This is a genomic window from Chryseobacterium sp. C39-AII1, from assembly GCF_039672645.1.
Taxonomy (GTDB): Bacteria; Bacteroidota; Bacteroidia; order Flavobacteriales; family Weeksellaceae; genus Chryseobacterium.
On the sequence record NZ_JBDFPQ010000001.1, the window covers coordinates 164,896 to 222,566 of the forward strand.

Below are 57,671 nucleotides of genomic sequence, written 5' to 3' on the forward strand. Positions count from 1 at the left end.
AGTAAATTAGATTCAAAAATTCCGGCGGGTCCTTTAAAGGATAAGTGGAAAAATCATAAAGACCATATGAACCTTGTTGCACCAAACAACAGAGATAAGATTGATATTATTGTTGTTGGTACAGGTTTGGCAGGTGGTTCTGCTGCTGCAACTTTGGCAGAGCAGGGATATAATGTAAAAGCATTTTGCTATCAGGATTCTCCAAGAAGAGCGCACTCTATTGCGGCTCAAGGGGGTATCAATGCAGCTAAAAATTATCAGGGAGACGGAGATTCTACATACAGATTGTTCTATGACACAATTAAAGGGGGTGACTATAGAGCGAGAGAGGCAAACGTTTACAGATTAGCTGAAGTTTCTGCAAATATTATCGACCAATGTGTTGCTCAAGGTGTTCCTTTCGGACGTGAGTACGGAGGTCAGTTAGATAACCGTTCATTTGGTGGGGTTCAGGTGAAAAGAACTTTTTATGCTAAAGGACAAACAGGTCAACAGTTATTACTAGGTGCATACTCTGCAATGAGCCGTCAGATCGGTAAAGGGAGAATTAAGATGTACAACCGTCACGAAATGATGGAGTTGGTAATTGTAGACGGAAAAGCAAGAGGGATTATCGCAAGGAACTTGGTGACAGGTGAAATCGAAAGACATTCTGCTCACGCTGTAGTTATTGCTTCAGGAGGTTACGGAAACGTATATTTCCTTTCTACAAACGCAATGGGATCAAACGTTTCTGCAGCTTGGAAAATCCACAAAAAAGGAGCGTATTTCGCAAACCCTTGCTACGTACAGATTCACCCGACTTGTATTCCGGTTCACGGAACACAGCAGTCTAAATTAACTTTGATGTCTGAATCTCTTAGAAACTCAGGAAGAATCTGGGTTCCTAAGAAAATTGAAGATTCAGTAGCGATCAGAGAGGGTAAATTAAGACCTGAAAATATTAAAGAAGAAGATAGAGATTATTATTTAGAAAGAAGATATCCTGCATTCGGAAACTTGGTGCCTAGAGACGTTGCGTCCAGAGCGGGTAAAGAAAGATGTGATGCCGGTTACGGAATCGAAAATAATGATACTAAAGAGGGAGTTTACTTAGATTTCTCTACAGAGATCATCAAAAAAGGTAAAGAAGCCGCTATCGAAAAACATATTCACAATCCTACAGATCAGCAGATCTATGATTTAGGGAAAGCTTGGGTTGAGGAAAAATACGGTAACTTATTCGTAATGTACGAGAAAATTACTGCTGATGATCCTTACAAAACGCCAATGAAGATTTATCCTGCAGTACACTACACAATGGGGGGTGTTTGGGTTGATTATAACTTACAGTCTACGATCCCTGGATGTTTCGTAATCGGTGAAGCTAACTTCTCAGATCACGGAGCCAACAGATTGGGAGCTTCTGCGTTGATGCAAGGTTTGGCAGACGGATATTTCGTGCTTCCTTATACGATCGCAGATTACCTTTCTGCAGACATTAGAACAGGCGCGATTCCTACGAATTCTGTGGATTTTGACAAAGCTGAAAAAGAAATTAAAGATAAAGTACAATTCTTCTTAAATAATAAAGGAACTCATTCCGTTGATTATTTTCACAAAAAATTAGGACACATTATGTGGAATAAAGTGGGAATGGGAAGAACTCCAGAAGGGTTGAGAGAAGCGATTGCTGAAATTGCTCAGGTGAAAAAAGAATTCTGGGCAGACGTGAAAGTGCCTGGAGATGCAGACGGAATGAACACTGAGCTTGAGAAAGCGTTCAGAGTGGCAGATTTTATCGAGCTTGGACAATTAATGGCTATCGATGCTTTACACAGAAACGAATCTTGTGGAGGACACTTCAGAGAAGACCATGCAACTCCGGAAGGGGAAGCAGAAAGAGATGATGTTAACTTTAAATATGTTGGAGCTTGGGAATATCAAACTGATGATATCACCACAGAAGTTCTGCACAAAGAAGACTTGATCTACGAAAACATTGAAGTTAAAGCAAGAAGTTACAAATAATCTCCAACCTATAAATAAATAATTATGAGTGCAAAAAAAGGCCTTCATCTTACCCTAAAAATTTGGAGACAAAAAAATAGCAAAACTAAAGGTCAGTTCGAGACCTACAAAATATCAGATGTTTCTACAGATTCTTCTTTCTTAGAAATGTTAGATATTTTGAATGAAAATATCATTAACGAAGGAAAAGAACCTATCGCTTTCGACCACGACTGTCGCGAAGGAATCTGCGGTATGTGTTCTCTTTATATCAACGGTAGAGCGCACGGTCCTGATACTGGTATCACGACTTGCCAGCTTCACATGAGAATGTTCAAAGACGGTGAAACAATCGTTATTGAACCTTGGAGAAGTGCTGCTTTCCCTGTTATTAAAGACTTAATGGTAGACAGAAGCGCATTCGACAGAGTAATGGCTGCAGGTGGCTTCATTTCGGTGAACACTTCAGGAAATACTTTGGATGCTAATGCCATTCCTGTTCCTAAAGAAGATGCAGACAAAGCAATGGATGCTGCGGCTTGTATCGGATGTGGAGCTTGTGTTGCGACATGTAAAAACGGTTCTGCAATGTTATTTGTGGGAGCTAAAGTTTCTCAGTATGCTCTTTTACCTCAAGGTAGAGTAGAAGCGAAGAGAAGAGTTCTGAACATGGTGAAAGCGATGGACGAAGAAGGATTCGGTAACTGTTCAAACACAGGCGCTTGTGAAGTAGAATGTCCGAAAGGAATTTCTCTTGAAAACATCGCGAGAATGAACAGAGAATACATGGCAGCTCTTGCTGACAGAGGATAAAACCTGTTTTAAATAAATAAAAAAATCGTCTCCTCACCGGATGGCGATTTTTTTTAGTTAAATCTTTCATAAAAGTACTATTTAGTTGCTTTTAGTTTAGTTAAAAACTTATTTTTGCGTAATTATAAAATTCAAAATGAAAAAATATCTTTTATTGTTTATCATCGCGATTTTTGCGATGTCTTGCTCTAAAAAAGTTGAAGTAAAAGGAAAAATCACGGGAGGTTCTCCGTTGGAGAGAATAGAATTCATCGAAGCTTCAGGGGTGGCTACATTACCTTTGGCGAATATCGGAATGAAAAACGACGGAACGTTTGCAGGAAGCTTTGAAGCTCCTAAAAACGGGATGTACGTAATCTCTTATGGTGGAAAACAAAATTTAATTTATTTAAAAGCTGGTCAGAACCTTGAAATTTCCGGAAACGGAGCTACATTCCCTTCGGAATATGTAATTACAGGTGATGCCAAAAAGAATAATGATTTCTTTACAGCTACTCAAAAATATCTTGCTGATTATGCTCAGAAGGTAAACATGAACGATCTGATGACGAAAGACGAAGCTACATTCGTAAAAGGAATTCAGAAGGTGGAGACTGATATTAATAAAAATATCGACGAAAACGCTAAAAAATTCAGTCCGGATAGCGAAGTTATCAAGTGGAAGCAAAATGATATTAAAAGCACATTGCTTTCTATCATGGGACAATACGAAATGATGAAAAAGCAGATGTCTGGAAATCCATCTTTCAAAGTAGCTAAAGTTTTTACAGATTACGAAAACAAGCTTCAGGAAAATAAGGATGAAATGGTAAAAGAAAATCCTGCGTACAGAAGCTACCTTTTATCAAAAATGAGCCCTGATTTCCAAAAATATGCGGAAGCAAAAAGCAAAGGGAAAACAGATATCACAACTTCTGAATTATTCAGCCAGTTCTTAAAAGAGAAAAAAGAAGTTTCTCAGCTAACGAAAGATTATCTTTTGGCTTTTGTAATGGCTCAGTCTGATATTCACCCGGGTACTCCTGCGAAGACGATGGACAAGGTGAAAAAAATCATCGATGAAGATATTAAAGATGCAACGATTAAAAAAGATTTAGTTCAGATTCAATTAGCAGTAAACGGATTGAAAATTGGTGAAGTTGCTCCGGATGCATCATTAGTGAAGCAAGACGGAAAAGCTTACAAGCTTTCTGAAAACAAAGGAAAACCTTATATGATCGCATTCTATGCATCTTGGAATCCTTATATCGGTGAAGCTACAGTTCCAATTTTGAAAGAAGTGGTGAACTTTTACAAATCTAAAATGAACTTTGTTTTTGTAAATGTAGATGATACGAAAGATCAGTTTATCAAAACAAGCAACTCTTTATTAAAAGGTATTGCAGGAACAAATGTTTATGCAGAAGGAGGTTTAAACTCTGATATCGCTAAAAAATATGGAGTATATGCTTTTAAATTGCCAAACTTCATTATCGTAGATAAAGACGGTAAAGTGGCTTCAAGATCTTTTGTGAATCTTGGTGAGCAGGAATTGGTAGAGATCTTAGATAAGCAAACAGGTCTTTCTGCTCCTAAAGTTGCTCCACAAGCACAAATGCAGCCAGGATTGAATATTGATCCTTCTGCGGCTCAGCAAGCTCCACAGCCTGCAAATCCGCAACCGGCTCCAACAAAATAATTTATATTGAATATAGATAGAAACCTTATCTTCGGATAAGGTTTTTTTTATTGTATTTTTGCAAGCTGAAACAGAAGTGTTTCGATTAGAAAAACAGAAATTTTTAGAATGGGTAGGAAGAATAATAAGAAAAATTTAATTCTTGAAAATATAAAGCTCTTAAACGCAGGGGCTAAAGGTGTTGCGATCGGAAGAACGGAAGAAGGAAAAGCGGTGATGGTTTCTGGAGCGATCCCAGGTGATATTGTGAATGTAAGGGTGAAAAAAGCAAAGTCTAAATATTTTGAAGGCGAGGCTGTGGAAGTGATTGAAAAATCTCCTTACAGAGTAGAGCCGGAATGTATTCACTTTGGTGTTTGTGGTGGTTGCAAATGGCAGAATATGAGCTATGAAAAGCAATTGGCATTCAAACAGGAAGAGGTTTATAACAATATTAAAAGAATTGGCGGAATTGAAGATTTTGAAACCGTTCCGATTTTAGGTTCTGAAGAGCAGTATTTTTACAGAAATAAAATGGAATTTTCTTTTTCCAATGCCCGTTGGCTGACTCAGTATGAGATCAGTTCAGAAGAAAATTTCGGAAGTAAAGATGCCCTTGGATTCCATATTCCGGGAATGTGGAGCAAAATTCTTGATCTTAAAGAATGTTTCCTTCAGGAAGATCCTTCCAATGCTATCAGATTAGCTGTTAAGAATTATGCAGTAAATGAAGGACTGGACTTTTTTGATGTTAAAAATCATGACGGTTTTTTAAGAACTTTAATGATGAGACAAAACTCTAAAGGGGAGTGGATGGTTCTTTTCCAGTTGTATAGAGAAGAAAAAGAAAACAGAGAAAAGCTTTTCGAATTTGTTCTGGAGAAATTTCCACAAATTAAAACGTTGGTATATGCCATCAATCCTAAACCAAATGATTCTATCTATGATTTGGATGTAAATGTTTATTTTGGTGATGGATTTTTAATGGAGGAAATGGATGGATTGAAGTTCAAAATAGGACCGAAATCTTTCTTTCAGACCAATTATAAACAAGCATTAGAATTGTACAGAAAAACCCTTGAATTTGCCGATTTAAAAGGTGATGAAGTGGTTTATGATTTATATACCGGAACAGGAACGATTGCCCAGTACGTAGCAAGAAATGCGAAGCAGGTTATAGGTATAGAGTCTGTTCAGGAAGCTATTGATGCAGCTATCGAACATGCTGAACTGAATGGTCTTACGAATACAACGTTCTATTGTGGTGATATGAAAAATGTTTTCAATGATGAATTCCTTGAAAATCATCCGAAAGCAGATGTTTTAATTACCGACCCGCCAAGAGACGGTATGCACCAGAAAGTGGTTGAGCAGATTTTAAAATTATCACCGGAAAAAGTGGTGTATGTAAGCTGTAATTCTGCGACTCAGGCGAGAGATTTAGCCTTAATGAAAGATCATTATACCGTTGTTAAAATCTTGCCGGTAGATATGTTCCCACAAACGCACCACGTTGAAAATATCGCGTTGTTGATTAAAAAATAATTTAATTAAATTTGAATTTCAAATTTTAATATGAAGTACTTTAAATTTTTCCTGATGATCGGTTTTCTCAGCATGCTTGTGTCATGCGGAGGCGACGATGATATTTGTGAAAGTGGCGAAGGAACACCCCGAATGAAGGTTTCCTTTAAAAGAGGAGATAAAGAAACCACATTGGATTCTATTTATGTGGCGGTAGACTACGGTTCGGGTAAAGTTCAGCTGGGCGGAACCAAAACGGCCACTTCACGCCTGGTTCCTTTAAGAGTGGATGATTCTCCTTATACCGATGTGTATTTTAGACTCACCAATAAAGGGCAGGAGTCTCATGTTAAAGTTAGTTACACCACCAAATCTACTTACGTATCTCCGGGATGTGGAGTGAAAAAGGATTACGAAAATTTAAGTTCAGAATTAATAACTGCTACGCCGGTTTTATCGGTAGAAACCGCACAAAATTTTATAGAGAATGAAGACAAGACTAATCTATACCTTATTTTTGAGTCTTTGTAGCTTGCTGAGTTTCGCTCAGAACAAGAAAGAGGAAGCAGAAAAAGAGAAATGGAAGTATAAACCCAATTTCATGGTTGGTGCGGATGCTCTGAATCTGGGAGTTTCATTCTTTTCAGACAGAATGCTATATCAGGGATTTATATCTTCACAAATAAATAGAAATGTGCATGCGGTAATTGATGCCGGTTTTGAGAAGAATATCTACCAGAAAAATGGCTATGATGCGAAGGTAAATGGTCCGTTTTTAAAGCTAGGTGCTTTTTATATGTTGGCTAAAGATACAGAGAACGAATTCAATGGTTTTTATGCTGGTGGAAAAGTAGCCGGATCATTTTATAGTCAGGAATATATGTCGGTTCCGGTGCGTGGTTATGGAGGAAGTAATGCTTCGGTTTCATATCCGTCTTCAACCCAATCATCGTATTGGATCGAAGGAACAATTGGTGGTAGAGTGCAGCTATTCGAATCTAATTTTTATATAGATGTAAATCTTCAGCCTAAATATATGGTTTTCACTACAAAACAGGATGATATTCAACCCATGATCGTCCCGGGCTTTGGAAGAAGTTCGTCAAAGTTTAATATGGGATTTGCATGGAATTTGGCGTATAAGTTTTAACGAATACGCGGTGTAGGTCTCTTTTTAATTATACCATTATTAAGTACATTATATAATGCCTCCAATTCTTTTGGGGGCATTCCTGCATCAAAAGAAGAAGATTTGTATTGCTTTCCATCCACTGAAATAATAATAGATGAAGCTAAAGCTCTGTCTGAAAATCTGCCAGTAGTAGGCGATTCGTAAGTTGAGATTTTTTCTAAGTCAATTAAAGAAGCTTCCTTATCAATGTTTTGCCATTGTTCAGACGTGATTGATGAAGTAGTAATTTCGCCATTCACTGAAACAGTTTTGGAAAATGGAGTGAAGGTTATCAACTTGTTTGTTCCTCTTGTTTGTTCTGTGATCTGTATTTTTTCTATTTTTGAATTTTTTGAAGTTATATTTGTGTTATTTGTTTGTTTTTCTTTATTCTGTTGAGAAATACATTTTAAGTTTAATAACATTAAAAAGGATAGAGTGAATAGCAGTTTGATTTTCATTTTGCTTTGTTCTAAATATTTAGCTTTTTAATTAATAATTAATTAAAAATTGTGCCAAATGTGATATATTTGCAAAATTAAATAAATTTATAGAATGCGAAAATTTACTATTTCAAAGACTCTATTTTTATTACCAATATTATGCGTAGGTATTTTTAATGCTCAAGTTCAAAAAGGTAATAAAATTATTAAAAAAGAGTTTAAGTTTGCTAAAAAATCGGCAGGGGAGCTTGCGAAGACGGAGGGTTTTGATAGGTGCTCTACTGTAGAATATGAAAACTATTTGAGATCAAAAAACCCTAAAAGGTTGACAGATGCACAATTTGAAGCATGGCTAGCTCCTTTGGTAGAAAGAACTAAAGCTAATAAATCTCAAAATGGAAATATAATTACGATTCCTGTTGTTGTTCACGTAATTCATAGTGGACAAAATGTTGGTGTAGCACCAAATATCGTTGACGAGCAAGTAATGTCTCAGATTACGGTTATGAATAATGATTACCGAAAAATATTAAATTCTCCTGGATATAATACAAATCCGGTAGGGGCAGATACTCAGATTCAATTTGTATTGGCTAAAGTAGATCCGAACGGAAATCCTACAAATGGTATTGATAGAGTAAATCTTTGCCAAGATAGTTGGTCTCAGTATGATATAGATGACTATGTGAAACCTACAACAATCTGGGATCCTACTCAATATATGAATATGTGGAGTGTAAATTTTGCTGATGCTTCATTGTTAGGATATGCTCAATTTCCTTCAAATTCTACATTAGCAGGTTTGGATCCAGATATGGGAGATGCAAATACAGATGGTGTAGTGGCAAACTTTGCTACGTTTGGAAGTAGTGATTATAATACAAATAATAACTTCTTACTTTCTGCTCCTTATGATAAAGGTAGAACAATGACCCATGAAGTGGGACACTATTTAGGATTAAGACATATTTGGGGAGATGCATTATGTGGTGATGATTATTGTGCAGACACTCCTGTACATAGAACTTCTAACGGAGGATGTCCTACGCATCCAAGACCTAATATATGTGGAACAACAGACGAAATGTTTGAAAACTATATGGATTATACTAATGATGCATGTATGAATATTTTCACAAATGATCAAAAAACAAGAATTACGACTGTAATGAATAACTCTCCTAGAAGAATGGAGTTGAAAACGTCATTGGCAGATCAACCTATTCCTTTATTTGCTAATGATGCTGAAATTAAATTTGATGGAGGGTGTGCTTCTGGAAATTGTGGGGGGGGAGTAATTCGTCTATCATTATATAATAGAGGTACAAGTACACTTACTGCTGCTACAATTTCTTATTCAGTTAATGGAGCAGCTGCTCAAACTTATAGCTGGACGGGTAGTTTAGCCCAAGATAAATATAGTGTTATTTCTATTCCGGTAAGTAATTTAACACCAACATCTCCTGTAACGGCTTCTATTAGTTCTGTAAATGGAGGAGCTGATCAAAGAACTACAAATAATACGGTGAGTGGCAATTATAATAAACCAACAGCTCCTGAATATTTTGCGGGTGCAACTACAGTTACATTTAAACTTCAAAGGGATTACTTTGGCTCAGAGACAATGTGGACGCTAAAAAATAGTGCTGGACAAGTTGTAAAATATGGTGGACCATATGCTGATGTAGAAGATGCGGATGAAGATACTCCTCTACCACCACTTATTACTCAAACATGGACATTGCCATTAGATTGTTATGTATTTACAATTTCTGATGCTTATGGCGATGGCTTAGATTATGGTGGTTATGTAGATTTATCTACTAATGGGGTTACAATTTATCATGCTGATACAGATATTGCAAGTTATGGAACTAAAGCTTTTACAAACCAAGTTTTAGCGGCAAATGAAGTATTTAAAAAAGACAATTTCAGCATCTATCCAAACCCAGTATCAGATATCTTGAATGTAACTAAAGTTTCAAACAAAGCTACTTACGAAATTCATAATACAGTAGGTCAGATTGTTAAAAAAGGAACTATTGATAATAATAAAGTAAATGTTGCTGAATTATTGAAAGGAAACTATATTATCTCTATAAAGGATAATAATATTTCAGAAAGTTTTAAGTTTATTAAAAAGTAATTAAGCTGAAATAAAAAACAAAAACCCCATGGTAATCATACTATGGGGTTTTTGTTTTACTTACCTTTTTGAAGTTTTTATTTAATATTTTTTTTGTTTAGAAACTTTTTTTTAAATAAAATACTTTTTTATAAAAACATATTTAATGGTAATACGATATGTTAATTTGATTAAGATCAATTATTTTACAGTCACCACCTGATAATTTTAATTTATTTTAAAATAAGTTAATTATTTCTTGTGATTTATTAAATACATGTTTATTTTTGGGATCAAATTTTTATCATATGAAAAAAATAATTACTGCCTTATTTTGTAGTTTGATAGGAGGCTCTGCTGTAGCACAATGGACTCCCACTACATTTGACAGACAAAAAGAAAAATTTTCTCATGTGCGCCAATATTATAAGTTGGATTTAGGAAAGATCCGAGAGCAACTTAAAAATGCACAAGAAACAGGTCCAAACGCTAAACCTGTAGAAATATCTTTACCTACATTACATGGGAAGGTAGAGAAATTTGCGGTTTATAGTTTCCCTGTTGTTGTAAAATCATTGGCGGAACAATATCAATTAGGTTCTTATGTGGGAGTTGGGATTGATGATCCTACAAAGTTTTTACGTTTTTCAGTAGCTCCAAATGATTTTCAATCTATGATTATCAAGGATGGAGAGTATGAATTTATTGAGCCACAAGATGCGGCTAAAACAGTTTATGGAGTACATCCTAAAACACAAGGAAATAAAAACGGATTTGCTTGTTCTACAAATGAGTCTCCAGAAGCTGTAAAACAGATTAATGGTTTGTTAGATAATGGTAAGTCATTTACTAATCAACCAACCAATTTTGCTAAAACTTCTGATAAGAAGTACAGAACAATGAGATTGGTAATGTCGGTTACAGGAGAGTATACGCAATATCATGGTGGAACCAAGGCAGGAGCATTAGCGGCAATTAATGCTACAATTACTCGTGTCAACGGTGTTTTTGAAAAAGATTTTGCATTACATCTTAATTTACAGGATTACGATAACGTAATTTTTACGGATGCAGCTACTGATCCTTATACTGATGCAGTACTACCTTCTCCACAAGTTGGAGGTGCGGCGGGAGCTTGGAATCTTGAATTACAAAATACATTAACCAATATGGTTGGAAATACCAACTATGACGTTGGTCACTTATTCGGTGCTACCGGTGGAGGAGGTAACGCGGGGTGTATTGGGTGTGTTTGTGTAGATCCTACTACAAATGTTCCTAAAGGAAAAGGTTCTGGATATACTTCCCCAGCTAATGGTGTTCCTCAAGGTGATACCTTTGATATTGATTATGTAGCTCACGAGCTTGGTCACCAATTGGGAGCAAACCATACATTTTCACAAAGTTTAGAGCCATACTTAGTAAACGTTGAACCAGGTTCAGGATCCACTATTATGGGATATGCAGGTATTACGGGTGCTAATACTGATGTTCAGGCAAATTCTGATTCTTACTTTCATAATGTAAGTATCAGACAGGTTCAAGCAAATTTAATTGCTAAAACTTGTGACGTTGAGACATCAATAAATAATAATCCGCCAGTAATTGATGCTTTGCCAACTTACACAATTCCAAAAGGGACAGCATTTGTTTTAACAGCGAATGCAACGGATCCTGAAAATGATCCTTTAACTTATACTTGGGAACAGGTTAATAGTGGGGAAATAGTTAATAACTCTACCACTGCGCAGGCTATTAATAAGAATAATATCGGAACAACAACTTACGGTGCTTCATTTAGATCATTTACTCCTACTACAAGCCCTACAAGATATTTTCCTAAATTATCTTCTGTTTTAGCTGGAGTTTTAGATAATTCAAACAATGGATGGGAATCTGTTTCTAAAGTTGCCAGATCTAGTAAATTTGCGGTAACTGTAAGAGATAACAATCCAGATATCATGCAACGTCAGACTCAATATGCTGAGCAAACAATTACTGTGGGTAATGATGGTCCTTTCCAACTTACTGTACCATCATATCTTGATTATTCTGCTCCTGTTAATATTACGTGGGATGTTGCAAATACAACGGCTTCACCATATAGTGTTGCTAACGTAAAAATTGATTACACGACAGATCCTACCGGAGCTTCATGGACGACTCTTGTTGCTTCAACACCAAATGATGGTTCAGAAGGTATTACTTTGCCTGCATCAACAAACGGGCAGAATATTAAAATAAGAATTTCTTCCATAGGAAATGTATTTTATGCTGTAAAAGCAGTAAATGTTACAGTATTTGCTACTTGTGGCGAAGCTGCTAAAGAGGTTACAACTACTAATATTACACAAAGTAGTGCAACTGCAAACTGGCCACCAGTTGTAGGAGCGACATCGTATGTTATTCGTTATAAGAAGCTTACAGATGCTACTTGGCAACAAATTACATCTAGTACAAACACAGCTTTCTTAAATAGCTTAGCGGATGGTACTGCTTATGAAGTTCAAGTAGCTGCTGTATGTTCTGGTACTACAGGAACTTTCTCTCCTTCTGCAAACTTTACAACATTAACTCTTGGAACTTATTGTGCAGTTTCTTCAGGTACTGCTGCTGATGATCATATTGCAAATGTTGCAATTGCAAATATTAGCAATACATCGTCTGCAAGTACTTATACTAGCTATGTTGCTAATTCTGCATTGCAAATTAATCTAGTTGCAGGTAGTACTAATACCCTTACGGTAACAAAAGGTTGGTTAAGTGGTACCACACCATACCCTATGGCTACATCAGCATGGATTGATTTCAATAGAAACGGAACGTTTGAAGATTCTGAAAGAATTCTGACTTCAACTGCTACTACTGCAAATCCTGTATCTACGACATTTACACTTCCTGCAAATGCAGTTACAGGTCTAGGACTTAGAATGCGTGTAGGAGCTCTATATACAAGCACATCAGGTTCTTATATCGGTACAGCTTGTGGAGTATATACAGGTGCCTATGGAGAATTTGAAGACTATAATGTTGTAATTGCTCCTCTTGTTTTAGCAACAAATGATGTTAAGAAAAAAGACAACTTTGGAATCTATCCAAATCCGGCATCTGATATCTTGAATGTAACTAAAGTTTCAAACAAAGCTACTTACGAAATTCATAATACAGTAGGTCAGATTGTTAAAAAAGGAACTATTGATAATAATAAAGTAAATGTAACTGAACTATTGAAAGGAAACTATATTATCTCTGTAAAGGATAATAATATTTCAGAAAGCTTTAAATTTATTAAAAAGTAATAAACTACTTTAAATACTGATGAATCCTCAAGTTTTACTTGAGGATTTTTTTTATTTTCAATCATAAAAAAGAAAATTATATTCATTTCGCAAAAAAAATAAAACGTTTGTTAAATTGATATTAAAAAATGATTAGATTTGTATTGTTAATATAATATTGAGAAAATTATGAAGAAAACCTTTACTTCTTTCTTTCTCCTTTTATTGTTTGCGCTCACACATGCACAGTGGAGCCCCAAAACATATAGCGGAGAGAGAATTAGAGGGAGTTCTGAGATTAAGAACTATTACTCTCTAGACATTCCTTTACTAAAGTCTCAATTGGCAAAAGCACAAGAAACGGGAAAAAATGCAAAACCTGTTACCATCTCTTTGCCAACTTTGGATGGGAAAATCGAAAAATTTGCCGTTTACAGCTTTCCAGTTGTAGTAAAATCGCTGGCAGATGAATATCAATTAGGATCTTATATAGGAGTCGGGATCGATGATCCGGGTAAATATTTAAGATTTAGTTTAGCGCCGAATGATTTTCAGTCGATGATTATCAAAGATGGCAAGTACGAATTCTTAGAACCAGTCGACAAAGACAAAACAGTTTACGGTGTGCATCCGAAAACTGATAAAAGCAATGAAGGCTTTTTGTGTTCTATGAATGAAAGCGCTTTATCTAAAGAAGAGATAAATAGGCTTTATGACAGTGGCAAATCATTTGCAAAAAATCCGACTGATTTTGCGAAGACTTCTGATAAGAAGTACAGAACAATGAGGTTGGCAATGTCTGTAACAGGGGAATACACTCAATATTTTGGGGGAACTGTTGCAGGAGCTTTAACTGCAATTAATGCTACCTTAACAAGAGTAAATGGTGTATTCGAAAAAGATTTTGCTTTACACTTAAATTTACAAAATTATCCTGCGGTAATCTATACGAATGCTGCAACAGATCCTTATTCTAATGCAGCAGCAGGTGTTGCAGGTGCTTGGAATAATGAATTACAACAAACGCTTACTGCGAACGTAGGAAATGCTAATTATGACATTGGTCACCTTTTCGGAGCTTCCGGAGGTGGTGGTAATGCAGGATGTATTGGTTGCGTTTGTATAAACCCAACAAGTAGCACTTCTAATCAAAAAGGTTCAGGATTTACTTCTCCTGCGGACGGTATTCCGCAAGGAGATAATTTTGATATTGATTACGTAGCTCACGAAATTGGGCATCAGCTTGGTGCAAACCATACTTTTTCTCACGGTTTGGAAACGGCTGGCGTAAATCAAGAGCCTGGTTCGGGATCGACAATTATGGGATATGCAGGAATTACAGGGGCTAACACAGATGTTCAACCACACTCTGATCCTTATTTCCATATTGCGAGTATCAAACAGGTTCAAGCAAATCTTATCAGTAAAACTTGTGATGTAGAAACTACAATCACAAACAATCCGCCGGTAATCGCGGCTTTACCTACATATAATATTCCGAAAGGAACTGCATTTGTATTAACAGCTTCAGCAACGGATGCTGAAAATGACCCCATGACTTATACTTGGGAAGAGGTAGATAATGCGAGTGTTACGATTAATAAAAATAATTTAGGAAATACAACTACAGGGGCTACTTTCAGATCGTTGTCACCAACTACAAGCCCTACAAGATATTTCCCAAGATTATCATCAGTATTAGCTGGTGTTTTAAATAATACAAACAATTTATGGGAAGCAGTTTCTACAGTAGCTAGAACAACTAAGTTTACAGTTACGGTAAGAGATAACAACCCAGTTCCTGAACAACAACAAACTCAATCTGCTGATCAGACGATTGTTGTTGGAAGTGACGGACCATTTAAAGTAAATACAACTACTGTATATAATAACGGCCCAACCAACGTTTCTTGGGATGTGGTGAATACTACTGCAGCTCCATATAACGTTGCTAATGTTAAAGTTGATTATACTTTAGATAACGGTGCTACTTGGACTACCCTTATTGCAAGTACTCCAAACGATGGTAGTGAGGCACTTAATTTTGGTGCTTTAACATTGGGAGCTACAGTTAAAATCAGAGTAAGTGCTGTTGGAAACGTATTTTATGCGGTGAGCACTGCTACTGTTGCTACTTTGGCAGCTTGTACAGGGGCAGCACCTACAAATATTGTTGTTTCTGGTATTACTCAAACTCAGGCAACTGTAACTTGGACGGCTCTTGCAAACGCTACTTACATGGTAAGATATCGCCCTGTAGGTTCAACGGCTTGGGTTGAAGTTGCTGCACCAGTAAACACAATCTTACTTACTTCTTTAACGGATAGTACTCAGTATGAAGTTCAGGTTGCAGTTATTTGTTCAGGTACTCAAGGAGCTTGGTCTGCTTCGGTGAACTTTACGACACTTGGGCTTAATTACTGTACAATGACCTCAAGTAACTTTGCTTCAGAATATATTTCGAATGTAACAGTTACTCCTACAGGAGCTGCGGCAATGAGTAATGACTCTGCAGGTTCTACTTATACAGATTATACTACAACGCCAAGTGCTTTAGTTAATTTAATTATTGGTTCTACTGGTAATACGGTTTCTGTATCTAAATTCTTCCCTGGAGGCTTTACTTATAGTGAGGCAGTAGGTGTTTGGATCGACTTTAACAGAAACGGAGTTTTTGAAGCTACAGAACAGGTAATGACTTCTCCTGCTAGTACAACTACTCCTGTTACCGCTACATTTGCTGTACCTGCAGGTGCATACAATGGTCCTGCAACTACAAGAATGAGAGTAGTAATGAAATATTCTACTCCAGCTGTAATGTGTACAAGCTTCGGAGATGGGGAGGTAGAAGATTATGCGGTGAAACTTATTCAGCCGATTCCTTGTACTTCGAATGCTCCTCTTAACCTTACAATTTCTAACATTACCGCTACATCAGCTTATGTAATGTGGGATCCTGCTACGGGAGCTACTTATGTATTAGAATATAGAAAAGTAGGAGATCCTACTTGGCAAAGTGTTCCTTTAACAGTGAATGCTTATAATATTCCGAATTTAACAGAGTCTACTCAATATGAAGTAAGAGTAGCGTATGTATGTTCTGGAACTACAGGTACATTTACAAGCCCTGTTCAGTTCTCAACACCGGCAGTAAATTACTGTACTGTGACTGGAACAAGTAGTAACGGATACATTTCAAATGTTACCATTTCGCCTACCAACTCATACGTAATGAGTAACAACACAACGGCAAACGGATATACAGATTATTCTGCTGATCCTACAAAATTAATAACATTAGTTCGTAGTACAGCAAATAACAATATCTCTATAAGCAAATCTTGGACAGGTACTTCTACAAGTTTAGCTGTTGGAACTTGGATTGACTTTAACAGAAATGGTATTTTTGAAACAAGTGAAAGAGTTATTAGTACTACAGCAAGTACTACAACACCTATTACGGCTACATTTACAGTACCAGCAACATCTTACAACGGGCCTCTTACACTTAGAATGAGAGTAATTGTTTCAACATCTACAATTACAAACCCTTGTACGAATGTAACCAATGGAGAGGTTGAGGATTATGCGGTGAAAATTGTAGACCTTCAGCCTTGTTCTTCGGCAGCACCTTCTCCTATAACAGTTTCTAATGTAACTGGGGCAACCGCTTTAGTTTCTTGGTTAAACTCTACGGGAGCAACGTATGCATTAAGATATAAAGCAGTGGCTGCTACAGTTTGGACTACGGTAAACCCTGCAACGAATCCATATACTATCACTAACCTAAATGGTCAGACTCAGTATGAAGTTCAGGTTGCTACTATTTGTGGTGGTACGCAAGGACCTTGGTCTACTTCAGTAACTTTCACTACACCTATTTTAACGTATTGTAGTTCTGGAACAAGCTCCGTGTCTGGTGGTTATATCAGCAATGTGACGATGACGTCTACGAACTCTATTCCTATGACGAATAACTCAGGGCCAAGCACCTATACAGATTATTCTAATGACAATACGAAATTGATCACAATGGTACGTGGAACTACAGGAAACGTACTTTCTGTAGGAAGAACATTTACGAATTCAGATACGTTCTCTACCAATGTTTGGATCGATTTCAATGGTGATGGAGTATTTAATAATGCTGCAGTAGGAACTGCAGGAGGAGAAAGAGTAATGAACTTAGGTTACTCTCAGACAAGTCCTCTTACTGCTACTTTTACGGTTCCGGCGAATGCTTATATCGGAACTAATAAAGTTAAAATGCGTGTAGTTGTATATTACCTTACACCTACAGACGCTTGTTCAGTACTTACAAGTAACGGAGAAGTTGAAGATTATGCTGTGAAGTTTGTAGACTTACAGCCTTGTTCTACAACGGCACCGTCTCCACTTGTTATCTCAAATATTACTGCTGCTACAGCTACTGTTTCTTGGCTTCCAACTACTGGTGCTACATATCTTTTAAGATACAGAAAAGTAGGTGATGTAGCTTGGATAAATACTATTAACCCTGTACCAGCTCCTGGAAACACTTATACAATTAGTGGTCTTGCAGAGCAAACTCAATATGAAGTACAAGTAGCATCAAAATGTGGTACTACTACAGGATCTTACTCACCGTCTACTACATTTACAACAACACCAATCAGTTATTGTAATATGACGGGAACAGGAACTAATGATCACATTGCAAACGTGACGGTTACTCCTGTGAGCCAAGGTCTTCCTGCGATGACGAATACTTCAGTTCAGACAAATTATATTAACTATGCTTCTACACCTTCAGCACTTGTTAATTTGGAAATTGGATCTTCTAATAACCAGATTTCAGTAACGAAAGGTTGGACAGGAGCTACACAAAGTGACGCGGTATCTGTTTGGATTGATTTCAACAGAAACGGTACTTTTGAAACTTCAGAGCTTATTCTGAATTCTGCAGCAAGTACTACTGCTACAGTAAACGGAACTTTTGCTGTACCTGCAGGAGCTTACAACGGTGCATTAACGACTACAATGAGAGTTGTACTAAGACGTACAAGTGCTCCTGTAATGTGTCAGAATCCGGCGAATGGTGAAGTGGAAGATTATGCAGTGAAATTAAGACCTTGTGCTACTACGGTACCTACAAACCTTACAATTTCTGCAATTACGCATAACTCTGCTACAGTAAACTGGACGGCTGCTACGAATAACATTACATTCTTAGTACAGTACAGACCGGTAGGTACTACAACTTGGACTTCTGTAACAGTGTCTACTATTCTTGGAAACATGCCTTTACAGTTAACTGGTCTTAATCCTGCTACAGCGTATGAAGTACAGGTGGCGGCAGTTTGTAACGGTGCTCCGGGAGTGTTTACACCAATCAAGAATTTCTCTACAAGATGTGATCCTACGCCGCCAAATGTTACAATTAGTAATATTACAACAAACTCGGCATTGATAACTTGGGCTCCACTTGTAGGAAATGCTACCTATGTAATGAGATACAGAAAAGTAGGTGCTGCAACTTGGGAACCAAACATCAACTTGCCAAACCCTCCGGCTAATACATACACGCTTCCTGGTTTAGATCCTTATACAACTTATGAGGTACAGATTGCAAATATGTGTAACGGTGAAACAACGTTGAATCCGTGGTCTAATCCTAAAGTATTTACTACGGAAAGAACTTGCCAGTTGCCTCCTCCGGGATTAACAATCACAAACATTACTCCAACAACAGCTGTAGTAGTTTGGGATCCTTTCCCAGGTGCAACTTATATCTTGAGATATAGAAAAGTAGGTATTCCGAGCTGGACGAATGTTCCTTCTTCAACGAATACAGTAACATTAACCAACTTGGTAGAATTAACGAAATATGAGTTACAGGTGGTAAATGTATGTAGCGGAACTCCGGGAACATACACACCTCCTTACTATTTCACTACGCCTACTGTGGTTTATTGTCAAATGCAGTCTGCTAGCGGAACAGCAAATTATATCTCAAATGTAACAGTGAAGCCGAATGGTAAGCCTGAGATGATTAATGAATCTAATGCTTCCAACTATTCAGACTTTACAGGAAATCCTAAGACATTTATTGAATTAATTCAAGGTTCTACAGGAAACGAAATCTCAATTGCTAAAAAATTATCAGGAACGAATAGTGATTCTGGTATCGCAGTTTGGATCGATTTCGACAGAAGCGGAACTTTCGATATCAATGAAAGAATTCTTGCGGTAGCTCCGAATCAGACAACACCAATCACCGGAACGTTCAACGTACCTGCTGATGCCTTTGTAAGCTTAACAGACTACAAATATGTTGTGATGAGAGTAGCATTGCAAAAAGGAGGAATTCCTGTGAATTGTACGAGCTTCCAGGCTGGTGAAGTTGAAGATTACACGGTAAGAATTTCTAAAACTCCGGTTGCTAATGCAACAAACCAAACGGATATTATGATTTATCCAAACCCTGTAAGTACAATATTACATGTTAAGAATATTAGCAAGAGAGCAACTTACAAGCTTTACAACGCTGCAGGTCAATTAGTATCAAGCGGTACTATTCTAAACAATAATATTGATGTTAGCAAGCTAATAAATGGAGTCTATGTGATAGACATTGAGGATGCTCAAGGTACTGCACAGAAGAAATTTATTAAACAATAAACGTTATTTATATTAATTATTCAAATCAGTCCTCAGAAATGGGGGCTGATTTTTTTGATTTAAAAACTTATTTAAATTTCAATTTTGCAGAATTATTATTTTAAGCGAAACGAAGTGAAGTCGAAAAATCTTAAATATTTCAATAAAACTATTCATACTCATAGAAATCGGTGGGCTTCATGTTCAAAATTTAACATTCAACAGAAGCATTGTTTAAACATAAAAAAACTCGTTAGAGCAATTTCTAACGAGTTTTATTTTTTATTCGATATCGAAGATGATTTTCTCGGTTTGATCCTTTAAATCTTCTAAATTCGTATTGTTATAGATAATACAGTTCGCAAGCCTTACCTTTTCTTTTTCGGGCATTTGCTTCTCCATGACGGCTTCTACTTCGCGGTAGGTTTTCCCGTCTCTATCCATCACCCTTTTTGCTCTGATATTATCTTCGGCAGTAACGAGAATAGATTTGTAACATTGCCTGTTGAGTTTTAATTCAAACAGCAAAGCAGTTTCTTTAAAAACCAAATACTTTGTTTGCCTTTTCACCCAATCTTCAAAATCAATCCGAACGGCGGGATGAATAATTTCATTTAAACTTTGCAGTAAATCTTTATCATTAAAAACCTTTTCAGCTACAAATTTTCTGTTGTAAAGACCATTTTCATCATAAGCCTCATCACCTAGAAGCGCTTTGATTTTTAGCTTTAAATCATCGTTGTCATTTACAATATCCTTTGCTCTGTCATCCGAATAATACACCGGAAATCCGAACTCTTCAATGAATTTTGCAACCGTTGTTTTTCCCGAACCGATTCCGCCAGTTAAACCAATAATTTTGGGAGCAGATAACGGATCAGGTTCTGCTTTTTGAATTTCTGAATGTAATTCTTCCATACTTAAAAATTAATATCCAAAAACATCATTAAAAGTAAACGTCTCATCCAATCTCACCCCTTTTTCAGTCATTTTAAGACTTGCCAATTCGTTGTGAGCATCGTGTTCAAAGAACAACAAATATTCGTTATCTACACATTGTTTCAGAAATTTCCCTTTTTCCTCCAATGTTAAAAGCGGACGAGTATCATATCCCATCACATAAACCTGCGGAATATGTCCCGCTGTAGGAATTAAATCTGCTGCAAAAACAATCGTTTTATCTTGATATTGAAGAACCGGAAGCATTTGTTTTTCGGTATGTCCGTCAACGAAAATTACATCCATTTTCAAATCCGGAGCAAAGCCGTAATTTCCTGTTGTCGGAAGCGGCAAAAAGTTCAGTTGCCCACTCTCCTGAATAGGAAGAATGTTTTCCTTTAAGAAGCTTGCTTTTTCTCTAGCGTTCGGCTCTGTTGCCCATTGCCAATGGTTTTCATTCGTCCAGAACTGTGCATTCTTGAATGCTGGTCTGTAACCTGTTTTGTCATCATTCCATTCAATCGCGCCACCACAGTGATCAAAGTGAAGATGAGTCAAGAAAACATCGGTGATATCTTCTCTTACAAAACCGTATTTTTTTAAGTTTTTGTCTAAATTATCATCTCCCCAAAGCGAATAATGCCCAAAGAATTTGTCATCTTGTTTGTTTCCAAGACCACAATCAATTAAAATTAATTTTTTTCCGTCTTCCACCAAAAGAGAACGGGTTCCCAGTTCGATTAGATTTTTTTCGTCTGCAGGATTTGTTTTTTCCCACAAACTCTTTGGGACGACTCCGAACATGGCGCCGCCATCCAGTTTAAATTTTCCACATTGTATTGGATATAATTTCATATAATATTAAGTTTTTTATAATGTATTGTTTATTAATTTTCTTAATCTAAATAAACAAAGTTTATTTCTTATTTAAGTATAAAGTTCTTTAAATCTTAACTTCTTAATGTTTAAAATGAAAAGTATCAAAAGTAAAATTGCTTTTACAAACTTTTAAATAGCTAATTTTTCAAAACTAACATCTTTTGTACCTTTTGTGGTAAAAAAAAAACGACTTTATTTTTTCAATAGTTTCATTTTTTCGGCAATTCGTTTTCCGTTTTCATCACCATTTTCAAGATTTGAAATAATGTTTTGGAAATCGTTTTCCTTTCTGTTTTGAGATAGTTTTTGCTTAATAAAAATTTCAGTCGGAATGATTTTTAAACCAAAAGCACCTTTCATTTCCTTTTCTACAAATTCCTTTCCCATATCTTTCACCATCATCGGACATTGCTGAAAATTTTCGTATTTCGAAGTTAATTTATCTAAATGATTGTACAATTCATCGTGATTCATCAACTCAACTTTTCCATAAATCTGCACGGCTTCATAATTCCATGTTGAAACATTAATATGATCGTACCAACTACTCGAAATATAAGTATGTGCTCCCAAAAAATCACAAAGAACTTCATCTTCATTTTTAAGAGTTTTCGCTTGCGGATTGGCTCTGGAAATATGAGTTTCAATATAAATATTCTCCGGATCATCTTCATTCAACATCATCATAGCATGTGTCGCTCTGATTTTATCCACAGAAGAAATTAATAAAGCAAAAGAATTCTCTCTGATGATTTCTTTCAACAAATTGTAATCTTCACTTTTGTATAATTTAAGAACGAACATATTTTCAATAAACTTTAAACTTAAAACAAAGAACCTGGAACCTTAAAAAAGTTCTCCCGGATTTCTAGGAACTGCAATATTCAAATGTTTATACGCTTTTTCCGTCACTTCACGACCTCTCGGCGTTCTGATGATAAACCCTTCCTGAATTAAAAACGGTTCATAAACTTCTTCCAACGTTTCAGGATTTTCTGCTATTGATGTCGCCAAAGCCGAAATTCCTACAGGTTTTCCTTTAAAATTTTCAATCATGACACGCATGATTTTATTATCCATTTCATCTAAACCAAATTCGTCAACATTTAATGAATTTAAAGCATATTTTGTAATCTCAATTTCAATTTCTCCATTTCCTTTAATTTCGGCAAAATCACGAACTCTTCTCAAAAGAGCATTCGCAATTCTCGGAGTTCCACGGCTTCTTCTTGCAATTTCAATCGCTGCATCTTCGTAAATTTTCACACCCAAAACTCTGGCACTTCGGATGATAATCATCGACAATAATTCAATAGTATAATATTCTAATCTGCTTTGAATACCAAATCTTGCCAACATCGGTTTTGTCAACATTCCGCTTCTGGTAGTTGCTCCAACCAAAGTGAAAGGATTTAAACCAATCTGAACGCTTCTCGCGTTCGGACCCGTTTCCAGCATAATATCGATTTTATAATCTTCCATTGCAGAATACAGATATTCTTCCACAACAGGCGAAAGTCGGTGAATTTCATCAATGAAAAGTACATCGTTTTCTTCCAGATTGGTCAATAAACCTGCTAAACTTCCGGGTTTATCCAAAACGGGACCCGACGTAATCTTACAGTTTACACCCAATTCATTCGCGATAATATTGGCTAAAGTTGTTTTCCCCAGACCGGGAGGGCCATGTAAAAGTACATGATCGAGCGCACCACCACGTCTTTTGGCAGCCGTTACAAAAACCTCAAGATTTTCTAAGGTTTTTCGTTGTCCGGCAAAATCTTTAAAGCTCTGCGGACGAATCTGTTCTTCCTGCGCAAGCTCTTCACGGGAATAATTGTCTTTGTCTGGATGTAAAAAATCAGGCATTAATTCAATTTCATTTACCGTAAAGATAGGAAAATTGAGGTTAAGATTGGGATTGTGATAATGGAAAAATTAAGATTTGAGAACAAGAGATATTTTAAGTATTTTTGAGAGAGAAAAACAAGAAAAAAATTTTTTTGATCATTTCTACGCTGAGATTCCTACGGAATGACAAACTTTATGCAGATTTTTTGTCATGCTGAAAGCATCTAAGCAAAGTAAAATCAAAATTATTGATCTGAACTTTAGCTTTAAACTAAATAAATGAAACTTATAGGTCCTTTCAAGCAGGTCGTAACCCTTGCCAATCTTCCGTTAAGAGGAAAACTTTCTGACGAACAACTAGAAATCATTATAGATGGTGGAATTTTAATTAATGAAAATAAAATTCAAAAAGTCGGAAATTTCGAAACATTAAAATCCGAAAATCAAAATATAGAAATTGAAACGATCGAAGGTGAACAAATCGTTCTTCCGGCTTTCGTAGATTCTCACACTCATATCTGTTTTGGTGGAAACAGAGCGAATGATTTTGCGATGCGTAATGCAGGAAAGACCTATCTTGAAATTGCCGAAAGTGGAGGCGGAATCTGGAGTTCGGTTCAGCATACAAGAAGCGCTTCGGAGGAAGAATTATTAAAAACTTTATTGGAAAGAATCGATTTTTTAGTTTCTCTTGGAATTACTACGATTGAAGTAAAAAGTGGTTACGGATTAGACGTAGAAAACGAATTGAAAATGCTTCGAATCATTAAAAAATCTCAGGAACAAACAAAAGCGACTTTGGTTGCTACCTGTCTATCTGCTCATTTGAAGCCAAGAGATTTCGAGGGAAGCAACGAAGAATATTTACAGTATATTTTAAAGGAAATTTTACCGAAAGTAAAAGAAGAAAATTTGGCGAAGCGTGTTGATATTTTCATTGAAAAGTCAGCATTTCAGCCGGAAGAAAGTAAAGAATTCTTACTTAAAACTAAAGAATTAGGTTTTGAAAGTACCGTTCACGCAGACCAATTCACACCGGGAAGTTCAAGGATTGCAGTTGAGGTTGGAGCAAAATCTGCTGACCATTTAGAAGCTACAATTGACGAAGATATTGAGTTTTTAGCAAAATCAAACACAGTGGCGACGGCGCTTCCGGGTGCGAGTTTAGGATTGGGCGAAAAGTTTACTCCCGCAAGAAAATTGTTGGATGCTGGTGCAATTTTAGCCATCGCAAGTGACTGGAATCCGGGTTCTGCACCGATGGGAAATTTAATTACTCAGGCTTCAATTTTAGCGACTTTTGAAAAATTAACAACAGCAGAAGTTTTGGCTGGAATGACTTTCCGTTCAGCTTTTGCGCTTGGTTTGGAAGACAGAGGAAGATTAACAGAAGGTTTGAAAGCAGATTTTGTTACTTTTAAAACGAATAATTTCCAGAATGTTCTTTATAATCAGGGGAGTTTGAAGGCGCAGAGTGTTTATATTGATGGAGTTAGAATTTAAAATTTATATGATAACTGAATTTAGATGCTTTCAGCATGACAATCTGTACGGTCCAATATAGCGCAATATTTGTCATGCTGAAAGCATCTAAACACGTACTTTAACACAAATGATAAAAAATGCACGAATTAAATGAAGGAATCTATAAATTTTATGTTTACATCTTAACCAATAAAAACAGAACAGTTTTGTATACGGGAGTTACTGGAAATTTACATCAAAGATTATATCAGCATGTAAATAAAATTAATCCTTATAGCTTTACTGCAAAATATAATACTTGCTTCTTGATTTATTATGAAAGATTTGGATGGATACAACAAGCACAAGCAATAGAAAGAGAAAAGGAAATAAAACTTTTAAAACGAGATAAAAAAATTGAGCTTATAAGAAGCATAAATCCTAATTTAGAATTTTTTAATCATCTTTTTGAATATATTGGTTGAGATGCTTTCAGCATGACAACTATACACACAAATTAAAACCTATTAATGATGAACACTATTTGGCAAGGAAGATTAGACGGAGAAGAACTTCTTTTCCACAGAATATTTCAGAGAGTAAGGGAGGAAAGCAATTACGATTCGATTTCAACTAACGATTTCGTTTTGCATGGCTTTGCCGTGGATGAAGGTGTTAGAAGGAATAAAGGTCGACAAGGAGCAAAAGATGCTCCAGATATTATCCGTAAAAATATGGCTAATTTCCCGGTGATTCGTCCGAATTTCTCCTTGTTGGATTTTGGAAATGTCACTTGTGAAGATGGAAATCTGGAAAATACTCAGAATCAGCTTGCCAAAAATGTTTCAAAAGTTTTATTAAAAGGCGGAAAGTCGATGGTTTTGGGTGGCGGACATGAAGTGACTTACGCTCATTATTTAGGAGTAAAAACTGCTTTTCCCGAACAGAAAATAGGAATTATAAATATTGATGCTCATTTCGATAACAGGCAACCCGAAAACGGAGTAGGAGCAAGCTCAGGAACCGGTTTTTGGCAAATTGCTCAGGAAGGTGAAATTCATTCACTTCATATTGGGATTCAACGAAATTCAAATACCTTGAAATTATTTGATACCGCTCATCAATATGGAATGAAGTATATTCTTGCCGACGAACTTTTCTTTGAAAATCTTTCATCGATCTATCAACGAATTAATGAATTGCTGGAAAATGTTGATTATGTGTATTTAACGATTTGTATGGATGTTTTTAACGCTTCCATTGCGCCGGGAGTTTCCGCTTCTGCGTATAATGGGATCTTTGCAGATGCGACATTTATGCATTTTTACAGACATATTTTAAAAAGTGAAAAACTTTTGGCTTTGGATGTTGCTGAAGTTAATCCGAGTTATGATATTCAGGATCGAACGGCGAGACTGGCTGCAACGCTTATGAATGAATGGTTTATGGTTTAATATAGAAAGCCTTAACTTTGCGATAGAGAAAATCATTATTTTATTTCATTTAAAGGAACTAATTTTGTTGCTCTCAAAATGCTTTTACATAAAAGGCATTAATAAATTCAATCTTTTTTGAGTTTAAAACAGAAATTACATTATGGAACAATCAATTGAAAATAAACTTATCAAAGCAGATAAGGCATTTTCAGAATGGAGAAAAGTACCATTCGAAGACAAACAAAAACTCATTGCAAAAGCAGCCGAAATTTTAAAAACAAATGCTGAAAAATTTGGTACAATCATTACTCAGGAAATGAATAAACCTATTTCAGAATCGATTGCTGAGGTAGAAAAATGCGCTTTAATGATGAATTATTATGCAGATGCTGAGAATATTTTAAAACCTGAAAAAATTGACTCCGAGTTTTCGTATTCTGAAGTTCATTATGTTCCAAAAGGTGTAATTCTTGGAGTAATGCCTTGGAATTTTCCTTTCTGGCAAGTGCTTAGATTTGCAGTTCCTGCGATGTTAGCGGGAAATACCATTGTTTTAAAACATGCTTCTATCTGTTTCGGAAGCGGAAATGCTATTGAAAAAGTATTATTGGAAGCTGGTTTTCCTGAAGGAATTTTCCAGAATCTTGAGGTAGGACATCAGGCGGTAAAAGAAATTCTTGAGCATGATGCCGTAAAAGGTGTAAGTCTTACTGGAAGCGGAAAAGCAGGTGGGGAAGTAGCTTCAATTGCTGGTTTAAATATCAAAAAATCGTTGCTTGAATTAGGCGGAAGTGATGGTTTTATCATTTTTGATGATGCTAATTTAGATGAAGCAGCAAAAGCAGGGGCAAAATCCAGACTTCAAAATTGTGGACAAACTTGTACTGCTGCGAAAAGATTTATCATTGATGAAAAAATTGAAGATGAATTTTTACCAAAATTTATTGAAGAATTTAAAAAATACGAGATTGGAGATCCTTTAAATAAGGAAACGAAACTAGCCGGAATGGCAAGACCTGATCTTGCAGATGAATTGGAAGCTCAGTTTAACAGAGCATTAGAAAATGGCGCTGAAATTATTATTCCGTTGGAAAGAGTTTCTGATAATGAATTTAAACCGGGCCTAATTCGCGTACAGGAAGGAAATCCTATTCTACAGGAAGAACTTTTCGGACCGTTGGGAATGGTGATGATCGCTAAAAGTGATGAAGAAGCATTGCAAATGGCGAATGATATTCCTTTCGGACTTTCAAATTCTGTTTGGACGGCGAATAAAGATCGTCAGTTGTTCTTTATTGATAATCTTGAATCCGGAACGGTGAATATCAACAGAATGACGAGTTCTGACCCTCGTTTCCCATTCGGTGGATCAAAGGCTTCAGGTTACGGAACAGAGCTTTCTTTATTAGCTTTAAAAGAGTTTGTAACGGCAAGAACTATCGTAGGAAATTTTTAGAGGAAAGGAGGCTGTAAGAGGGGGGATGGAAGTTTACAAAGAGATTGCATAATGGACATCTAACTTCCAAATTTGTTCCTCCAGCTTCAAAACTTATAAAACAAAAAACTCACGAAAATTATTCGTGAGTTTTTTGTTTTTATGCGAAATGACTCGTTAATTAAACGGTTGTCAATCTCAATGTATTTGTTTTTCCACCTTCGTAAGACGGAGTAGCATTGATGTTGATTACAAAGTCTCCAGATTCGATAAATCCGTAGTTGTGTGTCAACATATTAACCTGGATAATAGTTTCGTCAGTAGATTTGTTCATATCATAATAATATGCGTGAACACCCCAAAGAAGGTTCAACATGTTGATCACTCTTTTGTTACCGCTGTAAACAATGATGTGAGAATCTGGTCTGTGAGCTGACAACTGGAAAGCCGTATAACCAGAACTTGTTAAAGTAACGATAGCAGAAACGTTAGTTGTTTTAGCAATTCTTACCGCAGCAAGACATACTCTGTTGGTGATGAATCTTTCATCAATACAGTCGAAGTCTTTTTCAATTGGTTCGTTTTTGTGTTGGTAAAAATGTGTCATCTCGATGTTTTTCACAATTTTAGCCATGTTTTCCACAACCTGAACTGGGTATCTACCTACAGAAGTTTCTCCTGAAAGCATTACCGCATCAGCACCATCCAATACAGAGTTGGCAACGTCATTTACTTCCGCTCTTGTAGGCGTTAAGCTGTTGATCATTGTTTCCATCATCTGAGTCGCAATAATTACTGGCTTAGAATAATATCTCGCTTTCTCTACCAATGTTTTTTGGATAGCAGGAACTTCTTCCATCGGAACTTCCACACCTAGGTCACCACGAGCAACCATTAATCCGTCACATTCCATTAAGATTTCATCGATATTTTTTACCCCTTCAGGCTTTTCAATTTTCGCGATGATCGGAGTTTTGAATTTACCGTTTGGATGCTTAGCAATTAATTCTTTCAAATCAATAATATCCTGAGCGTGACGCACGAAAGAAAGTGCTATCCAGTCCACCTCCTGATCTAGCATGAAGTTGGCATCCTGAATATCCTTTTCCGTTAATGCAGGAAGAGAAACGTTTGTATTAGGAAGGTTTACCCCTTTTTTAGAACTTAGAGGTCCCCCTTGAATTGTTTTTGCTTTTACAGTATCTACATCATTAGTTTCAGTAACTTCTAAAACCAATTTACCATCGTCAATAAGAATTCTTTCACCAACTTTCACATCTTGTGGAAATTGCTGATAAGTCATATAAACTTTTGTAGAATCACCTTCTATTTTCTCATTGGTAAAAGTAAGGATGTCACCTGGATTCAGGTAAGAACCTTCTTTTACAACCCCTACTCTTAGTTTCGGCCCTTGTAGGTCTCCCAAAATACCCACCGAATAACCATATTCCTTATTAAGTTCTCTGATTATTTCAATATTTGATCGAACTAAGTCGTAATCTGCATGTGAAAAATTGATTCTGAAAATGTCAACACCTGCTTTCATTAGCCCTAACATTACTTCCTTCGACGATGACGCCGGTCCAAGTGTCGCGATAATTTTTGTCTTCTTTAAATACTTATTCATAATACTGGATAATTTGATAAAGTTCCTCTTCAGAACCTAATGTATAATCTTGAATTGGAAACACAAGATTTTCAGGGAGCAAAATTACGGAAAAATCAGGAAACTGTTCCGAACTATGCAAAATATATTGCACATCTACCTGATTATTTAATAAAAATTTAATGTTATCTTCTCCTGAGAATAGCTCAGTCTGTTGTTTTTTTTGCTTACTTTCCGAAGATTTGTTTGAAATGAAAGTAAAGCAAGTCTTTGTAAACTTGTGGTAGGCCTCGAATCTTGAAAAATAGTAATCATAAAACGCCCCATGAAAAACGATATCTTGTTTTCTGGAAAATTTGAGGTCGTTGTTTTGATTTATTTTGTAGAAAAACTCATGATCGGGTATATGTTTTGCTAATCTTACCAATCCTATGGCAATATCTTCAAATTCTATATCGTCTAGATCATAAAGTTTTTGGATTTCCAAGTATGTTTTCTTTTTTGTTTAAAATATAAAATGCCCTTTGTGCTGCTTTTTCTTCTGCCTTTTTCTTGGAAGTCTCGGTGGCGTTGGCAATTTTTTCATCTCCCAGCCATACATGACATCGGAAGGTTATTGCCTTGTTCACCTGGATTTCCTCACAAGTTTCATACTTTATATTTAGCTTTTTCTTCTGGCTCCATTCGAGTAGAAGACCTTTGTAGCTTACAATTTTGTTTTCAAGCTTATTAATTTCGCTTGGCGTGAGCAATCTTTCCAGAATGATCTTTTTACAGGTATCATAGTGGAAGTCTAAATACACGGCGCCAATGAGTGCCTCAAATAAATTTCCGGAGATATTTTCGCCTAATGCCACAGATGCCTGTTTTTGCAACAGATCCGTAAGCTTTAGATCTTCTCCTAGTTTATTAAGATTTTTCCTATTAACAATCTTAGATTTCATCTGCGTCAGATATCCTTCATTAGCCTGAGGATAAGTCTGGAACAAATGACAAGAGATAATTGTACCCAAAACAGAATCTCCTAAAAATTCAAGCCTTTCGTAATTACTGTTATCCTGATTTTTAGAAGAATTTTTTAAAGAAAAAGCTTCGCGGTAAAGAGCTACATTCTGCACCTCAGTTCCCAGCATTTTATTTAATGCCATACTTAGGTTATAGTCTCTCTCTGTAAGCTGTCTTTTTCTTTTTTTGAGAAGGAATTTAGAAAAGTATTTCTGTAACTCCATTCAGTAAATTTAGATTTTCTTAAATAGAACGCAAGCGTTATGACCACCAAACCCAAAAGTATTACTCATGGCTACTTTTACATCTTTCTTCACAGCATCGTTGAACGTAAAGTTCAGTCTGCTGTCGATATTTTCATCATCAGTAAAATGGTTAATGGTAGGAGGAACAATACCATGAATAATAGTTCCCAACGCAGCAATAGCTTCAATCACTCCGGCTGCACCCAAAAGGTGACCTGTCATTGATTTTGTAGAATTGATCTGAATGTCGAAAGCGTGCTCTCCTAATAATTTTGAAATCGCGTTAGATTCTGCAATATCTCCTAATGGAGTAGACGTACCATGCATATTGATGTGATCTACTTCATCAGCAGTTAATCCTGCATCTTCCAGGCAATTTTTCATTACCAAGTAAGCTCCTAAACCTTCAGGATGAGGCGCTGTCATGTGATGTGCATCAGCACTCATACCGCCACCTTTTAATTCTGCATAGATTGTAGCACCGCGTTTTACCGCGTGCTCATATTCTTCAAGGATGATACATCCTGCTCCTTCGCCTAATACAAAGCCATCTCTGTCTTTATCGAAAGGTCTTGAAGCTGTTTTAGGATCATCATTTCTTGTAGAAAGTGCCATCATTGCATTGAATCCACCGACACCACTTGCTGTAACGGCTGCCTCAGAGCCTCCGCACACAATTACGTCTGCTTTTCCTAGTTGGATCAGCATTTTGGAATCAATTATAGCATTTGCTGAAGATGCGCATGCAGAAACAGTTGTGTAATTCGGTCCGTGGAAACCATATTCAATAGAAATATGTCCAGGAGTGATGTCCGCAATCATTTTAGGAATAAAGAAAGGGTTAAATCTCGGAATATCCGTATTTGCCCAACCTAAAACTTCAGTTTCAAAAGTCTCTAAACCTCCGATTCCGGAACCCCAGATTACTCCAACTCTGTTTTTATCTACATTGTCTTCAATAATTCCTGAGTGGGAAACTGCTTCTCTAGCAGCTACCAACCCAAGTTGTGTGTTTCTATCCATTTTTTTAGCCTCTTTCTTATCGAAATGGTCTAAAGGATTGAAACCCTTCACCTCGCAAGCGAATTTCGTTTTAAAGTTTGTGGCATCAAAAAGAGTAATCGGAGCGGCACCGCTCTCACCTTTTAGAAGATTTTCCCAGTATTCTTTTGCATTATTTCCAATCGGCGTTATTGCTCCAAAACCGGTTACAACTACTCTTTTTAATTCCATAAACTTTTTTTAATTTCTTTTTGTTGAAGAATATTATTTATTTACTACTTCTTCGATATAAGCGATAGCGTGTCCTACAGTAGTAATTTTTTCTGCTTGATCATCAGGGATTTGAATGTTAAATTCTTTTTCGAATTCCATGATAAGTTCAACTGTATCCAAAGAGTCTGCTCCTAAATCGTTAGTGAAGCTAGCTTCTGGAGTTACTTCTGTTTCTTCAACGTCAAGCTTATCAGCGATGATAGCTTTTACTCTTGATGCAATGTCTGACATAGTAAATTATTTTTTTAATTGTTAGATGGTGCAAATATATAAAATTCTTTACGATAAAACATTTTTTTACTCTTTTTTGTGGCGCGTAGGTATGTATTTTATAATATTTGAGGGTATTATTTTAGTTTTCAGGAGTTTATATTTTAACATTTAATGCAAAGGTTTCAGTTTAACTAAAATTAAATTTTTCTTAAACCCGATACTATATATAGTAAGAATTGAGTTTCAAAGAAAATGACTTTTTAAACAAAGTAAAGTTGAGCTTTTTAACAAACCAAAGAGGTGTGAAATTGATGGAAATTTGTATCAACAAAATTCAATAATAAAAAAAATGAAAAAAGTTTGGTTTATCACAGGAAGTTCAAAAGGTTTAGGTAAAAATCTTGTTGAAGCAGTTTTAGCAAAAGGAGATTACGTTGTGGCAACCGCAAGAAATTCTCAGCAGTTAAATGATTTGGTTGAAAAATATCCGGAACAGATTCTTGCGTTGGAACTGGATGTTCAGAACAAAGAACAGATTTATTCAACAGTAGAAAAAGCAGTGGATTATTTTGGAAGAATCGATGTATTGGTGAATAACGCAGGTTTCGGAATTACTGGAGCGGCAGAAGCTTTTACCAATGAGCAAGTCAGAAATCAGTTGGAAGTTAATTTATATGCGCCGATTGAAGTAACGAGAGCGGTTTTGCCTTATATGAGAAAACAACGTTCGGGAAATATTTTACAGATCAGTTCTGTTGGCGGTAGAGTAGGGAATGCGGGACTTTCTATTTATCAGGCGGCAAAATTTGGTCTTTCGGGATTTTCAGAATCATTAAGCAAAGAAGTTGCACCTCTCGGAATTAAAGTGACGTGCATTGAACCCGGTGGTTTCCGTACAGAATGGGCAGGTTCTTCGATGAGTTTTGCTAAAGATATTGAAGGATACGAATTAACCGTTGGAGGAATTAAAGAACATTTAACTTCAGGAAAATTTTTACCGATGGGTGATCCTGCAAAAGCGGCGAAAGTAATGATTGATGTTGTGGAAAACGAAAATCCTCCTTTGCATTTGGTTTTAGGTAGTGAAGCGGCGTCGATTTTGAGAGCAACCGACGAACAGAGAAAGGCAGAATTTGAAAAATGGCTGGATGTGACGATTTCTACCGATCATGATGAAGCGGTGAGTATGTTTGAAAGTGAATACGGTAAACAATATTTGGCTCACAAAGGTATTAGTTTAAAGTAAAAAGGTAAAAAAGCCAAGTTGATTGATGATAAAATAAGTTTTTATTTTTCAATCAGTTGTTCTTTGGTCTTATATTGAGTTATTTTAATTAATTGATGAGGCTGTAAAAAATGCAGTCTCATTTTCTTATTTTTGTATGAAATGAAATCTAAAAGAGAAGATTTTGGCAATATCGTTTATTCCTGTTATACGCAACTGAGCCGACAGGGAGAGCATTTTGTGTCGGATCATGTGCTGAGTTATCAAATTGCCGGAGACTTGGTTTTGAACGACGGTTTTCATGATTATTCAGCCAAAGATGGTTCTATCCGTTTTTTGAGGAGAAATCAGTTGTTGAAATTTATCAAGCAACCACCTCCGAATGGAGAATTTCAATCTTTGTCCATTTATCTCGATCAACAAACGTTAAAAGACTTTAGTGTTGAATATAATTTGATCTCCGAAAAAAAAGAGCATCATAAACCGTTGTGGTTATTGCATGAAAGTTCGGAGCTTCAAAATTATATGCATTCCTTATTAATATATCAAAATTCAGGAAAACTTTCAGATCCTCGTTTGGTTGATCTAAAAATAAAAGAAGCGCTGATTTTATTGCTTCAGGAAGATCCAGAATTAAAAAATATTTTGTTTGATTTTAATGAACCCGGCAAAATTGATATTGAAGCATTTATGAATAAAAACTTTCATTTTAATGTTAATTTAGATCGGTTTGCTTATTTAACGGGAAGAAGTTTAGCAACATTCAAGCGTGATTTTGAAAAGATTTTCGGAAGCACACCCGGAAAATGGTTGCTCAGAAAAAGATTGCAGGAGGCGCATTATTTAATTTTAGAAAAAGGAAAAATGGCTTCTGACATTTATCTTGATTTAGGGTTTGAAGATCTTTCTCATTTTTCATTTGCTTTTAAAAAACATTTTGGTGCATCGCCAAGTAAAATAATTTAGTTATAATAAAAAAATGAAGTTGAAATTTGTAGGTATAGCCTTATTGATGGGCTGTAATATGCTGTTTGCGCAGTCGAAAGGGAAAGTGATAAAAGTAAAAGACGGAGACACGGTCGTGGTCTTGTTGGGAAATAATCATCAGGAAACATTAAGATTAGCGGAAGTTGATTGCCCTGAAAATAGTCAGGCTTTTGGTAAAAATGCTAAACAATTTACCAGTTCGCAGGTTTTCGGTAAAAAAGTTACTTTTTATAGAATGAATAAAGATCGATACAAGCGTACGGTTGCTAAAATATTCTATGACAACGATAAATATCTGTCTGCCGAAATTATAAAAGCTGGTTTGGGATGGTGGTATTTTAAAGCATCCAAAGATTTAGATTTAAAAAATTATGAACTCATCGCCAGAAATAAAAAGATAGGACTTTGGTCTGATAAACGAGCAATTTCACCCTGGGAATTTAGAAGCAATAAGAAAAAGAAAAAAGAGATTTTGTAATTTACAAAACCTCTTTTGTGGAGTTGGAGGGTGTACTATGTGTTCAATTTTGAAAATCTATTTCTGCATGATGTAAGTTATGATTTGGCTGTTTTTCAATGTGTTTGTTAGTGTTTTTCATGTTGAGCTTATTGATGTAATTTGATTTGAATTTTAATAGTTTGTAATTTACCGTACAAAAATAATACATTTGTATGACAAAATGTACGGCTATAATGGCAACACTAAATTTCCTTTATCGATCTACTAGAGAAAACTCGAATCTAAATATCAGATTACTGTTTAGGCATAATTCAAATGATTATGTTATTGGGGCAAAAACTTTATTAAAAGTTAGTAAAGTTTATTGGGAAAAGCAGCATAATCAGAAAAGACCAAAAAATATTGATGTGGCTAATCGTCAATTAGAGGTTAAAAGTGAGATGAATAATATTGAAAATTTTATTTTATCAGCTTTTGACAAAATTGTTCCGGAATTAGTAAACAAAAACTGGCTACAGAATCAGATTGATTTATATTATAACAAAGAGCCTGAAAAAAACCTTATACCAACAGAACTTGTTAAGTTTATAGATTATTATAACGAGGAAAGGAAAAGTGAAATTACACTTTCGTCTATAAAAAAACATAAAGTTGTCAAACATAAATTGGAGCGATATGAGAAAGCTTTTCAGAAAATAGTTTTGATTTCGGATATTGATGAAAACTTCAAAGCTGAATTTGTTGAATATTGTAAATCTGAAAATTACGCATTAGGAACAATTCAAAGAGATTTAGTATTTATTAAAACCTTCTGTAACTATGCATATGAGAAAGGGCTAGATGTAAGCCGGAATCTTAATAAGTTAAGAATTAAGGTGAAAACAGAAATTAAGCATCCATATCTTTCTTTTGATGAACTTAAAGAAATTGAAAAAAAAGAGTTTAATGAAAGCTTAGACAATGTAAAGGATTGGTTAATTATTTCTTGTTATACAGGGCAAAGAATATCCGATTTCATGAATTTTTCTTCTAAAATGATTAGAGAAGAGAAAGGAAATAAATTGCTTGAATTTAAGCAAAAGAAAACGGGAAAACTAATGACTATTCCCCTGCATTCAAAAGTGTTGGCAATATTAGAAAAAAGGAATGGTGATTTTCCTAAAGCTATCTCCGATCAGAAATATAATGAAATGTTAAAGATTGTTTGTAAAGAATCTGGTATAACGGAAAAAATAAGTGGGAGTAAAAAAATGGAGATTGAACCGGATACGGGCATTTATAGAAAAGAAGAGGGATTATTTGAAAAATGGGAACTAATTGCTTCGCATGTGGGAAGAAGGTCTTTTGCATCTAATTTTTATGGAAAAATACCAACAAATTACCTTATTTATATTACGGGACATAGTACAGAAACAATGTTCTTAAATTACATTGGTAAGAGTAATAAAGATTTAGCACTTGAAATTACTAATTACTTTAATTAAACTATCTTAGAATGCGAATCAATAAGAATAATGAGCCTATTTACTTAGAAATAATATTAAGTGCTTATTTATATCATCGACATGAACTTAAGGATTTTTTTATAAGCCAGATTAAAGTTATCCAGAATAATTATTTTGTGAAAGAAATTAATATGCAGTTCAATTTTTTGAATGAAATAAAAATTCTTGAAAATTATATCATTAAAAAAACTGAAGTTGAAAAAAGCAATTTTGAAAGTGAAGATGCAATATATTTGGTTGAATATGAGTATGACAAAGTTACATACCATCTTCTATTAGAAAATTTTTATGTCATTAAAAAAGAGTTATTAAATGCATTGTTTCATTACCAGACTATAAATGAAAAGCAAGAAAAATGGTTCTATGTAGTCTTAGAATATGCTACTGGAGAATTTAGTAATTATAATAAGAGCAATTTGAATGCATCAAAAATTGCAAAAATTATAAAAGAAAAATATGAACTCGTAGATAATATTCCTCTAAATTATATTTCTGAAATAAGATATAATTTAGGGAATTCCAAGAACTATTTACAAGATAAAAATAAGGTTAAGGAAGTCTACAATTATTGTATAGCTAACAAAGATACAGTGAATATGACTGATGAATTTATAAAAATCTATTCAAACTTTCAATAACTACATTATTGTATAAAGTTTTATGAAAATGAATTATTCTCAAAAAATACCAGTATTGTGATAGTAGCAATGTAGTATATTGAATTTTGTCTAAAAAAAATATGGACAAGTCAATTATTCTACAAAGCATAGACAAAGTAACTCTTTCAGAAATTATTACAGAATCTGTAAGGGTTGAACTACAAAACCTTACTCAATCTTTAAATCCTAAAAGCCAAGATGAACTTTTGACTCGGGCTGAAGTATGTGAAATGCTAAAGATTGATGCCTCTACATTATGGCACTGGACAAATCAAGGGAAAATAAAAGCATATGGTATTGCTAACCGTAGATACTATAAAAAAAGTGAAATTCTTGATAGTCTTGTGGTGAAAAAAAGTAAGAAGTAATTATAACCTACAAGCTAATGGATGGTATTAGTGGAATTAGACATGGTATTTCAGATGATTGGAGTTCTGATGTTAATATAGGTTTGATGGGACGCTTTTATACTGCAACTGGGGTCATTGATGATAAAAATTTTAGTACAAAATATAAAGGACTGAGTTTATCGTTAAAGAAAAACGCCTCATCTATAATTTATGGCTTTCGAGGTTCTCTATGCAAGTTTTTTACTGATGGGAAAACGAATGCAATTGATTTTACACGATTGGATTTATTACAGACAATTGAAAAATTAAAAAAAGAATTATATGTAGATCCGGAAAAGACGGAAATACGAAGTTTTGAATATTGTGTAATTATAAAATGCCCATTTAATGTTGATTATCTTAAAAACTCAATTTTAACTCACAAACGTAAAAATTATTCTCTACTAACTGAGAAAGGAAAGGAATTCGGATTTATTTTCAAACATCAACGTTATCATTTTAAAATTTATTTTAAAGATTTTCAGGAGAAGAAAGAATGGAGCAATCGTTTAAAAATCGAAGTTGCAATAAAGAAAATGATTTTTGTTGATGGTCTCGGGATTAAGAATCTTTCGGATCTAACTAAAGAATTAGTTTGGGAAAAGCTTTCAGAATTGCTTTTTAAATTATGGAATGAAATTGTTTTTGTTGAAAAAGATAATTATGCTATCGAGAAGATGCGACCTCATGAAAAAACGAAATTTCAGTGTTTTCTTAATAGTAATTATTGGAGTAATTTAGAGCTGCTAAATGATAAGAATTTTTATAAGGCAAAGCAAAGGCTAGAAGTTTTAAATACAAAATATTTGATTAGAGAATCAGGAAAAGATATTATATCCAAACTTCTTAAAGAAAAATGTTTAGAGCTAATTAAAAGTGGCGAGAAATTAACCTGTTTTGAAAAGTTTATCGAGAAAGATGATAAGCGAGTTTTTAACCATTTAGATAATAGGTTTATTTCTACCCTAAATTTAAATAAAGAAAAGAATAAAATAGTAAGACCGTGTAAGAATATATTTTGTCAAAATGAATTAACTAGTATAAGAAGAAATGTTATGTATTGTACTAACGAATGCAGAATTGATTATTATAAAACGTTAAGTCGAATCAAAAAAAAGCTGTTTGGTTATGCAACTAAAAAATAGAGACTTGTAAAGGCAATTTAAAAGACACTGTAATGTCTATTAATAGGCTGTTTATTTAAATCGACAAATACTTTCTGCATTAAAAATATTACTATAGTAAGGGTGTCTTTACAAGATTGCTTAATTTAATAAGACTTTTTATTGATAAATCATTTCGGGTGATAAAAAGCTATGCTAATGTATATTTATAAAGGATTTATATTGTGTTCTAAATTTTTGTAGCCCGAAAAGAAACACTATAGTAAGGAAGCCGAAATCAAATATTAATTTTTGACTTGGATTCAGTAGCAAAATGTAATCACATATTAGTGCTATCAGAAAAATCATTAAATTTGAAACATTAATTTTACGATAACACAAGCGTAAGCTATCATTGCGGTTACAGAAAACTCGGAATCTTCTAAACAACCAACATTTGATAGACTTACGCCCGTGTCCTTATATGGGCGTGGGCGAAGTCTTTCTGGTTGTTGGGCATCCGAGTGCCTCTGTAACAGATTGGCTTTTGTCTCACGCCTTTTATGTTGTGATAATATACTACTTTGAGACGAGTAGAATAATTTTCAAAATTTATGAAAAGTATTTTGCTAAGATTTCTTTATCTCTTATACGGTTTCCCATAAGGATATTCATTGTCAAATATTTTTATTTGCCCAATAAGTACAAAACTATTTTTAACAATAATTATAATTAATATGAATTCAAAAAAATACTATATAGTATTATTGTTTATTGCAATTTCTAATAATGTTTTTTCGCAGGATGTAACCTCAATTCAAACACTCCCACCAAAGGAATCAATAGAAAAATTTACAGTAGATAAAGAGCAAGAATTAACAGATTTTTTAGTAGTTTCCTGTGAAGGTAAAACTAAAGAAGAATTGTATAAAAAATCTATAGAGTGGATAAATAAAACATTTAATAAACCAAGTGAAGTTATAAAAGCACAAGTTGAAAATGATTATATAAGGTTTCAAGGTGTCAGTAAAAATGAATATTGTTATCATAATTTGGTCACAATGTGTAGTGATATAAAATACGAAATTGAAGTTTCTGTCAAAGATGGAAAATATAAGTTTGACGTTTTAGATTTACAAAAAGGGGATAAAGATAAATATGGAATTATCAATTGGGGCGATGCTAAGTTTAAAAAAAGTTGGATGTATTTTAAAGGCAACGGGGAAGTGCGAAAAATGTATGCAGAAACAATGCCTAAAATAGCAAACTATTTCAATGTATTGAACCAAAGCCTTTATGATTATATTTATTCTCAAAACGAAGCGGCAAAAAAGAACAACTGGTAATTAATGATGAGGTTTAACATATTAGAGAGTAAATTTTTACTCTCTTTTTTTGTGAATGAATGGTAAATAAGCGGATATTTGTAAACCAATTAAGATATATACATATCGTAGAGGTTATAAGCATATTAAATTATAAGTAAAATGTTATCACAAGATATAAAAAATAAAGTTCAATCTTTATGGGATAGATTATGGGCAGGAGGTCTTTCAAATCCAATTGAAGCTATAGACCAAATATCATATCTTCTATTTATGAAAAGACTTGAAAATTTCAAAGCGAATTTAGAGGATCAATATAAATGGAGTATTTATAATGAGTATTTGGGGAATAATTTGTTAAATCATGTAAAAGAAGTGGTTTTTAATTATATAAAAAATGATTTAGCTTCCTCTAATGATGCTTACGCAATAGCAATGAGTGATGCTGTTTTTAAATTTAAAAGTCCAGCATTACTTCGAGATGCCATGAATTATATTAATGATATTTATGTCTTAATAGATAACGAGATAAAGCATAAGAATAATGACTTTCAAGATATTCAAGGTGATGTGTATGAGCACTTATTATTACAAACTAATGAAGCAGGTAAAAATGGACAGTTTAGAACGCCTAGACATATAATTTACTTAATGGCTAATTTATTAGATTTGGATGTTGACGGTAAAATTTGTGATATTACATCGGGATCTGGAGGATTTCTTGTAGGAGCATATCAATACTTGCTTACTAAATATTCAAAAAGAATAACAAATGATGAAGATGGTCTTCCTCGGGGTTTAGATGGTGAAAATCTGAGTGAAAATCAGCGAAAAAAATTAAAAGAACAAACTTTTTTTGGCTTTGATATAGATCAAACAATGGTTAGGATTGGGGTAATGAATTTAATGATGCACGGAATTGAAAAGCCAAATATCGTATATACAGATTCGCTATCCGAAGATTATGAGAGCATTGAATTACTAAGGATGGAAAAGAAAAAGTTGGATGATATAAAAAGTAAATCGATTCAAGGTCTTTATAAATATATATTGGCAAATCCTCCGTTTACTGGAAAAGTTGATAGCATAAGAATAAGTCAAAATTTGGATAGAGTTTATCCCCCGCAATTTGATAAGGAAGAAAATAGAAAAAATATAACTGTACAGTCAGAATTGTTATTCCTTGAAAGAATTATTTATATGCTTGAAGAAGGAGGGCGTGCGGCTGTAATTGTTCCGGAAGGTGTTCTGTTTAATTCTGGAAAGTCTCATAAAGCTATCCGAAAGCTTTTACTAACGGATTGTACTTTAGAAGGGCTTATTTCATTACCAAGTGGTGTTTTTCTCCCTTATACAGGGGTGAAAACATCTATTTTGCTTTTTTCTAAAAGAAAATATAGGAATAAAGAGGATGATTTACAATCAGTAAAGGTTTGGTTTTATGGAATGGAATCTGATGGCTATTCTTTAGACAATGCAAGAAAAAGAACCATTGATTTTCCCTTAAAGGATACACTTGAGGGATGGAAAAATAAGAAACATGAAGATCAGTCAAATCTTGAACTAAATCATTTTGAAATCCCAATTGAAAAAATCATAGAAAATGATTTTGAATTGAATTTTAATTTATATAAGGAGTACTTATATAAACCTCAAGAGTTTGAAAGAAAAGATGCTCTTTTAGAAAAATTGAAAGAAATAGAGGCTTCTATTTCAGAACAATTAAAACAATTAGATAAATTGTAATATGGAATTTGTCGAATATACAATTGGTGAATTAGCGAAATCAATCCGCACAGGAACAACACCGACAAAAACTAATGAAAAGTTTTTTGACGGAGATATTTTATGGATTACACCTTCAGATTTTAAGGGACAAATGACTATCAAAGAAGCCGAATTAACAATTTCTAAATTAGCTGTAGAGTCTAGAAAAGCTTTTTTATTTAATAAAGACACTGTTTTAATAACTACTATCGGAGAAATTGGTAAGGTGACAATAAATAGGTTTCCTATTGCGTCCAACCAACAAATTACTGGGGTTGAACTTCATCAAGGAATAATATTACCTGAGTTGTTTTACTATTGGGTGAAGTTAAATAAAGGGCTATTAGAATTTAAAGCTAATAAGGCAATTATTTCAATCCTTACTAATAAACATCTAAGAAAAGTAAAAGTTGTTTTTCCAAAGAGTTTAACGGATCAACAAAAGATAGTTTCTGAACTTAATCAATTACAAGATGTAATTGATTTGAAAATTAAAGCTGTAGAAATTATTGAAAAACTTAAAAAAACTTACTTTTTAGAATACTTTTTGGAGAACCCACAATCTAAGGAATGGAAGTATATTAGAATTGATGAAACTAGGGCTGTTAAAAATACAAAATATGGACTGACAGAAAAACCAAATTCAGATATGGATGGATATCCTGTTGTAAGGATGAATAATATTACTTATAACGGAGACATTAATCTTTCCAATTTGAAATATGTTACAATAACAAAAGAAGAGTTTGAATCTAGTCAAATTCAAGATAGAGAAGTACTTTTTAATAGAACAAATAGTCCTGATCTTGTAGGTAAAGTAGCTGTATGGGATAAAGGGCTAGGTTATACTTATGCAGGATATTTATTCAGAATAATATTAGATGAAGAAATATTAAATCCATATTACTTTAGTGGTTTCTTTAATTCTTCATTTGGTAAATATGTATTAAGAAATAAAGCTCGAATTTCAGGTAACTTAGCTAATATTAGTGTTTCAAATCTATTAAAGCAGAAAATTCTTGTGGCTCCTTTGGACTTACAAAGAAAATATGAGAATATTTGTAATACTTTGAATTCAATGAAGGAAAGGTTACAAGTTTCCTTAAATATATTTCAACAATTATTTGAGTCCCATCTTCAAAAGTCTTTTCTCTTTGAAGATACTTCTGAATTGAGAAATGAAACTTATGATGAATCAGAAATTTTTGAAGAACTGTTGATGACTTTCAAATTTGAAGAATTGAAGGACAAAAATAGACTGAACATATTATTAAAATGGATTGAAGAGAATAAGTTTTCAGATTTTGAAAAGTATGATGTTGCTTTTAAGCACCTTTTGTTATTATTAGAGAAAGGGGTAGTTGAGCAAAAAAGCATTAGAGGTAAAATAAAACTAAGGGTATCAGAATGAAACTACTAAAATTGGAAATCAATTCAAATTATGGCAGTATAAAGAAAGGTTTTAAGCTTTCTTTCAGAGATGAATTGGGGGAATTTCTTGAACCTAAAATTCTCAGTAAGGAATGGAATAACTTTCATCCATTTTGTTTTGCTGGGTTGAATGGTAGTGGAAAATCAAATGTTCTCGAAGCTTTAGCAAATATTTTTTACCATATAGAGAGTTGTGCAAATGTGAATCAACCACAAGTTTTCGTGGATAATTTCGACGAAAAAGATTGTAAACCTGATGCCTTTCTATTGCAATATTATATTTTAAAGGAGAAAGGTGCAAAGCCAAGTATTGAAAATTTTACGTTAGTAACTATTCAAAAAAAAGTTGGGAAGCAACCAGAAGTTAATCATCAACCATATCCTTTTAATGGTGAAAAAATTAAAGTCTCTGTTGTAGCTCAAAAGAATGGCAAGATACAGGCGGAAGCTAAAAAGTATCTTCCGGATTTGGTTATTGGTTATTCTTCAGGTGAGAATGAGATATTAAGTATTCCGTTTTTAAAAACTCGCTTGGTACATTTTGATGAGTATTTAGAAGCATTAAATGAAAATTTAAAATATAATGAGCCAGAGAGTAGCTTAATCTATATTGATTATGAAATGAGTCAGGCGGTTTTACTTTCTAATTATATCTTTCAAGGAGATTCCGTGTTAGAACCATTAAAAACTGAACTAGGAATAAAGAGTATTAAACGCTTTAGAATGAATATCAATAAGCATTTAGAGGGAAGTAATAATATTATTGATAGGTATTCAGAAACACTTAATAAATTTAAGAAATGTTGCACATCTTATTACGAAAATGACAAAAATCTTACGTTAGATTTTTGTGTCAACTCTGAAACTAAAAAGGCATTTGATATAAACTTTAAAAATGGAATATTTGAGCTTTTCAGATCTTTCCAAATTCTGTATACTTTAAATTACCGGACTGTTGATAATACAATTAAATCTGATGTATATCAATCTAAGGGATATTATACTGATGGAAAGGTACCACGACCAGCACCTGAAGAAACTGTATTTCACTTCTTAGATTACTATATTGAAAAAGAGAATATTGTAACCAAAGAGATTTCGCATCTATTAATGAAAAACCTGTCTGATGGAGAACAACAATTTTTACATACATTAGGGATTTGTTTAATGCTTAAAGATAAATCAGCGATTTTGTTATTAGATGAACCCGAAACTCATTTCAATCCTGATTGGCGTTCAAAATTTATTAGAACTTTACAAAGAAGTTTGTATGCTAGTAAAGCAAGAAATATAATGAAAGATATATTAATAACATCTCATTCGCCCTTTATAATATCAGATTGCTTTCCAGATAAAGTTATAGTGTTTAATAAAGGTGAAAATCCTAAAAATGCTCAAAAAATGAGTTTTAGGACATATGGAACTTCTACAGATTTAATTATGGAAAATTTATTTAATAAAAGTTTTACAATAGGGGAGAAGTCTAGAAGTGAGATTGAAGATTTACTTAAAGAAATTGAGGATGAAAAATCTTTAACAAGTAAAGAGGTTACGAAATATAAAAATAAAGTTTCTCACTTAGGAGATTCAATGGAAAAAATATTATTATTTGCAAAATTAAATGAATTAGAAATAGAATAATGCTCAAAGCTTATAAACCAGTTAATTACAAGATAAAGGATATTCATAAACTAATTGAATTTTTAGTTACAGAGGTTTGGTGTAAGGCTGATAGGAAATTACCTAAAACTAGGCTGAATGCAGAACTCAAATCTATTTATGAAAATAGTGATTATGAATGGTTTAAAGATTCTGTGGACAAAATATATATATTATTTAAAGATAAATCTTTTAGTCAAGCAGATAAGGATAATTTTCATAGAGTTTTCATTAATAACAATGAGATTGAAAAATTATGTAATGGAACAAATAGTCCTATTTATGCAAAAGATTTTAATCCTATCATCAAAGATGCAATTGTTGAATTCTTTTCACAGTTATATACAAAATTTTTAGGTTGGAAAGTTATTAAGGATAATTATGGAACTAAAAAAGGGTATTATGATATACTTGTGTCAAGAACTAATCATTTTAAAGAATGTCCTTGTTGTGGATATGGTGATTTGAAAACTTGGTTTTCTGAAAGTAGGTCTGCTTTTGACCACTACTTACCAATTAAACATTACCCCTTATCTTCAATCAATTTTGATAATTTAGCACCTATATGTGATGAATGTAACGGAAGAGGTGTGAAAGGTGAAAAAGATATTCTATTTAAAGGAAGGAAGAAAGCTTTTTATCCATTTAGTAAAACACACTCACCTATAAACGTTAGTGTTGATTTTGATACATCAATAATATCGTTTATTGTAAGCGAAATAAATGATGAGAAATTTGATAAAAATTCATTCAGAATTGGTTTTAGTATCTCTTCTCCAGAAGTTAATTCATGGAATAAAATTTATAAAATTGATTCTCGCTATAAGGGTAAATTAGCCGACAATAAATGCGGTTGGTTTAGAAAAGTAAAAAAACAATTCGAATTAGAATATTTAAAAAATAAAAAATATAGTGCTGTTGATGCTTTTGAGCATATAATTAAACTTGATGACGAAGACCACCTGTCGCTCCTAAAAATACCCTATCTAACTAAATTAAAAAGTTTTAAATCTTTAGTAAAAGCAGTTGAAGAAGTTTCTGGTAGTTCTACTATCAAAAAAGTGCGAAAATAATTGTACCGTACAATAACAATACATTTTTCAAAAATTAAAAAGCCTAAATAATTATATATTAGTTATTTAGGCTTTTGTTTTGTGGAGTTGGAGGGATTCGAACCCTCGTCCAAACAAGCAATACATAAGCTTTCTACATGCTTATTCTACTATTGATTTTCGACCGGAGGCAGAGAGTAGACACCCAACTTCCGGCTTATCTTCTGAGGTTTTCGAGTTTTAGCCAAAGCATCTAAAACCTTATTTCCGCATTCCTATATCCCAGGATCAAACGCCGCAGAACAGAGCATTTGTGGAATATCTTGCTCCCTTACTAAAGTCTTCGGGGAAACGCTTGATCTACTATACTTCGATATTAAGCTGCAAGAGCGAACTCTTCGTTGCCAGTTAAAATTTTGTAGCAAGGGATTAAAGAGATCGCGCTACGGTTCTCTGCATGCTTACTTACCCATTGACCTTGCTGTCGAAACCAGTCAACCCCATAAATAAAGTGAATGCAAAGATAAGACTTTTGTTTAAATATGATTAATATTGATGATAGCTTTTTTTGATATTAATTATTTCTGAGAGCTTAATTCAATTCATATCAATAAAAAAGTGCCGAAAATAATCTCGACACTTTTAATAGTTAATCTCTGTTTTTCAATAATATCCAGCCATTTAGCATGATTGTCTTTTTGGTAACAGGGTCTTCCCATGATAATTTATACCAATAAGTGCCTGTTGGGGCTTCTCTTCCAATATATTTTCCGTCCCAAATGGTGTTTTTAGCACTCGCTTTGAAGATTTTTTTTCCGTATCGGTCAAAAATGCTTCCTGTAAAATTTTTGTATTTGCTTAATGGAGTGAAATCAAGTACATCATTTATTCCATCACCATTTGGCGTGATCGCATTTGATAGAACAAAAGTGTAGTATTCTGTATAAGCATCACATAAAATACCTCTGTTTCTTACTCTTATAGGATATTGAGTGTTTTTTAAAACATTAGTAAATACATTTGAAGCTTGCCATATCACTCCATTGTCAATTGAATATTCTAATGGAAGAGGGCTGTTATTCTTAGCTTTAATCGTTAAAGAATTATTATTGTAAACAATTTCTAAAATTTCGGGAACAATAGTGTATGAAACTTTTGCACTGAAAGTTTTAGAACAGAAACCATTACTAATAGTCACAGAATAGGTTCCTGCCGCGGTCGGGTGAATAACCTGTGTAATTTCTCCTGTACTCCAAGAATAAGTATAACTCGGCCCAGATAGAGCGGTTCCTGCATCTAAATTGGCTTTGTGTCCTTCACAAATTTCAGTATCCTGTAAAATGGATGTGATTTCTGGTACAACGTTGATCGTTATGGTTGTAGGGGCTGATGATATACAACCGTTTGCCCCAGTTCCTGTTACGGAATAGGTTGTGGTCGTTAATGGGGTTACAGTCTGTGTGTTTCCTGACCCTGATAATCCTGCCCAAACATAGTTTACCGCTCCGGATGCTGTAATGATTGCAGATTCTCCTTTACAGATGGTCATTTTAGAGCTTGTAAGAATTATGGTGGGTGGAGAAGTATTTTTTACAACATTTACACTCGCTTGTTTTACACATCCGTTCGGTGTTGCACTTGTGATTTTTAAAGTATAAGTTCCTCCGTTATTTACAGTCGGAGTTAAAGTATTGGCTCCCGAAACAATATTTCCGCCTCCTGAAGCTGTCCATAAATAAGTTGCTCCCGTTTGATATATAGATGAGGTTGCATCCAGCGTAATCTGAGGATTTGTACATGTAATTTGCGCCGGACTGGCAATATTCACAACAATTAAAGGATCCATTGTTACCGTTACAGATTTTTGATATTGACATCCTAAAGACGTTGTTACGGCTACTGTATACGTTCCCGGAGATATTATGGTTGCTGTGGCGCCCGTTGTTCCGTTCGACCATGAAAAAGTATTTCCGGTTCCTTGGGCGGTAGCAGTGAGAATAGTGGATGAATTTTCACAGAACGTCAAATTTCCTGTTATCTGAAGATTAGGGTCAACCCCGTTTACCACCGTGAAACTCGCTGTACTACTTGTACATGTACCATTGTTATTGGTTAAAGTGTAGGTTCCGGCAGTCGTAACGGTAATAGATTGTGTTGTTGCCCCGGTAGACCATATATTTCCTGTTGAGACATTAGATGTTAAAGTTACCCCATTACCATTGCAGATCGCTGGTCCTGAAGCGGTGATTGTAGGAGCTGCATTGGTGTTAATCATTAATTGCAATTGTGCGACTTTCGAACAAGTCGCTGATTTAACTTTCACATAAATCGTTGCGTTTCCAGAAGTATAGGCTGTTGGGTTATTAATTGTGTTTGCATTTCCCGCTACCGCATCAGCTTGATTCAAATAATAATCAAACGTCACGCCTGAAGTCGTACTAATGCTAGGCTGTGCGGAAGTAAGGTTAAATACTGCCGTCGAAGAATTCGAACATTGGCTTAAACTCGCATTTTGTACCACTGGAACCACGCCCTGTGTCACCGTGATAGATTTTTGATATTCACAGTTTGCTGGTGTTTTCACTGTCACTGTATATGTTCCCGCTGTTGAAACTGAGATTGTATTTCCTGTAGAACCATTTGACCAAGTGTAAACATTTCCCGTTCCGGCTGCAGAAGCTGTTAATTGAGTTGGGGTATCACATAATATCGTATTTCCTGCAATTTGTACATTCGGATTGCTTTCCGCTGTAATGGTGATACTTGCCGGAACCGTTGCGCAACCTGCACTATTATTGGTTACAGTATATGTTCCGGGCGAAGTTACATTAATTGATTGCGTTGTTGCTCCGTTCGACCACGTGTTTCCTGTGGCTTGACTTGATGTCAATGTTACGTTTCCGCCAAAACAAATCGTGTTTGAAGAACTTGTAATGCTTACCGTTCCAGATTGGGTAATGTTTAATTGCAATTGCGCCACTTTCGCACATGTCGCCGATTTTACTCTTACATAAATCGTCGTATTCCCAGAAGTATAGGCGGTTGGATTATTAATTGTGTTTGAATTTCCCGCCACCGCATCTGCTTGATTCAAATAAAAATCAAACGTCACGCCTGAAGTCGTACTAATGCTAGGCTGTGCGGAAGTAAGGTTAAATACTGCCGTCGAAGAATTCGAACATTGGCTTAAACTTGCATTTTGTACCACTGGAACCACGCCCTGCGTTACCGTGATAGATTTTTGATATTCACAGTTTGCTGGTGTTTTCACCGTCACGGTATATGTTCCCGCTGTTGAAACTGAAATTGTATTTCCGGTAGAACCGTTTGACCAAGTGTAAGTATTTCCTGTTCCAGAAGCAGAGGCTGTTAATTGAGTAGGAGATTCACATAAGACGGTATTTCCTGTAATTTGAACATTAGGATTACTTTCTGCAGTAATCGTGATGCTTGCCGGAGCACTTGTACATCCACCGTTAGTATTAGTCACTGTATACGTTCCGGGCGTTGTCACGGTGATGGATGGCGTTGTAGCACCTGTAGACCAAGTGTTTCCTGTTGCTTGACTTGATGTTAAGGTGACGTTTCCGCCAAAACAGATAGTATTTGAGGAACTTGTAATCGTAGGAGAAGAAAGGGTAGTAGTGTTAAGTTGTATTTGAGCTTCAGTGTCACATAGGGTAGAAGTAGGATCTTTTATGATGACCTTTATTGTTGTATTTGTTGAGTATTGAAAATTAGTGGGATTACTTATAGGTGTTGAGCTTCCCAATATATAGTAAGTAAAGATATAATTGGCTGGATTGCTAACCAATTGAGAATTAAAGGATGTTAAGTCTACCGTTGCGCTAGAAGAAGCATTTACGCATTTTGTTGCCGTAATAGTATTTTGTAAAAGAGATACTTTATCCACATAAATTTTTGCATTTTTAATTGAATGTCGTGATGTTGCACCACCTGTTGAAGCTGAAAAACCAAAATATCCCTGTGTCATATTTACCGCTCCTCCAGAGGGCTGAAAAGATTGGCTTACGATCTGCTGGTTATCTATTTTTACCGTAATAATCCAATTGGCTGCATTGGCAGGATCAATTTCTCCGTTCACTTCTACATGACGATAATTTCCGGTAATAAAAGGAATGGTAGATAAAAGATCATTAGAATGATAGGTACTTCCTGCCGTATTATTCATTTCTATATTGGAGCTCACATTATTTGTGCCATATAGTATATGAACTTTACTCATTAATGACTCTGTGTAATTATTATAAGTATCAAAGCCTATCATAAGACCTTCTGCATTATTTGGAATTCCTAAGCCCCCTCCTGAAATGTACGAAGTCGGTGGATTCGTAATATACCAAAAGGCAAGTCCGTCACCCTTTCCATAGGTAGGATCTGCGGCACCATCAATTCTGAAATCAAATTCTACTTTCCATTTATTACAGTATTTAAGATTGATAGGCGCATTCAGTTTAATACCTCCTGAGGTATTGTTCTGATTGGGGGTAAGTTGAATAAAGTCCCCGTTGATGCTAGCGGAAGAAACCAATCCCCAGCCGGTAGCATTTACAGGATTCCCTGAAAGTTGATAGGTTTGTGAAAAAAGGTTGCCGCATAGTGATACTAATATGGCAACAATAAATAAATATTGCTTTTTCATTACATGTGTTTTGCGCAAATGTAATGAAAATATTGAATAGGTTGGTATAGAATTTATTCAATTTTAAATCCTCATTTTTAATTTTTTAGCATTTGTCGCAGAATAATTTTGTGTTTTAATAAAAAAGTTTTATTTTTGCAATCCAAAATGAGATGTAATATATGTTAATAATTCCAGTAAAAGACGGAGAGTCTATCGACAGAGCATTAAAAAAATATAAAAGAAAATTTGATAAAACGGGTACAGTTCGTCAATTAAGAGCTAGACAAGCGTTTATCAAGCCTTCTGTAACTTTAAGACAAGCTAGATTAAAAGCTGCTCACAAGCAAAGAAATCTTAGCAAAGAAGAACAGGCTTAAGAAAAATTTTCTTAAACACATACTAAGTTCACTCTTTAAATAGTTATATTTGAAGAGTGAATTTTTGTTTTTATACATTGATGATATTTAAAGTGATAATTTACTACATAATACCAAATCACCGAGATTTTTGTTAAGCAGAGCGCCTTTGTGAGTCTTAAAACCAAATAGGAGTAAAAAGAAAACTTAGTGTTCTTTATGTTGAAATAATTCATACACAAAATAATATTCAAAAAAATAACATGTTGAACAAATTTTTAGAATATTTACAATTCGAAAAGAGGTATTCTCCTCACACCATTACAAGCTATAAAAAAGATCTTGAAGATTTTTCTCATTTCTATCTTAAAACAGAATCCTCAGAAGATATTTCTAAAGCAGATAAAAAAATCATCCGAAACTTTATTGTTGAACTCAGTGAAAATAATATTTCTAAAAGAAGTATTAATAGAAAATTATCATCACTTCGCAGTTTTTATCTCTTCCTTTTGAAAATTGGTGAAATAAAAGTTTCTCCCGCTGAAAGTATTTCATCATTGAAATTTTATCCGGAAAGGCAAGTTCCTATGTCTACAGACGAGATGCAAGTGCTTGAACAAAAGGTTTTTACTCAAATCACAGATGTGCTGGAAAAATGTATTGTTGAGGTTCTCTACCAAACAGGAATTCGAAAAGGAGAGCTTTGTGGTATGATGTTTGAGAATGTAAATATAGACGAAAATGAAATAAAAATAATAGGGAAGGGAAATAAACAAAGAATGATTCCCATTTCCGCAGATTTATCAAATTTGCTGAAAAGCTATTTAGAAATACGCCAGCCGCAAACAGAATATAAATCATATTTTTTTGTAAATAAGAAAGGGAAAAAACTCACCGAAAAATTTGTTTATGTGGTAGTTAATAAGTACCTTAGTATTATAACAACAAAAGAAAAAAGAAGTCCTCACATCCTGCGCCATAGCTTTGCTACACACGTTTTGGATAATGGGGCGGAGATCTCCAAAGTAAAAAAAATATTAGGTCATTCCAGCCTTGCAAGTACTCAAGTCTATACGAATGCTAATATCGAACAATTGAAAAAAGTGTTTAATCAGGCTCATCCAAGAGCATCAAAAAATGACGAATTATGAAGATCACAGTACAATCAATTGGTTTAACTCCTCACGAACCACTAGAATCACACATTGACAAAAAAGTAAGCAAACTCGATACGTTTTATGATAAAATTCACGAGTGTAAAGTGTTTTTAAAAGTAGAAAATAATGCCGATAAAGCCAATAAAACTGCCGAGCTTATTTTGGCGGTTCCGGGAGATGATATAGTAGTAAAAAAGACTACGACAAGTTTTGAAGAAAGTTTAGACCTATGCGTTGATACTGCTAAAAAGCTATTAATCAAGAAAAAAGAAATGGCGTAGTAAAAAAAGTTAAAAAAAGTTATTGAAAAATTTGAGAATTCAAAAAAACCGTTCTATATTTGCACTCGCAAAAAGGGAACAGCGTTCTTTTGAATTCTTTTTGATTTAAATGCTTCCATAGCTCAGTTGGCCAGAGCACGTGATTTGTAATCTCGGGGTCGTGGGTTCGAATCCCTCTGGAAGCTCATTTTAAATATAAAAAACCTGGGGAGATTCCAGAGTGGCTAAATGGGACTGACTGTAACTCAGTTGCTTCGGCTTCGTAGGTTCGAATCCTGCTCTCCCCACAGTTTTTTTTATAAAAAAAGTCTTGCAGGTTTCAAGAATTCTTCTTAGATTTGCAAACCGTTAACCAACAGTTTTGGAAAACAAAATTGCGGAAGTAGCTCAGTTGGTAGAGCGTCAGCCTTCCAAGCTGAATGTCGCGAGTTCGACCCTCGTCTTCCGCTCAATAAAAATACTTGAAAAAGTATTTTTTTAACTACTGAAAAGCTCAGAGTAGAATTTTCTCAAAAGCTTGCAGTCTAAATATTAAAATGCTTCCATAGCTCAGTTGGCCAGAGCACGTGATTTGTAATCTCGGGGTCGTGGGTTCGAATCCCTCTGGAAGCTCTATTTTAATATACTATGTTTGGGGAGATTCCAGAGTGGCTAAATGGGACTGACTGTAACTCAGTTGCTTCGGCTTCGTAGGTTCGAATCCTGCTCTCCCCACATTTTATATTAAAAAAACTTGCATAACTAAAAGGTTTTCCCTAAGTTTGCAAAGCGTTTACCAACAGTTTTGGAAAACAAAATTGCGGAAGTAGCTCAGTTGGTAGAGCGTCAGCCTTCCAAGCTGAATGTCGCGAGTTCGACCCTCGTCTTCCGCTCAAAAAAAATCATGCTATACAGTATGATTTTTTTGCTTAATGCCGACTTAGCTCAGCGGTAGAGTGCTTCCTTGGTAAGGAAGAGGTCACGGGTTCAAGTCCCGTAGTTGGCTCTCAAAAAATCCCGAATAAATCGGGATTTTTTATTTTCTCACTTTTTCAAATTTATATTTGTTACTTCAGTTTCATAAAGTTGTTTAATTTATAATAGACAATAAAGAATTTATTCCTTAAATTTTATTTTCTCTTCAGAATTTTCTCTTCTCTAATTATTTTTTCTTTAAACACGTGATTGAATAAACCCATTCTTAATTCCTTCAATTAAAAAATTATCTGCTTCGTTATCATTTCAAAATCATAAAAAATTCTTTACATTCGTATAAAATAATTTTCGATGAATATTCTTTTATTGGAAGATGATTTGATTCTTTCTGCGGAGCTTTGCAAGTTTTTAGAATCAAATAGTTTTACCTGCGATAAAATTTATGATGGAGAAACATTTCTTCGTCAGATTAAAAATAGTACTTACGATTTGTATCTGCTCGATATCAACGTACCAAAAATAAACGGACTGGATGTTTGCCAGACCATTCGTTCTTTCGATAAAAATACGCCGATCATCATCATTTCTGCGTACGGAGATCTTTCGGATAAAAAAGATGCCTTTACAAGACTGGCAGATGATTATTTGGTAAAACCTTTTCAGTTTGAAGAGTTATTATTGCGCATCAACTCATTATTGAGAAGAAAAACGCCATCGGAAACCACAGATCAGGATATTGTACGAGTTGATGATTTAATTGTGAATAAAACCGAACAGAAAGTGTATCGCGGAGGAAATGAAATCAATCTTACTCTGAAAGAATTTCAATTATTGGTTTATTTGGCAGAAGCACAAGGAAGAACGGTTTCTAAACAGCAGATCACAGAACACGTTTGGGAACATAATTTCAATACGAATACAAATACGGTAGAAGTGTATATTAATTTCCTGAGAAAGAAAATTGATAAAGATTTTAAAGTGAAATTAATCCACACTCGTTCCGGATTCGGGTATTATTTAAGTCCGTTATAAAAGAATGTCTTTAAAAAGAAGGATTGCACTTACGCTTAGCATTGCTTTTTCATTACTTTTTGGTATTGTAATGGCGGTGATTTATATGTCTTTTAACGATTTCAGAAAAGATGAATTTAAAGAAAGATTCAGACAAAGGCTTGAATTTACTTCCCATTTCATTGCGAAGTCAAAAGATTTTGAAGAAGAAGCGCCTATCTTTTTTAATGAAAATTCAGATAACATTCTTTTAAATGAAACCATTTTAATTTTTAATGCTGAAAAAGAATTAATTTACAGTACCATTAAAGATCGAAATGTAACCTGGGACACTTCTTTGCTAAAGGAATTAGACGAAAAAAAAATAGTTTATTCTGAAAAAACGGTTCCCGAAATTTACGCGGCTCTTAGAAATATCAATGGAGAAAATTATTATATTCTCACAAGTGCTTATGATACCAACGGAAACTCGAAGCTTTCTTATCTTAAATATCTATTGATTACGGCTTATGTGATGAGCACGCTTCTTATCGGGTTTCTCAGTTATTATGTAATGGGACAGTTTTTGAAGCCGCTGGAAGATCTTAATGTGGAAATTTCAGAAGTAACAGCACATAAACTTACCACGAAAATTCCCGTTCAGGAATCGAATGACGAGATTAATGTTTTGGCGCAGTCTTTTAATACGATGATTACAAGGCTTGACGATGTTTTTCAATCTCAGAAAGACTTTACGGCAAGTGCTTCACATGAAATTAGAACTCCGATTACCCGAATGGCTTTTCAGCTGGAAAATCTCATTAAATTTGAACAGCATTCTCCCGAAACATTAGCTTCTTTAAAGCAAATTCAGCGAGATGTGTATCAGCTTTCGGATCTTACGAATTCACTTTTACTTTTGACAAAATTTGATAAAGAAAATATTCAGAGCATTTATGAAGAAGTAAGAATCGATGAAGTGATTTTTGAATCTTTTGAAGCGGTTGAAAAAAGCTATCCTAAATTAAGAATGAGCTTTCTTATCTCCGAAGATACTTCCGAAGATGCTCTTCTTACGCTAAAAGGGGTTCAGTCTCTTTTGGATATTGTTTTTATTAATTTGCTTAAAAACGCCGCGGTTTACTCAGACGATACGGAAGTAGATGTAATAATTAAAGAAACAAGTGAACATCTTATTGTAGATGTAATTTCTCATGGCAGCACCATCTCCGAAGAAGAACAGGAAAAGTTATTCGATGCTTTTAAAAGAGGAAAAAATTCTCAGAATATTTCAGGTTCCGGACTTGGCTTAAGAATTGTGAAGAGAATTTTAGAATATCATGGCGCAAAAATTACGTATACTTCTCCTGCAGATTTGTTGAATAAATTCAGTGTAATTTTCAATAAATAAACAATTTAGTTCCAAACTATCCTTTACATTCAGTTTTGCAATCGTTTTTTGTTAAACCGATCATTAATTTTCATTTAAAAATTTCAATAGATTGAGATTTGATATTTATTTTAAATAAAAAAATAATATTCAAAAGATCAATATTTATCGAGAAATTTAATTTTTTTTTAAGCATTCTTTAAGAGCATTTTAATAGCATAAAAGCATTTTTGTAAATTAAAAAGAAAAAAATGAACAAAATTGCAGGGGTATTTATCGTCATTTCCTCATTCGTGGCGGCCCAACAGCAAATGTCTCTTTTGGATTGTGAAGAAGCCTTTCAGAAGAATAATTTACAACTGCTTGCCGAACAGTACAACATCAATATGGCCGATGCAGATGTTTTGCAGGCCAAGATTTGGGAACTTCCACAACTGAGCGGCCAAATCAACGCTTATAATCCGGAAGACAAAAAAGTTTTTGATGTAGGCCACGCAAAAGGCGCACAGATAACACAACTGATTTACATGGGCGGCAAAAAGAAAAATGAAATTGCTTTTGCCAAATCTAACAAGGAGCTTGCCCAGCTTCAGTTTTCTCAACTTCTTGTGGATCTTCGATCTGAGCTTCGTTCCACATATTTTAACCTTTACTACGAAAAATTAAAACTTGAAAATACCGACAGGCAACTTGGGTATATGAATGATCTTTTGGCAGCATATAAGGTACAGTCTGCCAAAGGAAATGTTTCTCTGAAAGATGAAGTTAGATTGCAAACCCTTGTTATTCAGTTGAATAATGATAAGATAGGAATTAACAAAGATATTTTAGAACTTCAACAAAGCCTTCAGGTACTAACAGGAGTCACCGATGATATTGAGCCACAACTTTCGGAAGCTGAAGCAAAGGAAACTTTAGCATTACAGCCTTTCGGTGATGATGCTGAACTAAAAAAGAAAGCAATAGAAAATAATGCAGATTATCAATATAATTTAAAATTGATTGATAACAGCAAATTGTACGCTCAGTGGCAAAAATCTCTTAATGTTCCGGATTTGAATGTAGGAGCCGGATGGGATCAAAACGGAGGAACGTTTAAGAACGAGGTCAATTTAATGGTTGGGATTCCGTTGCCTTTATGGAAATCAAATAAGGGAAATGTGGAAAAAGCCAATTTCGCCATTCAGCAGAATCAAAAAAATGCAGATTTTCAAAGGCTTAATCTTGAAACAAAAGTTCAGGCAGCTTATAAAACCTGGAAATCTCAATACGATCAGCTTACCCAAATAAAATCTAACGATCTGAATAATATGGAACTGGTCTATAACGGAATGCTTACAAATTTCCGAAAAGGGAATGTGAGCCTTATTGAATTTGCCGATTTCATGGATAGCTACCGAGAAGCTGCCCTTCAGATATACGACATGAAAAACGAAATTATGCAATCTGCAGAACAATTAAATCAACTAGTACAAACGAAAATCTTCTATTAAACATGAAAAATTATATAATTCCAATAATGGTGGCTCTGTCTGTCTTATCTTGCTCAAAGAAAGAAGAAGATGCAAAACCACAGGCCAAAAAAGGTTTTGAATTAAGCAGCACCATGCTGAAATCAATAGATTTAGCAAAGGTTGAAAAAAAATATATAGAAGATGATTACAATTTTTACGGAAAAATTTCTGCCGATAAAAATAGTTATATCGATGTGTATCCGTTGGTAGGAGGAAATGTTTTAAGCGTAAATGCCGAATTGGGAGATTATGTGAAGAAAGGTCAGGTATTAGCAACTATCAGAAGTACGGAATTGGCGGAAGTGCAAAAAGATGTGAGCGATGCAAGGACAGATTTGGTTGTTGCGCAAAATAATCTTCGTGTTGCCAAAGAATTGTATGAAGGAAAATTAAATACCGAAAGAGATGTGCTGGAAGCCAAAAGCCAATTGCAGAAGGCTCAGGATCAAATGCAGAGAGCAAGTGCGGTGAGTACGGTTTATAATGTTAAAAAGGGAAATATTTACAGTGTGGTAGCACCCATTAGCGGATATATCGTTCAGAAAAACATCAATAAAGATATGCAGCTGAGAAGTGATAGGAGCGAAAATATCTTCGATGTTGCCAATACAACCAACGTTTGGGCAATTATGAACGTGAATGAATCTGATATTGATAAAATCAGTCTTGGAATGAAAGCTCAGGTTTCCACCTTATCTTATCCGGATAAAGTTTTTGATGGTAAAATTGATAAAATATTTAAAATTATCGATCCGGAAACCAATGCGATGCAGGCGAGAGTGGTGTTGGATAATCAAAACGGATTGTTGATTCCTGAAAGTAAAGCTACCATAAAAGTAACCAATTCTGAAAATGTGAAGGCACTTACGGTTCC

43 protein-coding genes, 7 tRNA genes and 1 other RNA gene (2 of these 51 only partly in view) are annotated in these 57,671 nt (G+C 34.6%); 39 read left to right on the forward strand and 12 right to left on the reverse strand.

The annotated features are described in order from the left end of the window. The 6 genes from ABEG63_RS00695 to ABEG63_RS00720 all read left to right on the forward strand — a co-directional run. On the forward strand, positions 1 to 2,010 hold the 3' portion of the coding sequence (locus ABEG63_RS00695) for a fumarate reductase/succinate dehydrogenase flavoprotein subunit (protein WP_346582183.1). The gene continues 3 nt to the left of window position 1, outside the view; the window shows 2,010 of its 2,013 coding nt (coding positions 4-2,013); the start codon falls outside the window, past its left edge; it ends in the stop codon at positions 2,008 to 2,010. 24 nt (positions 2,011 to 2,034) lie between these two features. Then, positions 2,035 to 2,802 (forward strand): succinate dehydrogenase/fumarate reductase iron-sulfur subunit, encoded by a 768-nt coding sequence (locus ABEG63_RS00700; RefSeq protein ID WP_039365171.1) that lies wholly within the window; start codon positions 2,035 to 2,037, stop codon positions 2,800 to 2,802. A gap of 136 nt (positions 2,803 to 2,938) precedes the next feature. Next, positions 2,939 to 4,480, forward strand: a complete 1,542-nt coding sequence (locus tag ABEG63_RS00705; RefSeq protein WP_267402268.1) for a TlpA disulfide reductase family protein — start codon at positions 2,939 to 2,941, stop codon at positions 4,478 to 4,480. A gap of 108 nt (positions 4,481 to 4,588) precedes the next feature. Continuing rightward, positions 4,589 to 6,004, forward strand: a complete 1,416-nt coding sequence (rlmD, locus tag ABEG63_RS00710) for a 23S rRNA (uracil(1939)-C(5))-methyltransferase RlmD (RefSeq protein ID WP_346582187.1) — start codon at positions 4,589 to 4,591, stop codon at positions 6,002 to 6,004. A 30-nt stretch (positions 6,005 to 6,034) separates the two neighbouring features. After that, positions 6,035 to 6,514, forward strand: a complete 480-nt coding sequence (locus ABEG63_RS00715; RefSeq protein ID WP_346582188.1) for a DUF6452 family protein — start codon at positions 6,035 to 6,037, stop codon at positions 6,512 to 6,514. Next, positions 6,471 to 7,133, forward strand: a complete 663-nt coding sequence (locus ABEG63_RS00720) for a DUF6048 family protein (RefSeq protein WP_267402265.1) — start codon at positions 6,471 to 6,473, stop codon at positions 7,131 to 7,133. The genes ABEG63_RS00715 and ABEG63_RS00720 overlap by 44 nt, the downstream gene beginning before the upstream one ends. Here the strand turns inward: ABEG63_RS00720 and ABEG63_RS00725 are convergent. Further along, a complete protein-coding gene (locus ABEG63_RS00725; RefSeq protein WP_346582190.1) occupies positions 7,130 to 7,615 on the reverse strand; it encodes a hypothetical protein in 486 nt (161 codons plus the stop codon). The genes ABEG63_RS00720 and ABEG63_RS00725 overlap by 4 nt on opposite strands. A 94-nt stretch (positions 7,616 to 7,709) precedes the next feature. On the opposite strand from ABEG63_RS00725, the gene ABEG63_RS00730 reads away from it, so the two are divergent. From ABEG63_RS00730 to ABEG63_RS00740, 3 genes are all read left to right on the forward strand, one after another. Next, entirely contained in the window at positions 7,710 to 9,743 is a 2,034-nt protein-coding gene (locus tag ABEG63_RS00730) for a M43 family zinc metalloprotease (protein WP_346582192.1), read from the forward strand. A 287-nt stretch (positions 9,744 to 10,030) separates the two neighbouring features. Beyond that, the gene (locus tag ABEG63_RS00735) at positions 10,031 to 13,021 is read left to right on the forward strand and encodes a reprolysin-like metallopeptidase (protein ID WP_346582193.1); all 2,991 of its coding nucleotides are present in this window, start codon (positions 10,031 to 10,033) and stop codon (positions 13,019 to 13,021) included. A 168-nt stretch (positions 13,022 to 13,189) separates the two neighbouring features. Next, the gene (locus ABEG63_RS00740) at positions 13,190 to 19,660 is read left to right on the forward strand and encodes a GEVED domain-containing protein (RefSeq protein WP_346582195.1); all 6,471 of its coding nucleotides are present in this window, start codon (positions 13,190 to 13,192) and stop codon (positions 19,658 to 19,660) included. A gap of 261 nt (positions 19,661 to 19,921) precedes the next feature. Here the strand turns inward: ABEG63_RS00740 and coaE are convergent, their stop codons facing one another. From coaE to ruvB, 4 genes are all read right to left on the reverse strand, one after another. After that, positions 19,922 to 20,557 carry a dephospho-CoA kinase gene (gene coaE / locus ABEG63_RS00745; protein WP_346582197.1) on the reverse strand — a complete coding sequence of 212 codons (636 nt, stop codon included), beginning with the start codon at positions 20,555 to 20,557 and terminating at the stop codon, positions 19,922 to 19,924. Positions 20,558 to 20,566: 9 nt separating this feature from the next. Further along, positions 20,567 to 21,433: an MBL fold metallo-hydrolase gene (locus ABEG63_RS00750; RefSeq protein WP_346582198.1), complete on the reverse strand. Its 867-nt coding sequence runs from the start codon at positions 21,431 to 21,433 to the stop codon at positions 20,567 to 20,569. A 216-nt stretch (positions 21,434 to 21,649) separates the two neighbouring features. Next, positions 21,650 to 22,261 carry an FMN-binding negative transcriptional regulator gene (locus tag ABEG63_RS00755; protein WP_346582200.1) on the reverse strand — a complete coding sequence of 204 codons (612 nt, stop codon included), beginning with the start codon at positions 22,259 to 22,261 and terminating at the stop codon, positions 21,650 to 21,652. 42 nt (positions 22,262 to 22,303) lie between these two features. Continuing rightward, entirely contained in the window at positions 22,304 to 23,326 is a 1,023-nt protein-coding gene (gene ruvB / locus ABEG63_RS00760) for a Holliday junction branch migration DNA helicase RuvB (RefSeq protein ID WP_346582202.1), read from the reverse strand. Positions 23,327 to 23,587: 261 nt separating this feature from the next. Here ruvB and hutI point away from each other — a divergent pair, with 261 nt between their 5' ends. The 4 genes from hutI to ABEG63_RS00780 all read left to right on the forward strand — a co-directional run bounded on the left by hutI (position 23,588) and on the right by ABEG63_RS00780 (position 27,664). After that, a complete protein-coding gene (gene hutI, locus ABEG63_RS00765) occupies positions 23,588 to 24,811 on the forward strand; it encodes an imidazolonepropionase (RefSeq protein ID WP_346582204.1) in 1,224 nt (407 codons plus the stop codon). A gap of 119 nt (positions 24,812 to 24,930) precedes the next feature. Further along, positions 24,931 to 25,257, forward strand: a complete 327-nt coding sequence (locus ABEG63_RS00770; RefSeq protein WP_346582206.1) for a GIY-YIG nuclease family protein — start codon at positions 24,931 to 24,933, stop codon at positions 25,255 to 25,257. A gap of 48 nt (positions 25,258 to 25,305) precedes the next feature. Further along, positions 25,306 to 26,226, forward strand: coding sequence for a formimidoylglutamase (hutG, locus tag ABEG63_RS00775; protein WP_346582829.1), 921 nt, complete (start codon positions 25,306 to 25,308; stop codon positions 26,224 to 26,226). Between the two features lie 142 nt (positions 26,227 to 26,368). After that, entirely contained in the window at positions 26,369 to 27,664 is a 1,296-nt protein-coding gene (locus ABEG63_RS00780; RefSeq protein WP_346582208.1) for an aldehyde dehydrogenase family protein, read from the forward strand. A 160-nt stretch (positions 27,665 to 27,824) separates the two neighbouring features. Here the strand turns inward: ABEG63_RS00780 and pyk are convergent, their stop codons facing one another. Genes pyk through ABEG63_RS00805 form a run of 5 tightly spaced genes read right to left on the reverse strand, consistent with a single transcriptional unit; the run spans position 27,825 to position 32,005 of the window. Beyond that, positions 27,825 to 29,270, reverse strand: a complete 1,446-nt coding sequence (pyk, locus tag ABEG63_RS00785; protein WP_346582210.1) for a pyruvate kinase — start codon at positions 29,268 to 29,270, stop codon at positions 27,825 to 27,827. After that, positions 29,263 to 29,736 carry an IPExxxVDY family protein gene (locus tag ABEG63_RS00790; RefSeq protein WP_267402247.1) on the reverse strand — a complete coding sequence of 158 codons (474 nt, stop codon included), beginning with the start codon at positions 29,734 to 29,736 and terminating at the stop codon, positions 29,263 to 29,265. Before ABEG63_RS00790 ends, pyk begins: the two co-directional genes overlap by 8 nt. Beyond that, positions 29,714 to 30,478 (reverse strand): ribonuclease III, encoded by a 765-nt coding sequence (gene rnc / locus ABEG63_RS00795; RefSeq protein WP_267402246.1) that lies wholly within the window; start codon positions 30,476 to 30,478, stop codon positions 29,714 to 29,716. Before rnc ends, ABEG63_RS00790 begins: the two co-directional genes overlap by 23 nt. Positions 30,479 to 30,487: 9 nt before the next feature. Continuing rightward, on the reverse strand, positions 30,488 to 31,732 hold the full coding sequence (fabF, locus tag ABEG63_RS00800; RefSeq protein WP_267402245.1) for a beta-ketoacyl-ACP synthase II: 1,245 nt from the start codon (positions 31,730 to 31,732) through the stop codon (positions 30,488 to 30,490). Positions 31,733 to 31,765: 33 nt separating this feature from the next. After that, positions 31,766 to 32,005 (reverse strand): acyl carrier protein, encoded by a 240-nt coding sequence (locus ABEG63_RS00805; RefSeq protein WP_002976354.1) that lies wholly within the window; start codon positions 32,003 to 32,005, stop codon positions 31,766 to 31,768. 331 nt (positions 32,006 to 32,336) lie between these two features. Here ABEG63_RS00805 and ABEG63_RS00810 point away from each other — a divergent pair, with 331 nt between their 5' ends. The 12 genes from ABEG63_RS00810 to ABEG63_RS00865 all read left to right on the forward strand — a co-directional run bounded on the left by ABEG63_RS00810 (position 32,337) and on the right by ABEG63_RS00865 (position 45,570). Continuing rightward, positions 32,337 to 33,233, forward strand: a complete 897-nt coding sequence (locus ABEG63_RS00810; RefSeq protein WP_346582213.1) for an oxidoreductase — start codon at positions 32,337 to 32,339, stop codon at positions 33,231 to 33,233. A 141-nt stretch (positions 33,234 to 33,374) separates the two neighbouring features. Further along, positions 33,375 to 34,178, forward strand: a complete 804-nt coding sequence (locus ABEG63_RS00815) for an AraC family transcriptional regulator (RefSeq protein ID WP_346582215.1) — start codon at positions 33,375 to 33,377, stop codon at positions 34,176 to 34,178. Positions 34,179 to 34,191: 13 nt separating this feature from the next. Next, complete coding sequence (locus ABEG63_RS00820; protein ID WP_346582217.1) at positions 34,192 to 34,677, forward strand: thermonuclease family protein; 486 nt, start codon at positions 34,192 to 34,194, stop codon at positions 34,675 to 34,677. A gap of 215 nt (positions 34,678 to 34,892) precedes the next feature. Beyond that, positions 34,893 to 36,143 carry a phage integrase SAM-like domain-containing protein gene (locus tag ABEG63_RS00825; RefSeq protein ID WP_346582219.1) on the forward strand — a complete coding sequence of 417 codons (1,251 nt, stop codon included), beginning with the start codon at positions 34,893 to 34,895 and terminating at the stop codon, positions 36,141 to 36,143. 11 nt (positions 36,144 to 36,154) lie between these two features. Next, positions 36,155 to 36,802 (forward strand): hypothetical protein, encoded by a 648-nt coding sequence (locus ABEG63_RS00830; protein ID WP_346582221.1) that lies wholly within the window; start codon positions 36,155 to 36,157, stop codon positions 36,800 to 36,802. Positions 36,803 to 36,903: 101 nt separating this feature from the next. Then, a complete protein-coding gene (locus ABEG63_RS00835; protein WP_346582222.1) occupies positions 36,904 to 37,191 on the forward strand; it encodes a helix-turn-helix domain-containing protein in 288 nt (95 codons plus the stop codon). Positions 37,192 to 37,208: 17 nt separating this feature from the next. Then, on the forward strand, positions 37,209 to 38,357 hold the full coding sequence (locus ABEG63_RS00840) for a hypothetical protein (RefSeq protein ID WP_346582224.1): 1,149 nt from the start codon (positions 37,209 to 37,211) through the stop codon (positions 38,355 to 38,357). A gap of 695 nt (positions 38,358 to 39,052) precedes the next feature. Beyond that, positions 39,053 to 39,661 carry a DUF4468 domain-containing protein gene (locus tag ABEG63_RS00845; RefSeq protein WP_346582226.1) on the forward strand — a complete coding sequence of 203 codons (609 nt, stop codon included), beginning with the start codon at positions 39,053 to 39,055 and terminating at the stop codon, positions 39,659 to 39,661. 141 nt (positions 39,662 to 39,802) lie between these two features. Beyond that, positions 39,803 to 41,386, forward strand: a complete 1,584-nt coding sequence (locus tag ABEG63_RS00850; protein ID WP_346582228.1) for an N-6 DNA methylase — start codon at positions 39,803 to 39,805, stop codon at positions 41,384 to 41,386. A gap of 1 nt (position 41,387) precedes the next feature. Next, a complete protein-coding gene (locus tag ABEG63_RS00855; protein WP_346582230.1) occupies positions 41,388 to 42,818 on the forward strand; it encodes a restriction endonuclease subunit S in 1,431 nt (476 codons plus the stop codon). Next, positions 42,815 to 44,479, forward strand: a complete 1,665-nt coding sequence (locus ABEG63_RS00860; protein WP_346582232.1) for a restriction system-associated AAA family ATPase — start codon at positions 42,815 to 42,817, stop codon at positions 44,477 to 44,479. The genes ABEG63_RS00855 and ABEG63_RS00860 overlap by 4 nt, the downstream gene beginning before the upstream one ends. After that, positions 44,479 to 45,570, forward strand: coding sequence for a hypothetical protein (locus ABEG63_RS00865; protein ID WP_346582233.1), 1,092 nt, complete (start codon positions 44,479 to 44,481; stop codon positions 45,568 to 45,570). The genes ABEG63_RS00860 and ABEG63_RS00865 overlap by 1 nt, the downstream gene beginning before the upstream one ends. A gap of 79 nt (positions 45,571 to 45,649) precedes the next feature. On the opposite strand, the gene ssrA is transcribed toward ABEG63_RS00865, so the two are convergent. Both ssrA and ABEG63_RS00875 read right to left on the reverse strand, forming a co-directional pair. Next, positions 45,650 to 46,051, reverse strand: a transfer-messenger RNA (tmRNA) gene (ssrA, locus tag ABEG63_RS00870). A gap of 147 nt (positions 46,052 to 46,198) precedes the next feature. After that, the gene (locus ABEG63_RS00875; RefSeq protein WP_346582235.1) at positions 46,199 to 50,212 is read right to left on the reverse strand and encodes a T9SS type B sorting domain-containing protein; all 4,014 of its coding nucleotides are present in this window, start codon (positions 50,210 to 50,212) and stop codon (positions 46,199 to 46,201) included. Positions 50,213 to 50,373: 161 nt separating this feature from the next. On the opposite strand from ABEG63_RS00875, the gene rpsU reads away from it, so the two are divergent. The 14 genes from rpsU to ABEG63_RS00945 form a co-directional block, all read left to right on the forward strand. Further along, complete coding sequence (gene rpsU, locus ABEG63_RS00880) at positions 50,374 to 50,571, forward strand: 30S ribosomal protein S21 (RefSeq protein ID WP_039365233.1); 198 nt, start codon at positions 50,374 to 50,376, stop codon at positions 50,569 to 50,571. A gap of 242 nt (positions 50,572 to 50,813) precedes the next feature. Continuing rightward, positions 50,814 to 51,701 carry a tyrosine-type recombinase/integrase gene (locus ABEG63_RS00885; RefSeq protein ID WP_346582237.1) on the forward strand — a complete coding sequence of 296 codons (888 nt, stop codon included), beginning with the start codon at positions 50,814 to 50,816 and terminating at the stop codon, positions 51,699 to 51,701. Beyond that, a complete protein-coding gene (locus tag ABEG63_RS00890; protein ID WP_267402195.1) occupies positions 51,698 to 51,988 on the forward strand; it encodes an HPF/RaiA family ribosome-associated protein in 291 nt (96 codons plus the stop codon). Before ABEG63_RS00885 ends, ABEG63_RS00890 begins: the two co-directional genes overlap by 4 nt. 111 nt (positions 51,989 to 52,099) lie before the next feature. Next, positions 52,100 to 52,173, forward strand: a tRNA-Thr gene (locus ABEG63_RS00895). Between the two features lie 21 nt (positions 52,174 to 52,194). After that, positions 52,195 to 52,275, forward strand: a tRNA-Tyr gene (locus ABEG63_RS00900). Between the two features lie 89 nt (positions 52,276 to 52,364). Further along, positions 52,365 to 52,437: transfer RNA gene (locus tag ABEG63_RS00905), tRNA-Gly, on the forward strand. A gap of 89 nt (positions 52,438 to 52,526) precedes the next feature. Further along, positions 52,527 to 52,600, forward strand: a tRNA-Thr gene (locus ABEG63_RS00910). A 21-nt stretch (positions 52,601 to 52,621) separates the two neighbouring features. After that, positions 52,622 to 52,702, forward strand: a tRNA-Tyr gene (locus ABEG63_RS00915). 85 nt (positions 52,703 to 52,787) lie between these two features. Beyond that, positions 52,788 to 52,860 (forward strand) — tRNA-Gly (locus ABEG63_RS00920). A 41-nt stretch (positions 52,861 to 52,901) separates the two neighbouring features. Beyond that, positions 52,902 to 52,973: transfer RNA gene (locus ABEG63_RS00925), tRNA-Thr, on the forward strand. Between the two features lie 281 nt (positions 52,974 to 53,254). Next, positions 53,255 to 53,935, forward strand: a complete 681-nt coding sequence (locus ABEG63_RS00930) for a response regulator transcription factor (protein WP_312399927.1) — start codon at positions 53,255 to 53,257, stop codon at positions 53,933 to 53,935. A 4-nt stretch (positions 53,936 to 53,939) separates the two neighbouring features. Continuing rightward, positions 53,940 to 55,304, forward strand: a complete 1,365-nt coding sequence (locus ABEG63_RS00935; RefSeq protein WP_346582240.1) for an ATP-binding protein — start codon at positions 53,940 to 53,942, stop codon at positions 55,302 to 55,304. A 230-nt stretch (positions 55,305 to 55,534) separates the two neighbouring features. After that, positions 55,535 to 56,776 carry a TolC family protein gene (locus ABEG63_RS00940; protein ID WP_346582242.1) on the forward strand — a complete coding sequence of 414 codons (1,242 nt, stop codon included), beginning with the start codon at positions 55,535 to 55,537 and terminating at the stop codon, positions 56,774 to 56,776. Between the two features lie 2 nt (positions 56,777 to 56,778). Next, positions 56,779 to 57,671 carry the 5' portion of an efflux RND transporter periplasmic adaptor subunit gene (locus tag ABEG63_RS00945; RefSeq protein WP_267402187.1) on the forward strand. Its footprint extends 193 nt past the window's final position, so 893 of the gene's 1,086 nt are visible here — the first part of the coding sequence; it begins with the start codon at positions 56,779 to 56,781; its stop codon lies off the right edge, out of view.

Coding starts and splice junctions, on each gene's coding strand:
- ABEG63_RS00700 (WP_039365171.1), top strand. CDS start 2,035: ATGAGTGCAAAAAAAGGCCTTCATCTTACCCTAAAAATTTGGAGACAA.
- ABEG63_RS00705 (WP_267402268.1), top strand. CDS start 2,939: ATGAAAAAATATCTTTTATTGTTTATCATCGCGATTTTTGCGATGTCT.
- rlmD (WP_346582187.1), top strand. CDS start 4,589: ATGGGTAGGAAGAATAATAAGAAAAATTTAATTCTTGAAAATATAAAG.
- ABEG63_RS00715 (WP_346582188.1), top strand. CDS start 6,035: ATGAAGTACTTTAAATTTTTCCTGATGATCGGTTTTCTCAGCATGCTT.
- ABEG63_RS00720 (WP_267402265.1), top strand. CDS start 6,471: ATGAAGACAAGACTAATCTATACCTTATTTTTGAGTCTTTGTAGCTTG.
- ABEG63_RS00725 (WP_346582190.1), bottom strand. CDS start 7,615: ATGAAAATCAAACTGCTATTCACTCTATCCTTTTTAATGTTATTAAAC.
- ABEG63_RS00730 (WP_346582192.1), top strand. CDS start 7,710: ATGCGAAAATTTACTATTTCAAAGACTCTATTTTTATTACCAATATTA.
- ABEG63_RS00735 (WP_346582193.1), top strand. CDS start 10,031: ATGAAAAAAATAATTACTGCCTTATTTTGTAGTTTGATAGGAGGCTCT.
- ABEG63_RS00740 (WP_346582195.1), top strand. CDS start 13,190: ATGAAGAAAACCTTTACTTCTTTCTTTCTCCTTTTATTGTTTGCGCTC.
- coaE (WP_346582197.1), bottom strand. CDS start 20,557: ATGGAAGAATTACATTCAGAAATTCAAAAAGCAGAACCTGATCCGTTA.
- ABEG63_RS00750 (WP_346582198.1), bottom strand. CDS start 21,433: ATGAAATTATATCCAATACAATGTGGAAAATTTAAACTGGATGGCGGC.
- ABEG63_RS00755 (WP_346582200.1), bottom strand. CDS start 22,261: ATGTTCGTTCTTAAATTATACAAAAGTGAAGATTACAATTTGTTGAAA.
- ruvB (WP_346582202.1), bottom strand. CDS start 23,326: ATGCCTGATTTTTTACATCCAGACAAAGACAATTATTCCCGTGAAGAG.
- hutI (WP_346582204.1), top strand. CDS start 23,588: ATGAAACTTATAGGTCCTTTCAAGCAGGTCGTAACCCTTGCCAATCTT.
- ABEG63_RS00770 (WP_346582206.1), top strand. CDS start 24,931: ATGCACGAATTAAATGAAGGAATCTATAAATTTTATGTTTACATCTTA.
- hutG (WP_346582829.1), top strand. CDS start 25,306: ATGAACACTATTTGGCAAGGAAGATTAGACGGAGAAGAACTTCTTTTC.
- ABEG63_RS00780 (WP_346582208.1), top strand. CDS start 26,369: ATGGAACAATCAATTGAAAATAAACTTATCAAAGCAGATAAGGCATTT.
- pyk (WP_346582210.1), bottom strand. CDS start 29,270: ATGAATAAGTATTTAAAGAAGACAAAAATTATCGCGACACTTGGACCG.
- rnc (WP_267402246.1), bottom strand. CDS start 30,478: ATGGAGTTACAGAAATACTTTTCTAAATTCCTTCTCAAAAAAAGAAAA.
- fabF (WP_267402245.1), bottom strand. CDS start 31,732: ATGGAATTAAAAAGAGTAGTTGTAACCGGTTTTGGAGCAATAACGCCG.
- ABEG63_RS00805 (WP_002976354.1), bottom strand. CDS start 32,005: ATGTCAGACATTGCATCAAGAGTAAAAGCTATCATCGCTGATAAGCTT.
- ABEG63_RS00810 (WP_346582213.1), top strand. CDS start 32,337: ATGAAAAAAGTTTGGTTTATCACAGGAAGTTCAAAAGGTTTAGGTAAA.
- ABEG63_RS00815 (WP_346582215.1), top strand. CDS start 33,375: ATGAAATCTAAAAGAGAAGATTTTGGCAATATCGTTTATTCCTGTTAT.
- ABEG63_RS00820 (WP_346582217.1), top strand. CDS start 34,192: ATGAAGTTGAAATTTGTAGGTATAGCCTTATTGATGGGCTGTAATATG.
- ABEG63_RS00825 (WP_346582219.1), top strand. CDS start 34,893: ATGGCAACACTAAATTTCCTTTATCGATCTACTAGAGAAAACTCGAAT.
- ABEG63_RS00830 (WP_346582221.1), top strand. CDS start 36,155: ATGCGAATCAATAAGAATAATGAGCCTATTTACTTAGAAATAATATTA.
- ABEG63_RS00835 (WP_346582222.1), top strand. CDS start 36,904: ATGGACAAGTCAATTATTCTACAAAGCATAGACAAAGTAACTCTTTCA.
- ABEG63_RS00840 (WP_346582224.1), top strand. CDS start 37,209: ATGGATGGTATTAGTGGAATTAGACATGGTATTTCAGATGATTGGAGT.
- ABEG63_RS00845 (WP_346582226.1), top strand. CDS start 39,053: ATGAATTCAAAAAAATACTATATAGTATTATTGTTTATTGCAATTTCT.
- ABEG63_RS00850 (WP_346582228.1), top strand. CDS start 39,803: ATGTTATCACAAGATATAAAAAATAAAGTTCAATCTTTATGGGATAGA.
- ABEG63_RS00855 (WP_346582230.1), top strand. CDS start 41,388: ATGGAATTTGTCGAATATACAATTGGTGAATTAGCGAAATCAATCCGC.
- ABEG63_RS00860 (WP_346582232.1), top strand. CDS start 42,815: ATGAAACTACTAAAATTGGAAATCAATTCAAATTATGGCAGTATAAAG.
- ABEG63_RS00865 (WP_346582233.1), top strand. CDS start 44,479: ATGCTCAAAGCTTATAAACCAGTTAATTACAAGATAAAGGATATTCAT.
- ABEG63_RS00875 (WP_346582235.1), bottom strand. CDS start 50,212: ATGAAAAAGCAATATTTATTTATTGTTGCCATATTAGTATCACTATGC.
- rpsU (WP_039365233.1), top strand. CDS start 50,374: ATGTTAATAATTCCAGTAAAAGACGGAGAGTCTATCGACAGAGCATTA.
- ABEG63_RS00885 (WP_346582237.1), top strand. CDS start 50,814: ATGTTGAACAAATTTTTAGAATATTTACAATTCGAAAAGAGGTATTCT.
- ABEG63_RS00890 (WP_267402195.1), top strand. CDS start 51,698: ATGAAGATCACAGTACAATCAATTGGTTTAACTCCTCACGAACCACTA.
- ABEG63_RS00930 (WP_312399927.1), top strand. CDS start 53,255: ATGAATATTCTTTTATTGGAAGATGATTTGATTCTTTCTGCGGAGCTT.
- ABEG63_RS00935 (WP_346582240.1), top strand. CDS start 53,940: ATGTCTTTAAAAAGAAGGATTGCACTTACGCTTAGCATTGCTTTTTCA.
- ABEG63_RS00940 (WP_346582242.1), top strand. CDS start 55,535: ATGAACAAAATTGCAGGGGTATTTATCGTCATTTCCTCATTCGTGGCG.